Origin of the sequence: Streptomyces sp. NPDC015125, from assembly GCF_043080045.1 — a bacterium.
Taxonomy (GTDB): domain Bacteria; phylum Actinomycetota; class Actinomycetes; order Streptomycetales; family Streptomycetaceae; genus Streptomyces.
The window spans coordinates 57,226-114,896 of record NZ_JBIBVF010000021.1 but is presented as its reverse complement, the minus strand read 5'-3'; the positions used below and the strand labels follow the sequence as shown (position 1 = coordinate 114,896).

General features: G+C 70.9%; 42 protein-coding genes and 1 pseudogene (2 of these 43 only partly in view). 11 read left to right on the top strand and 32 right to left on the bottom strand.

The window, feature by feature from the left end:
• Both ACF088_RS32240 and ACF088_RS32235 read right to left on the bottom strand, forming a co-directional pair.
• A protein-coding gene (locus ACF088_RS32240; protein ID WP_392379415.1) for a CobW family GTP-binding protein crosses the window boundary here: on the bottom strand, positions 1–431 show its beginning. Its footprint begins 676 nt before the window's first position; only the first 431 of its 1,107 coding nucleotides appear in the window; the start codon lies at positions 429–431; its stop codon lies beyond the left edge, outside the window.
• 122 nt (positions 432–553) lie between these two features.
• Positions 554–1,723, bottom strand: coding sequence for a citrate synthase/methylcitrate synthase (locus tag ACF088_RS32235; protein ID WP_392379414.1), 1,170 nt, complete (start codon positions 1,721–1,723; stop codon positions 554–556).
• Positions 1,724–1,836: 113 nt separating this feature from the next.
• Here ACF088_RS32235 and ACF088_RS32230 point away from each other — a divergent pair, with 113 nt between their 5' ends.
• The 4 genes from ACF088_RS32230 to ACF088_RS32215 all read left to right on the top strand — a co-directional run bounded on the left by ACF088_RS32230 (position 1,837) and on the right by ACF088_RS32215 (position 7,768).
• The gene (locus ACF088_RS32230) at positions 1,837–3,084 is read left to right on the top strand and encodes a citrate/2-methylcitrate synthase (protein WP_392379413.1); all 1,248 of its coding nucleotides are present in this window, start codon (positions 1,837–1,839) and stop codon (positions 3,082–3,084) included.
• A 197-nt stretch (positions 3,085–3,281) separates the two neighbouring features.
• Complete coding sequence (locus ACF088_RS32225; protein ID WP_392379412.1) at positions 3,282–4,280, top strand: sucrase ferredoxin; 999 nt, start codon at positions 3,282–3,284, stop codon at positions 4,278–4,280.
• Positions 4,281–5,441: 1,161 nt separating this feature from the next.
• Positions 5,442–7,097 carry an ATP-binding protein gene (locus ACF088_RS32220; RefSeq protein WP_392379458.1) on the top strand — a complete coding sequence of 552 codons (1,656 nt, stop codon included), beginning with the start codon at positions 5,442–5,444 and terminating at the stop codon, positions 7,095–7,097.
• Complete coding sequence (locus tag ACF088_RS32215) at positions 7,094–7,768, top strand: response regulator (RefSeq protein WP_392379411.1); 675 nt, start codon at positions 7,094–7,096, stop codon at positions 7,766–7,768. Before ACF088_RS32220 ends, ACF088_RS32215 begins: the two co-directional genes overlap by 4 nt.
• A 210-nt stretch (positions 7,769–7,978) precedes the next feature.
• Here ACF088_RS32215 and ACF088_RS32210 read toward each other — a convergent pair whose 3' ends face one another.
• The 6 genes from ACF088_RS32210 to ACF088_RS32185 all read right to left on the bottom strand — a co-directional run bounded on the left by ACF088_RS32210 (position 7,979) and on the right by ACF088_RS32185 (position 14,828).
• Positions 7,979–9,583, bottom strand: coding sequence for a cation acetate symporter (locus tag ACF088_RS32210; protein WP_392379410.1), 1,605 nt, complete (start codon positions 9,581–9,583; stop codon positions 7,979–7,981).
• The gene (locus ACF088_RS32205) at positions 9,580–10,086 is read right to left on the bottom strand and encodes a DUF485 domain-containing protein (RefSeq protein WP_392379409.1); all 507 of its coding nucleotides are present in this window, start codon (positions 10,084–10,086) and stop codon (positions 9,580–9,582) included. Before ACF088_RS32205 ends, ACF088_RS32210 begins: the two co-directional genes overlap by 4 nt.
• Before the next feature lie 107 nt (positions 10,087–10,193).
• On the bottom strand, positions 10,194–10,868 hold the full coding sequence (locus ACF088_RS32200) for a response regulator (protein ID WP_392379408.1): 675 nt from the start codon (positions 10,866–10,868) through the stop codon (positions 10,194–10,196).
• Positions 10,865–12,031 (bottom strand): sensor histidine kinase, encoded by a 1,167-nt coding sequence (locus ACF088_RS32195; protein WP_392379407.1) that lies wholly within the window; start codon positions 12,029–12,031, stop codon positions 10,865–10,867. Before ACF088_RS32195 ends, ACF088_RS32200 begins: the two co-directional genes overlap by 4 nt.
• Positions 12,032–12,062: 31 nt before the next feature.
• Positions 12,063–12,551 carry a DUF1453 domain-containing protein gene (locus ACF088_RS32190; RefSeq protein ID WP_392379406.1) on the bottom strand — a complete coding sequence of 163 codons (489 nt, stop codon included), beginning with the start codon at positions 12,549–12,551 and terminating at the stop codon, positions 12,063–12,065.
• A gap of 156 nt (positions 12,552–12,707) precedes the next feature.
• On the bottom strand, positions 12,708–14,828 hold the full coding sequence (locus ACF088_RS32185; RefSeq protein ID WP_392379405.1) for a type IIA DNA topoisomerase subunit B: 2,121 nt from the start codon (positions 14,826–14,828) through the stop codon (positions 12,708–12,710).
• A gap of 446 nt (positions 14,829–15,274) precedes the next feature.
• Between ACF088_RS32185 and ACF088_RS32180 the strand changes: the two genes are divergently transcribed.
• Positions 15,275–15,505, top strand: a complete 231-nt coding sequence (locus tag ACF088_RS32180) for a hypothetical protein (RefSeq protein WP_003981845.1) — start codon at positions 15,275–15,277, stop codon at positions 15,503–15,505.
• Between the two features lie 122 nt (positions 15,506–15,627).
• Here the strand turns inward: ACF088_RS32180 and ACF088_RS32175 are convergent, their stop codons facing one another.
• The 6 genes and pseudogenes from ACF088_RS32175 to ACF088_RS32150 all read right to left on the bottom strand — a co-directional run bounded on the left by ACF088_RS32175 (position 15,628) and on the right by ACF088_RS32150 (position 25,030).
• Positions 15,628–16,437: a serine protease gene (locus ACF088_RS32175; protein ID WP_392379404.1), complete on the bottom strand. Its 810-nt coding sequence runs from the start codon at positions 16,435–16,437 to the stop codon at positions 15,628–15,630.
• A gap of 136 nt (positions 16,438–16,573) precedes the next feature.
• Entirely contained in the window at positions 16,574–18,130 is a 1,557-nt protein-coding gene (locus tag ACF088_RS32170; protein ID WP_392379403.1) for an RNA polymerase sigma factor, read from the bottom strand.
• A 397-nt stretch (positions 18,131–18,527) separates the two neighbouring features.
• Complete coding sequence (locus ACF088_RS32165; protein ID WP_392379402.1) at positions 18,528–19,529, bottom strand: FadR/GntR family transcriptional regulator; 1,002 nt, start codon at positions 19,527–19,529, stop codon at positions 18,528–18,530.
• Positions 19,530–20,368: 839 nt separating this feature from the next.
• On the bottom strand, positions 20,369–21,133 hold the full coding sequence (locus tag ACF088_RS32160) for an NUDIX domain-containing protein (protein ID WP_392379401.1): 765 nt from the start codon (positions 21,131–21,133) through the stop codon (positions 20,369–20,371).
• A gap of 49 nt (positions 21,134–21,182) precedes the next feature.
• Positions 21,183–23,186: pseudogene (locus tag ACF088_RS32155) on the bottom strand (glycogen debranching N-terminal domain-containing protein).
• 215 nt (positions 23,187–23,401) lie between these two features.
• Entirely contained in the window at positions 23,402–25,030 is a 1,629-nt protein-coding gene (locus tag ACF088_RS32150; protein WP_392379400.1) for a DUF4192 family protein, read from the bottom strand.
• 125 nt (positions 25,031–25,155) lie between these two features.
• On the opposite strand from ACF088_RS32150, the gene ACF088_RS32145 reads away from it, so the two are divergent.
• Positions 25,156–27,321, top strand: a complete 2,166-nt coding sequence (locus tag ACF088_RS32145; RefSeq protein WP_392379399.1) for a RecQ family ATP-dependent DNA helicase — start codon at positions 25,156–25,158, stop codon at positions 27,319–27,321.
• A 225-nt stretch (positions 27,322–27,546) separates the two neighbouring features.
• Complete coding sequence (locus tag ACF088_RS32140) at positions 27,547–28,257, top strand: hypothetical protein (RefSeq protein ID WP_392379398.1); 711 nt, start codon at positions 27,547–27,549, stop codon at positions 28,255–28,257.
• Between the two features lie 252 nt (positions 28,258–28,509).
• On the opposite strand, the gene ACF088_RS32135 is transcribed toward ACF088_RS32140, so the two are convergent.
• The 4 genes from ACF088_RS32135 to ACF088_RS32120 form a co-directional block, all read right to left on the bottom strand.
• The gene (locus tag ACF088_RS32135) at positions 28,510–29,160 is read right to left on the bottom strand and encodes a hypothetical protein (RefSeq protein ID WP_392379397.1); all 651 of its coding nucleotides are present in this window, start codon (positions 29,158–29,160) and stop codon (positions 28,510–28,512) included.
• A 66-nt stretch (positions 29,161–29,226) separates the two neighbouring features.
• Positions 29,227–29,928 carry a ribonuclease HII gene (locus ACF088_RS32130; protein ID WP_392379396.1) on the bottom strand — a complete coding sequence of 234 codons (702 nt, stop codon included), beginning with the start codon at positions 29,926–29,928 and terminating at the stop codon, positions 29,227–29,229.
• Between the two features lie 314 nt (positions 29,929–30,242).
• Complete coding sequence (locus tag ACF088_RS32125) at positions 30,243–31,151, bottom strand: ADP-ribosylglycohydrolase family protein (RefSeq protein WP_392379395.1); 909 nt, start codon at positions 31,149–31,151, stop codon at positions 30,243–30,245.
• Positions 31,152–31,162: 11 nt separating this feature from the next.
• Positions 31,163–31,822: a histidine phosphatase family protein gene (locus ACF088_RS32120; protein ID WP_392379394.1), complete on the bottom strand. Its 660-nt coding sequence runs from the start codon at positions 31,820–31,822 to the stop codon at positions 31,163–31,165.
• 257 nt (positions 31,823–32,079) lie between these two features.
• On the opposite strand from ACF088_RS32120, the gene ACF088_RS32115 reads away from it, so the two are divergent.
• A complete protein-coding gene (locus ACF088_RS32115; protein ID WP_392379457.1) occupies positions 32,080–32,838 on the top strand; it encodes a TetR/AcrR family transcriptional regulator in 759 nt (252 codons plus the stop codon).
• Between the two features lie 12 nt (positions 32,839–32,850).
• Here ACF088_RS32115 and ACF088_RS32110 read toward each other — a convergent pair whose 3' ends face one another.
• Positions 32,851–33,456, bottom strand: coding sequence for a YdbC family protein (locus ACF088_RS32110; RefSeq protein ID WP_362828897.1), 606 nt, complete (start codon positions 33,454–33,456; stop codon positions 32,851–32,853).
• A 470-nt stretch (positions 33,457–33,926) separates the two neighbouring features.
• Between ACF088_RS32110 and ACF088_RS32105 the strand changes: the two genes are divergently transcribed.
• On the top strand, positions 33,927–34,448 hold the full coding sequence (locus ACF088_RS32105) for a TerD family protein (RefSeq protein ID WP_392379393.1): 522 nt from the start codon (positions 33,927–33,929) through the stop codon (positions 34,446–34,448).
• Positions 34,449–34,635: 187 nt separating this feature from the next.
• Here ACF088_RS32105 and ACF088_RS32100 read toward each other — a convergent pair whose 3' ends face one another.
• Both ACF088_RS32100 and nrdR read right to left on the bottom strand, forming a co-directional pair.
• The gene (locus tag ACF088_RS32100) at positions 34,636–37,512 is read right to left on the bottom strand and encodes a vitamin B12-dependent ribonucleotide reductase (RefSeq protein WP_392379392.1); all 2,877 of its coding nucleotides are present in this window, start codon (positions 37,510–37,512) and stop codon (positions 34,636–34,638) included.
• 123 nt (positions 37,513–37,635) lie between these two features.
• Positions 37,636–38,166 carry a transcriptional regulator NrdR gene (gene nrdR, locus ACF088_RS32095; RefSeq protein WP_355779723.1) on the bottom strand — a complete coding sequence of 177 codons (531 nt, stop codon included), beginning with the start codon at positions 38,164–38,166 and terminating at the stop codon, positions 37,636–37,638.
• A 546-nt stretch (positions 38,167–38,712) separates the two neighbouring features.
• Between nrdR and lexA the strand changes: the two genes are divergently transcribed.
• A complete protein-coding gene (gene lexA, locus ACF088_RS32090; protein ID WP_392379391.1) occupies positions 38,713–39,510 on the top strand; it encodes a transcriptional repressor LexA in 798 nt (265 codons plus the stop codon).
• A gap of 279 nt (positions 39,511–39,789) precedes the next feature.
• Here lexA and ACF088_RS32085 read toward each other — a convergent pair whose 3' ends face one another.
• The 5 genes from ACF088_RS32085 to ACF088_RS32065 all read right to left on the bottom strand — a co-directional run bounded on the left by ACF088_RS32085 (position 39,790) and on the right by ACF088_RS32065 (position 47,932).
• Positions 39,790–41,793, bottom strand: coding sequence for an ATP-dependent DNA helicase (locus tag ACF088_RS32085; protein WP_392379390.1), 2,004 nt, complete (start codon positions 41,791–41,793; stop codon positions 39,790–39,792).
• A 41-nt stretch (positions 41,794–41,834) separates the two neighbouring features.
• On the bottom strand, positions 41,835–43,601 hold the full coding sequence (locus ACF088_RS32080) for an IucA/IucC family protein (RefSeq protein WP_392379389.1): 1,767 nt from the start codon (positions 43,599–43,601) through the stop codon (positions 41,835–41,837).
• A 105-nt stretch (positions 43,602–43,706) separates the two neighbouring features.
• On the bottom strand, positions 43,707–44,426 hold the full coding sequence (locus ACF088_RS32075) for a GNAT family N-acetyltransferase (RefSeq protein ID WP_392379388.1): 720 nt from the start codon (positions 44,424–44,426) through the stop codon (positions 43,707–43,709).
• A gap of 99 nt (positions 44,427–44,525) precedes the next feature.
• On the bottom strand, positions 44,526–46,541 hold the full coding sequence (locus tag ACF088_RS32070; protein ID WP_392379387.1) for an IucA/IucC family protein: 2,016 nt from the start codon (positions 46,539–46,541) through the stop codon (positions 44,526–44,528).
• Positions 46,538–47,932 carry a diaminobutyrate--2-oxoglutarate transaminase family protein gene (locus tag ACF088_RS32065; RefSeq protein WP_392379386.1) on the bottom strand — a complete coding sequence of 465 codons (1,395 nt, stop codon included), beginning with the start codon at positions 47,930–47,932 and terminating at the stop codon, positions 46,538–46,540. Before ACF088_RS32065 ends, ACF088_RS32070 begins: the two co-directional genes overlap by 4 nt.
• 279 nt (positions 47,933–48,211) lie before the next feature.
• Between ACF088_RS32065 and ACF088_RS32060 the strand changes: the two genes are divergently transcribed.
• Positions 48,212–49,402, top strand: coding sequence for a trypsin-like serine peptidase (locus ACF088_RS32060; RefSeq protein WP_392379385.1), 1,191 nt, complete (start codon positions 48,212–48,214; stop codon positions 49,400–49,402).
• Positions 49,403–49,557: 155 nt separating this feature from the next.
• On the opposite strand, the gene hflX is transcribed toward ACF088_RS32060, so the two are convergent.
• The 6 genes from hflX to miaA all read right to left on the bottom strand — a co-directional run.
• Positions 49,558–51,045, bottom strand: a complete 1,488-nt coding sequence (gene hflX, locus ACF088_RS32055) for a GTPase HflX (RefSeq protein WP_392379384.1) — start codon at positions 51,043–51,045, stop codon at positions 49,558–49,560.
• Positions 51,046–51,228: 183 nt separating this feature from the next.
• Positions 51,229–52,935: a M1 family metallopeptidase gene (locus tag ACF088_RS32050; RefSeq protein ID WP_392379383.1), complete on the bottom strand. Its 1,707-nt coding sequence runs from the start codon at positions 52,933–52,935 to the stop codon at positions 51,229–51,231.
• Positions 52,936–53,080: 145 nt separating this feature from the next.
• Positions 53,081–55,276, bottom strand: a complete 2,196-nt coding sequence (locus ACF088_RS32045) for a RelA/SpoT family protein (protein WP_392379382.1) — start codon at positions 55,274–55,276, stop codon at positions 53,081–53,083.
• Positions 55,277–55,471: 195 nt separating this feature from the next.
• Positions 55,472–56,347 (bottom strand): diaminopimelate epimerase, encoded by an 876-nt coding sequence (dapF, locus tag ACF088_RS32040; RefSeq protein ID WP_392379381.1) that lies wholly within the window; start codon positions 56,345–56,347, stop codon positions 55,472–55,474.
• A gap of 105 nt (positions 56,348–56,452) precedes the next feature.
• Positions 56,453–56,989: a hypothetical protein gene (locus tag ACF088_RS32035; RefSeq protein WP_392379456.1), complete on the bottom strand. Its 537-nt coding sequence runs from the start codon at positions 56,987–56,989 to the stop codon at positions 56,453–56,455.
• Between the two features lie 108 nt (positions 56,990–57,097).
• On the bottom strand, positions 57,098–57,671 hold the 3' portion of the coding sequence (gene miaA / locus ACF088_RS32030; protein WP_392379380.1) for a tRNA (adenosine(37)-N6)-dimethylallyltransferase MiaA. The gene runs 365 nt beyond the window's last position; only the last 574 of its 939 coding nucleotides appear in the window; its start codon lies beyond the right edge, outside the window; its stop codon occupies positions 57,098–57,100.

Here is a 57,671-nt window from a genome sequence, read left to right as displayed (position 1 = left end):
CGGTCCAGTTCCGGATGCCGGGCCCTGGTGTCCTCGAACTCCGCGGCGTCGACGAGCTCGATCAGCCCGCCGTAGACGATCCGGTCGTTGTCGCTGGCGAGGATCATCCGGATGAGTTCCTGCGGCTCGGCCAGCCCGCTGGCCTCGATGACGATCACATCGATCCGGGCGGCGGGTCGCGCGAGCCGCTCCAGGTAGGTGTCCAGCTCGCTGGTGTCGACCGCACAGCACAGGCAGCCGTTGCCGAGCGAGACCATCGAGTCCACCTGCCCGGCGACGGTCATGGCGTCGATCTCGATGCTGCCGAAGTCATTGACGATCGCACCGATACGGGTGCCGTCGCCGTTGCCGAGGAGATGGTTGAGCAACGTGGTCTTGCCCGACCCGAGGAAGCCCGCGAGCAGGACGACCGGGATCTGTTGCGTGGCCAAGGGAGCGCCTCCATGGTGCGGGTGGCGGGCCGCGCGGACCGGCGGCGGACGAGCTGCCGATCGTAACGGAATGCCTGCGCCGCGAGCCCGGCCCGCCCCCGCACCACCTACGGACCGCCCCGCTAGCGGGACGCGACGACGGGCAGCGGCTGTGGCGGGGGCGGGCCGACGTACCGGGCCGCGGGGCGAATGATCTTCGAGTCCTCGGCCTGCTCCAGAATGTTGGCGCTCCAGCCCACCACGCGGGCCGCGCAGAAGGTGGGCGTGAACATCTCGCGCGGCAGCCCGCACAGTTCCATGACGACCCCCGCGTAGAGCTCCACATTGGTGTGCAGCTCACGTCCGGGCTTGAGCTCGGCCAGCAGCTCTTCGACCCTCGCCTCCACCTGGACGGCAAAGTCCACCAGCGGCCCGCCGAACTGTTCGGCGATACCTCGGAGCATCCTGGAGCGCGGATCCTCGGTGCGGTATACGGAGTGGCCGAACCCCATGATCCGGTCCCCGCTCAGGACGCGGTCGCGGATCCAGGGGGCGATGCGGTCGGGTGTGCCGATGGCGTCGAGCATGTCCAGGGCTCGACTGGGCGCACCGCCGTGCAGTGGTCCGGAGAGGGCACCGACGGCACCGACGAGGCAGGCCGCAAGATCGGCGCCGGTGGAGGCGATGACGCGGCCGGTGAAGGTCGACGCGTTGAAGCCATGGTCGATGGTGGAGATCAGATACGCCTCGATCGCCCGGACCCGGTCGGTCTCCGGCTCGTCGCCGGTGAGCATGTGGAGGTAGTTGGCGGCGTAGCTCAGATCCGAGCGGGGCTCGACGGGCTGCAGGCCACGGCCGAGCCGGTGGAGCGCGGTGACCAGGGTCGGTACGGCGGCGCATGCGGCGAGCGCGTCGGCACGTCGGCGGTCGGCGTCGATGTCGTACAGCGGCCGGAAGCCGGCCGTCGCGCCGAGCAGGGACAGCGCGGTGCGCAGCCCGGCGAGGGGGCCGGAGGGCACACCGGCACGGGCGAGGGCGGGCAGCGCCTCGCGTACGGCCGCGGGCAGTGTGCGCAAAGCGGCGGTCTCGGCGCTGAAAGCCGCGAGCTGCGCCGCGTCGGGCAGCTCCCCGTGGAACATCAGGTACCAGACATCCTCGAAAGTACGGGCCGTCGCCAGCTCGACGGCGGAGTACTGGCGGTAGTGGTAAAAGCCCTCGATTCCCCGGACGTCGCCCACCTGGGTCTCGGTGATGACGACGCCCGCAAGCCCACGGGGCGCGTCGATCGGTGTGTTCGCCTCGGCGCTCGGCATTGCTGATCTCCTTGCTCTTCCTCACCTGAATGTTGATCCGACTGTCTATGCTTGATTCAAGTATTGTCAATATTGATTGAATCAATGTGGATGAGTCTGGATACGGTGAGCCCATGGCGGATCGAGGCACGGCACAGGACACAGGCGGGCAGCGGCTGAGCACCCGAGAGGCAGCCGACCGGCTGGGCGTGAAGCCGGAGACGGTGTACGCCTATGTCAGCCGCGGCCAGCTGACCAGCCGTCGCGCGCCGGGCGCCCGCGGCAGCACCTTCGATGCGAAGGAGGTCGACGCGCTCGCCCGGCGTGCGGGCCGCCGTGAACCCTCCGCCTCCGGCAGCGAGTTGGCGGTCAGAACGGGCATCACACTGATCGACCGCGACCACTGCTATTTCCGCGGCGTCGACTCTTCGGAACTCGCCGCCCACTACAGCTACGAAGAAGTAGCCGAGTGGCTGTGGACCGGCGAGCTGCGCCCCGGCATTCGCTTCACGGCCCCACCGGACGCGCTGTCGGCCGCCCACCACGCCGTACAGGCACTGCCGGCCCACAGCGGACCGATGGACCGCCTACGGGTCGCCGCGATCGCTGCGGCGACCGCTGACCCGCTCCGATTCGATCTGTCCGAGGACACCGTCGTCGGCACCGCCCGCAGCCTCATCCCGACGCTTGTCGACGCTCTGCCGGCGCACAGCCCCGAGCAGAGCGCTGCCGGCCCTCTCGCCACGCGTCTCTGGTCACGGCTGACCGCGGAACCCGGCGACGCCGCGGCGCTCCGCGCTCTGGACGCCGCGCTGCTCCTGCTCATCGACCACGACCTCGCCGCCTCGACGTTCGCGGTACGCGTCGCCGCCTCCGCCCGCGCCCACCCGTACGCGATTGTCTCGGCGGGCTTCGGGGCGCTGGACGGCGTGCTGCACGGCGCGGCAAGCGGACTCGCCCACCGGATGCTGGTGGAGGTGCGGGACCGGGGCAGCGCGACTGCCGTGGTCGCCGACCACCTGCGCACCGGCCGCCGGGTCCCGGGGCTCGGTCATCGCCTCTACCCGGGTGAGGACCCGCGAGCCCGCACGCTGTTCCGATTCCTGGAGGAGGTACCGCAAGCCCGCCCCGCCCTCCAGGCGGCCCGACAAGTGGTCACCACCACGGCCCGGCACACAGAGCTGCACGCCAATGTCGACCTTGCGCTGGCCGTACTGACCGTATCGACAGGCATGCCGGCGGAGGCAGGCGAGACCATCTTCGCCATCGCCCGCACCGCCGGCTGGATCGCCCACGCCTTGGAGGAATACGCCGAACCGCCCCTCCGCATGCGCCCTAGCGGCCAGTACCACGGCCCCCGCCCGCCGCAGCCGCTGCCGTGACTCGAGGCTGCCGCAGGGAGGTCGCTCCGGGCGATGCCAGGACTCTGGCAGCACCGGCGCCGATGCCGGAGTCCCGGCCTCGCCGGACCTCACTCGAGGGGGCACTCGTCATCACCGCGGGACGGCTGGTTCTCCATCGCCCCGTTGGACACCCACCCGGCACCCGACGCGGGACAGATGAGGTTAGGCTCACCTATGTGAGTACCTGCGCCACCGCTTCTCGTGAATCGGCCGAATCTCTCGCCGGGACCGCGGCCCCTGCCCGGACCTGGCTGCTCATTGAGCAGCCGGGGCCCTGGGGCACCCATGCGCTGGCGGACAGTCACCTCGACCCTGACGTCGGCCGGGCCTTGGAGGCCGCGGCAGAGGGAACGGGCGTACGCGTCGCCCTGATCCGCCGACCGGGACGCCATGCCGACCGCCACGGCACCTCCCGGCGGCGGCTGTTCCTGGCACACACCGCGCCGGGACGGTCCTGGATCCGTACGACCACCGTCACCGACCCGCGGGCGGCCCTCGGGCTGAACTTCGCGGCCCTGGGAGCGGGAGAGCACCACGGTCTCTGGGAGCCGTACATCGGTGAGCCGCTGGTCCTGGTGTGCACCAACGGCAAGCGGGACCGTTGCTGCGCCCTGCTCGGCCGCCCGCTGGCCGCCGAGCTCGCCGCCGGCGGAACCGAGGCCTGGGAGGTCACCCACATCGGGGGCCACCGCTTCTCCCCCACCCTTTTCGTCCTCCCCTACGGCTACGCCTACGGACGTGCCTCCGCCCCCCTGGTCAAGGAGGCCGTGGAAACGGCGCGCGACGGACGGATCACGATCGACCACGCCCGCGGCCGCTCGGCCTGGGACCGGCCCGGCCAAGCCGCCGACCTTGCGGTCCGTGAGCTGATCGGGGAGGACACGGCGGACGCACTCGACGTCGTACGGACCGACACGGTGTGGCCCGAACCGAGGTCGGCCGACAGCCTGACGTCCGGCGGTGCGGCCCTTGCCGGAGCCTCCGCCGTCTGGGCGGTTACCGTGGCGCACTCCGACGGCCGCATCTGGCAGGTGATCGTCGAACAGCGGGCCGACGGTGCTCCGGCGCCCGCCAGCTGTGGTGCGCCGCTCGGTCCACCGGCGCGCATGGCGGTTGTCTCGATCAGTGCGGCGAGCAGCATGCCGCAAAGGGCGGCCCAGGCCGTCGGCAGATGACTTGGCGGGCTCCCCGAGACGGTCACCGCGTGCTTCACCACTCTGCGCTCGCCCACCCCGCGATGCCGCCTCAGGAGACAGGCACGGGCCCTCGTGCGGGCCCCTCCGCCGCCCACCCGGAAGTCGACGGGCGATCCGGCTACATGCGGCCCCGCCGGTCGCGCGAACGGCACCCGGCAGCGGGCGACTGCTCCACGACCAAGTGAATCGGCAGACCAGACGCACCGACCAACTGCGCCGGGACCGTCCGCCCGCTCCCCACCGACCGAACGGCACTCGTCCCTCCCTCCTCCACGATTTGCACCACGTCCCGTGGCTGCTGCTCTCCCCCGTCGACCGCATGACCGCTCCCTTCCGCACGCCCCATCGCGCACCACGTACCGCCCCAGTCGGTCCGCACCCCGGCGCAAGACCCACCCACCTGCTCACCATGCGAGGTTATGCGCGCGCAATCCGCGACCGAAAGGTCTGTGGATAACTGCTTCCAGCTCTCGCCCTGCCTCGTTGACGTGGGCTTGACCTGCGCCTTCGTCGCTGGAGTCAACCCTCTGCCACCGATCGGCGAGACGCGCTGACTCCACCGGCGCCGACGTATCGACAGCCTCCCTCCCGCTGGGAATTGCTCGGATGAGTCGAGGAGCCGCGGGTCGAGGGCCGAGCGCTCCGAGCGCGATGAACCGACGGGCGGCCGTGCATCACGGCACTGTCGTTGCTGCGGTGGTTGCCGGCGTTGCGATGTAGGCGATCTTGATGCTGCGGGCGTTCTTCCTGCTCGCCGCCGGTCAGGCGGCAGTGCGCCTCACGTGCTGCGGCTCGCGATGGGGCGGGGCACCTTGCACGTCGCCGCCCGGACACCCTCCGAATTCGCTCCGTCAGGTATTACCAGCCGACCCATCTCCCCGCTTACTGTTCGTTCATATGGGCGAGAAGGAAGCGTCGGTCCCGCGCCCGAGCGCCGCAGAGCACTCGGGTTCCGCGCCGTTTCCCACCGAGACGGCCTCTGGGGCCCCCAGCAACGAGCCGCTCAGCAACCTGCACACGACTGACGGTCTGCGGGCTCCCGACACCCGGGCCCTGGTCGAGCACGGCCCCACCGACCACGCAAAGCGCCGGACAAGGCCACGGCTGGGTTGGCCGCGGCGGGTTTTCTCCCAGGTACTGATGGTGCAGCTGGCCATCGCAACCGGTGTCACAGCCCTGGCGACCGGCCTGTTCCTTGCCCCGCTCAGTGCGCAGCTCGACGACCAGGCAATGCGCCGCGCCCTCGCCATCGCACAGACCACCGCGGCCGAGTCTCGCCTTGACGATGCCCTGGAGTCCTCCCGTCCGACGCGCCACGGCCCCGTACAGCACGAGGCGGAGCGGATTCGCGCGGCGACCGGCGCCGAGTACGTGGTGATCATGGATAAGCAGGGGGTGCGCTGGTCGCATACCGACCCCGATGAGATCGGCCGCCACGTCTCGACCGATCCCAGCGTCGCGCTCTCCGGCCAGGAGGTGATGCAGATCGACGAGGGCACCCTCGGCCGGTCCGCGCGCGGCAAGGTCCCGCTCCGTGACGAGGCCGGCAAGGTCGTCGGCGCCGTCTCCGTCGGCATCGCGTACGAGAGCGTGCAGGAACGGCTGCTCTCCACCGTCCCTCAGTTGCTCGCCTACGCGGGCGGAGCGCTCGCCGTGGGCGCGCTCGCCGCCTATCTCGTCGCCCGCCGGCTCCAGCGCCGCACCCACGACCTGGCGTTCTCCGACATCTCCGCGTTGCTCGTCGAGCGGGAGGCGATGCTGCACGGCATCCGGGAAGGGTTCCTCGCTCTCGACAAGAACGGCCGCATCCGCCTGCTGAACGACGAGGCGCAGCGCCTCCTGGATCTCCATGCCGAGGACACCGGCCGCCCGCTGGACGCGGTCCTGCCTCCCAGCCGTACGACGGACGTCCTGGCAGGCCGAGTTTCGGGGGCGGACCTACTGGCTGTCAGCGGGCACCGGGTTCTGGTGGCGAACCGCATGCCGACCGACGACGGCGGTGCCGTGGTCACGCTGCGCGACCGTACCGAGCTGGAGCGGCTGGGGCGCGAACTGGACGGCACCCGTGGCCTCATCGATGCCCTCCGTGCCCAGGACCACGAGCACGCCAACCGGCTGCACACCCTCCTCGGCCTGCTCGAACTCGGGCTGCACGAGGAGGCCGTGGAGTTTGTGACGCAGGCCGTGGGCGTGCATCACGCGACCGCCGAGCAGGTCACCGAGCGCATCCACGATCCGCTTCTCGCTGCCCTGCTGGTGGGCAAGGCCACGGTCGCCACCGAGCGCGGCGCCTCCCTGCGCGTCTCCCCCCGTACACACCTGCCCGACCGCCTGGTCGACCCGCACAGCCTGGTCACCGTCCTCGGCAACCTCGTCGACAACGCACTGGACGCCACGTCGGGTGAGCGTGACGCGCAACTGGAGGCGGAGGTCCGCGCCGACGGCCGCACCGCCGTCGTGCGCGTCAGCGACAACGGACCGGGCGTGCCCGAAGAGCGTCGCGGGGAGATCTTTACCGAGGGCTGGACAACGAAGGAACCGCCGGCCCACGGACAGCGCGGCATCGGCCTCGCGCTCGTACGGCGTCTCGCTGAGCGCTACGGAGGCAGTGTCGAGGTGGGCGAACGCCCCGGTGGCGGAGCGGTGTTCACCGTGACGGTCCCCGACGCACTGTCCGAGGAGCTTCCCGAAGCGCCTGAGGCAACCCTCCAGGAAGCAGTCACGGACACCCACACCACCAGACGGTTCGAAGGGGGCACTCGTCGCCCCGACGCCTCCACGGAGGCCGCCAGATGATCGACGTACTGGTCGTGGACGACGATGTGCACGTCGCGAAGATCAACGCGGCCTATGTCGCGAAGATCGACGGCTTCCGTGTCAGTTGCCTCGCGCACACGGCCGCTGAGGCCCTTGCCGCCCTTGAGGCCCACTCCGTCGATCTGATCCTTCTGGACCACTACCTCCCCGACAGGACAGGACTCCAACTGGTCGGCGATCTGCGACGGCGCGGCCTGGTCACCGACGTGATCATGGTGACGGCGGCGCGCGATATCGCCACCGTGCAGGCCGCGATGCGCCACGGTGCGCTGCAGTACCTCGTCAAGCCGTTCACCTTCGCAGGCCTGCGCTCCAAATTGATGGGATACGCGGCGCTGCACCGTACCTTTGCGGGCGGTGGGCAGGCCGAGCAGTCCGAAGTGGACCGGATCTTCGGGGCGTTGGGATCCGCCAACGCGGGTCCCGCCGAGTTGCCGAAGGGGCACTCCACCGCCACCGCCGACCGGGTGCGCTCGGTTCTGCGCTCCGCGGACGCCCCGCTGTCGGCGCAGGACGTGGCCCTCCAGGCAGGGCTGAGCCGGCAGACCGCACAGCGCTACCTCAAACTCCTGGAACGCACCGGGCGGGTACGCCTCACGCTCAAGTACGGCGAGACGGGCCGCCCCGAGCACCGCTACATATGGGTCTAGTCAGGGACGAACGCCACGCTGAGCCGACGGGCACCGGCAAAACCGGGGCACACGGGTAAGGCGTGGCAGCCACGCATCACGCGACTGCGGCGCCCGTCCGCTCCATAGGTCCGGTCCGGCCCTGGCCTGGCCTGGCCTGGCCAGGCCAGGCCAGGCCAGGGCCGGACCGGACCGGACCGGACCGGACCTGTCGAAATGTATCGAACAGGCCTAGGCTGCCCCTGCCCCTGTCAGCGCCCGTACCTCCGTCTCTGCATGCCGTGCCCCGTCGGCGGCCTCCGGGGAGAGCACCGTTCCCAGCCACCCCATCAGGAAGCCCAGCGGGATCGAAACGACACCGGGGTTGTCGAGCGGGAAGAAGGCGAAGTCCATTCCGGGGAAAATGGAGTCATGGCTGCCGGAGACCACCGGTGAGAGAACGACAAGAGTGATCGCCGGAATCAGGCCGCCGTATACGGACCAGACCGCGCCCCGGGTTGTGAAGCGGCGCCAGAAGAGCGTGTACAGCAGGACCGGAAGATTGGCCGATGCGGCAACGGCGAACGCCAGGCCCACCAGGAAGGCGACGTTGAGGTCCTGGGCGAGCAAGGCGAGGCCGATGGCGACCGCGCCGACGGCCACCGCTGCGATGCGCGCCACGGTCACCTCGGCACGCTGGGCGTCCTGCGCCGAGCCCCGCGGACGCCGTAGCGAGGCGTACAGGTCGTGCGCGACGGAAGCCGACGAGGCGAGCGTGATGCCGGCGACCACGGCCAGGATGGTGGCGAACGCGACTGCCGCCACCACGGCGAAGAGAACGGTGCCGCCGGTCGAACCCGCGCCGCCTCCCAGATCGAGGGCCAGCAGCGGGACGGCGGTGTTGCCGGCCGTATTGGACGTCCGGACGGCGTCACTGCCGAGTACCGCCGCAGCGCCGAAGCCAAGCACGATGGTCATCAAGTAGAAGCCACCGATCAGCCCGATGGACCAGACGACGGATCGACGGGCGGAACGCGCCGTGGGGACGGTGTAGAAGCGGGAGAGGATGTGCGGCAGCCCGGCGGTGCCCAGAACCAGCGCGATGCCGAGGCTGATGAAGTCCAGCCGAGAGATCCAGTCCTCACCGTATTTGAGGCCCGGTGCGAGGAAGTCGCGGCCGTGGCCGCTGCGTTCGGCGGCGGTGTTCAGCAGGACGTTGAAGTCGCCGTGAAACCGGACCAGCACCAGGACGGTCAGAGCGATGGCGCCACCCATGAGGAGCACGGCCTTGACGATCTGGATCCAGGTCGTGGCGCGCATCCCGCCGAAGGCGACGTAGATCACCATCAGGGCACCGACTCCGATCACCATCCAGGTACGGGCCTGCTGGCCCGCGCCCCCCAGGAGCAGGGCGACCAGACTGCCGGCCCCGACCATCTGCGCCACCAGATAGAGCACCGACACGGTGACGGAGGCCGCCCCGGCCGCAATACGGACGGGACGTTCCCGCATCCGGGCTGCGACGACATCGGCGAGGGTGAACCTGCCGCAGTTACGGACCAGTTCGGCGACGAGGAAGAGAACAACGAGCCAGGCAACGAGGAAGCCGACCGAGTACAACAGGCCGTCGTAACCGAAGAGGGCGATCAGCCCGGAAATCCCGAGGAAGGAGGCGGCCGACATGTAGTCGCCCGCGATGGCGAAACCGTTCTCCATCGGAGAGAAAAGCCTCCCTCCTGCATAGAACTCTTCGGCGGAGCCGTGCCTGCGACGGCTCACCCAGGTGGTGATCGCCAGGGTGATGGCGATGAACACGCTGAACAGAACCCAAGCGAGGGCCTGGTGGTCGTCGGTCACCGTACGTTCCCTCCGGTGAGCTCCTGGGTTTCCCAGCGAATGTCGAGCGCCGCACTGTCCCTGCGCAGTCGGGCATGGCGCGCGTACGCCCAGGTGAGCAGGAATGTCGTGGCGAACTGACCGAGTCCGGCCAGCATCGCGATATTCAGGGCGCCGGCGACGCGGTGGGCCATGAGGCCGGGCGCGGCGGTCGCCGCGATCACATAGGCGAGGTACCAGGCCAGAAAAATCGCCGTGCCGGGCAGGACGAACCGCCGGTAGCGGCGGCGCACCTCCTGGAAGGCCACGCTCCTTTGCACCGCAAGATAGATCTCGTCATGCGGCGCGGACCGCTCGTCTTCCGGTACCGGTACCGGCCGGGGTGACTGACTGCTGCCCCACTCGGCCGCTGCCTCCGCTGCGCCGTCCAGCTCGCCCCACCCGGAGGCGAGAGAGTCGTACCAGGGGTCATCGAGCCGCACGCCCCCTGATTCACCGGCCGAGCGGCCGTCCTGCTTGTCCACCGAACTCTCCTTGGTGCACGGGGCTGTTGTCCGTGCGACCCAAGGTTGGACAGAAAGGAAGATCCGGGACTCTTCATTCCGAACCCTTCACCCCATCAGGTGATGGGCTATCCGGGCGGCTGCGCCAGGCCGTGACGGTACGCGTAGTGGATGGCTTGGGCCCTGTCCCGCAACCCTGCTTTGGCGAAGAGATTGTTGATGTGGGTCTTCACCGTCGCGGTGGAGACGTGCAACGTCCGCGCGATCTCCGGATTGGACTGGCCCTCGGCGACCAGCCGCAGCACCTCCACCTCGCGGGCGGTCAGGCCGTCCGGAGGCGCCTGCGGCGGTTGCGGCAGGGGCCGTACGGGCTCCGCGACCCGCTCCAGCAGCCTGCGCTGGATCTTGAGCGACAGACCGGCTTCGCCCGAGAGCACACCGTCGATGGCACGGACGATCTCATCGCCGTCCGCGTCCTTGGTCAGATAGCCACGGGCGCCGGCCTGCAGTGCGGGAAAGAGCGAGTCGTCGTCCGCGTAGGTGGTGAGCACCACGACCTGGGTACCGGGGTGCTCGGCACGGATGCGCCGGGTGGCCTCGACACCGTCACAGCGTGGCATGCGCAGGTCCATCAGTACGACGTCGGGATGGAGTTCGGCGACGAGCCGGATGGCGTCCGCACCATCCGCGGCCGATCCGACGACCTCGATGCCCGGCAGCAGTCCCAGCAGCATCACGATGCCCTCACGCACCACCGTCTGGTCATCGGCGACCACGACCCGTGCCACTGTGCGCGCCGTCATACAGGAACCCGCAGCTGCACCACGAAACCCTTCTCGTCGGGGCCGGAATCCAGCGTTCCACCAAGAAGTTCGGCACGCTCCCGCATCCCGAGCAGACCGTATCCGGAGCCGCTGCCCCCGAGCTCGCCGGGCTTACCGCGGCCGCCGAAGTCACGCACCTCCAGCCCCACGCTGCCCCTCCCGTACTCCAGCCGCACGCTCACCCGTGCCCCCGGTGCGTGCTTGCGTACGTTCGTCAGCGCCTCCTGGGCGACCCTGCGGACCGCGAGGCCGGCCTCCGCCGGCAAGGCACGCCCCTCGCCCGCCACCTCCAGCTGAATGCCCTCAGCGGCCGCCAGGCGGCGCAGAAAGTCCTCGACCGGGATCACCTCCCCTCGTAGCGCGGAAAGCGCCTCACGGGTACCGTCCAGCCCTTCACGGGCCATCCCCCGGCACGCCACCACCCTGTCCAGGAGCTGATCACGGTCCGCCTCGAGATCGGCGCTGCGCTGGATCAGCTGCCGCGCCGCCTCCAGGTGCACCAGCTGGGCGCTGAGACTGTGGGCAAGAACGTCGTGGATCTCGCGTGCGATCCGCCCGCGTTCGGTGAGCGCCGCCGATTCGGCCTCCGCCTTGCGGGCGGCCCGCTCCTGGGCCAGCAGCCGCTGGGCGTTGCCGCGAGCCTCGGCATCCAGCCGTACGACATAGCCCGCCAGCGCCAGACCCACGGTGGTCGTGGTGGTCGCGATCCAGTTGTCGTGGTCCAGCGCTGCGTACGCGCCGAGGGCTGCGGCGGCGCACGGTACCGCGGCGCTCAGCGGAAGCCGCTCCATGGCGATGACGGCACCGGCGCACCACAGGACGATCGCGGGCACCCGCGCCCCGGCGAAATCGAAGCCGAAGGCCGCCGCCTCCAGTACGGCGAACAGCCCGATGGACGGCCACAGACGGCGTGCCAGCGTCGTCCGGAAGAAGCCGCGGAAGACCAGGACGGTGACGGCCATGCCGGCACACGCCGCCACCCGCCCCCAGCCGGTGAAGCCCGGCCCCGTCAGGGTGATCCACACCAGGCCGGCGAGCACTACGACACGCACCGCTCGGCCGATCCACACCCGGGCGCCGCTGACGCCCTCACGGGACAGTGACTCCCGCAGGGGCCATCTCGTCCAGGAGTTCAGCGGCACGTACGGTCCTTTCGAGGGCGCGCGGGGGGCGTCAGCCCGCAACGGGGACACGGTACGTCTGCTGCAGGGCCTGGGCCCGCCAGGTGGTGACACCGGCACGGGTCAGCAGCATCGCCGCAACGGAGAGCATGGTGGCCGCGCTGCCCTGGTGGACCCCCATGGCCGCCGCGATGCCCATGAGACCGAGCCTCAGCACCATGCCGCACAGCCACACACCGGCCGCCGCCCAGCCTCCTTTGCTCCAGACCGCGCCGTCCGCGTCCGTCCAGATGCGTGTCGTCCACGCCCAGCCGACGCCGCAGGCCAGCCCGATAAGGATCTCCACGCCGAGCAGGACGGCGGACGCCGCGTGGTACCCGGGGTCCAGGAGACCGGGCTGCCGCACCGCCAGGACCGTCAGGACGACCGGTATCAGCCACCACTTCTTGCCCTCCGACGAGACACGCTGCGCCGTGAATTGCCGGACGAACACCCATGCAACCGCCGCGGTGATCACAACGATGTTGAGCAAGCCGCTCATGACCTAGGCCCTCCGTGGGACGGGGAATTCGACGTTTCCGACGCTACGGAGCGGTATCGACGGCCGGATCGGAGCCAGGGTGGGGGCCGGGTGGAAATGCCACGGGCGCCCGTCCACCCAGGGGTGGAGAGGCGCCCGTCGGGAGCTGCGGTCCGGTCAGGTGTCGATGCGCGAACGGTCCAGAGTGGACGCGGAGTTGGTGATGAACTCCTTACGGGGGGCGACTTCGTTGCCCATGAGGAGGTCGAAGGCCTTCTCCGCCGCTTCTAGATCGCTGATGTTGATGCGGCGCAGGGTGCGGTGGCGCGGGTCCATGGTCGTCTCGGCGAGCTGGTCGGCATCCATCTCGCCCAGGCCCTTGTAGCGCTGGATGCTGTCCTTGTAGCGGACCTTCTTGCGCTGGAGCTCGAGCAGCGTCTGGCGCAGCTCGTTGTCCGAGTAGGTGTAGATGTACTTTTCCTGACCCTTTTTGGGGTTGATCAGTTCGACCCGGTGCAGCGGCGGGACGGCGGAGAACACCCGGCCCTGTTCGACCATGGGCCGCATGTAGCGCTGGAAGAGAGTCAGCAGCAGGCAGCGGATGTGCGCGCCGTCGACGTCCGCGTCGGCCAGGAAGATGACCTTGCCATAGCGGGCGGTGTCGATGTCGAAGGTGCGACCGGATCCGGCCCCTATGACCTGGATGATGGAGCCGCACTCGGCATTCTTGAGCATGTCCGAAACCGATGACTTCTGGACATTCAGAATCTTGCCGCGGATCGGCAGCAGCGCCTGGAATTCCGAGTTCCGGGCCAGCTTTGCGGTGCCCAGCGCCGAGTCGCCCTCGACGATGAAGAGTTCGCTGCGGTCGACGTCGTCACTGCGGCAGTCCGCGAGCTTGGCGGGCAGCGAGGAGGACTCCAGCGCCGTCTTCCGCCGCTGGGCCTCCTTGTGCTGACGGGCTGCGATGCGCGTCCGGGCCGCGGCGACGATCTTCTCCATGACGGCGCGCGCCTGCTGCTTGTCGTCCCGCTTCGTGGAGGTGAGGAACGACTTGAGTTCCTTGCTCACCACCTGGGCGACGATCCGCGAGGCGGCGGAGGTGCCGAGCACCTCCTTGGTCTGGCCCTCGAACTGCGGCTCCGCGAGTCGTACGGTCACGACGGCGGTGAGGCCCTCCATTGCGTCGTCCTTGACGACATCATCCTCGGCGACGCGCAGCAGCTTGCTCGACCGCAGCACCTCGTTGACCGTCTTGGCGATCGACCGCTCGAAGCCGGAGACGTGGGTGCCGCCCTTGGGCGTCGCGATGATGTTGACGAACGACTTGACCGTCGCGTCGTAGCCGGTGCCCCAGCGCAGCGCGATGTCGACGCCCAGTTCCCGGGTGACCTCGGTGGGTGTCATGTGGCCGCGGTCGTCGAGGACCGGCACGGTCTCCTTGAAGGTGCCCTGGCCGGTCAGCCGGAGCACGTCACAGACGGCCTTGTCCTGCGCGAGGTACTCACAGAATTCGCTGATGCCGCCGTCGTAGCGGAACGTCTCTTCTGTCTTGCCGGCGCCGTCGATGCCCCGCTCGTCGCGGACGACCAGGGTCAGACCGGGTACGAGGAACGCGGTCTGGCGGGCGCGGGCGTGCAGCGTCTCCAGGGAGAGCTTGGCGTCCTTGAGGAAAATCTGCCGGTCGGCCCAGTAGCGCACCCGGGTGCCGGTCTTCGTCTTGGCGATCCGCTTGCCCTTGACCAGGCCGTTGCCCGGGTCGAAGGGGGCGTCGGGGCCCGATTCGGTGAAGATGCCGGGGACGCCGCGACGGAAGCTGATCGAGTGCGTCTTGCTGCTGCGGTCCACCTCGACGTCGAGCCGGGCGGAGAGGGCGTTGACGACCGAGGCGCCGACGCCGTGCAGGCCGCCGGAGGCCGCGTAGGAGCCGCCGCCGAACTTTCCGCCGGCGTGCAGCTTGGTCATCACGACCTCGACGCCACTGAGGCCGGTCTTGGGCTCGACGTCCACGGGGATGCCGCGGCCGTTGTCCCTGACCTCCACCGACCCGTCGTCGTGGAGGATCACCTCGATGTGGTCGCAGTAGCCGCCCAGCGCCTCGTCGACGGAGTTGTCGATGATTTCCCACAGGCAGTGCATCAAGCCGCGACTGTCCGTCGAGCCGATGTACATACCGGGGCGCTTCCGGACGGCCTCGAGCCCCTCAAGGACGAGCAGATGCCGCGCGGTGTAGTTGGAACCGTCCCGGTCTGCCCCGGTCAGCACTGCGGTGGACGGCACGGACATCTCGGCGGTCACGCGGTTCGCTCCTCGCTGAATTTCTGGCAGCCCGCATTCCGCGGACTCGGTTGTGGCGGTGTCGCCCGTCAGAGGGTACCGAGGCCTGGTAGAGCCGATGTGACGCCACCCGTAAGCATGCCCATGGTAGTAGAATTTCGCTCGTACGTTCGATCCCTCGATGGGGTGACGTCCGAGTGACGTGCACATCACGTTCCCTTCGAGGCATGAACCATTTAGGCTCCGGGCACGTCCTCATCAACAACCGGCAAGCCAGCCGGGAGGACAAGAGATCCAACAACCAACGTGAATCAGACCACCACGCAATACGGCTCATTCGCCGCCACCCGGCAGCACCCGGCCTCCTCCGAGAATTTTTTCGAGGAAAAGGCACGAGCGGGAACGTTTTCGGCCTGGTTGGATGTTGACCCTGGTACGACAGCTCGTCGAGCTAGAGAAGAGGCGACGTGACTACTGTTCTGACACCCGCGAGCCCGCTGACGGCCGCTGACCGCTGCGACCGCTGCGGCGCCCAGGCATACCTGCGCGTCGTCCTGATGTCCGGCGGAGAACTGCTCTTCTGCGCCCACCACGGTCGCAAGTTCGAGCCAGAACTCAAGAAGATCGCCGCGGAAATACAGGACGAGACGGAGCGGCTGACCGCTTCTCCGGCGTCCGCGTCCGATGAGGAACGCTGACACTTCGCATCCACGACGAGCGAGCAGCGGCCCAGCGCCGTATCGCGGGCGGTTCCCCGACACCACAGGGGACACCGCCCGCACTCGTACGCCCACGCACGCCTCTCAGCCCCCCGCACCGATCAGCCGGCCCCGTGTGCGGACACCGCCGGGAGAATCGCCGAGGCGCGCGTATAGACCCCGGGGCTGCCCGGCCGACCGCAGCCGGTGCCCCACGACACCAGGCCCACCAGCCGTCCGCGCACGACCAGTGGCCCGCCGCTGTCCCCCTGGCAGGCGTCGCGGCCGCCGAGTGGCTCTCCTGCGCACAGCATCGTTTGCGCCTTGTACGTACCGTCGGCACTGCCCGGATACGCCCGCGCACAGACCGCATCGGGCAGCAGATTGACGTGTGCCGCGCGCAGCCGTGACGCGTAGCTGCCTCCGCCCGTGGTGTCCCCCCAGCCGTAGACCGTGGCCGCATTGCCGGCCCGGTAGGCGCTGTCCTGCCGCCGCGCTATCGGGATGGGCCGGTTCGGGACCGGCTTGTCCAGCGTGAGGACAGCCATGTCACCGTCGTTCGTGTAGCTGTCATAGCGCGGGTTGACCCAGACCTTCGCAGGCTTGAGCTCCTGACCGCCGCCACCGCTGATCTTGTCGCGCCCGACGACGATCCTCAGATCCCGCACTTCCCGCCAGGGGACGCCCAGCACCTCCTTGCTCAGACAGTGCGCCGCCGTTACCACGGTCGAGTGCCCGACGAGCACACCGCCGCAGAACTGCCCGGAGCGCTGGGCCCCGAAGCGCTCATGGGAGGCCAGCGCCACCGCCCAGGGGCTTTGTGACAGCGCTGCGGGCTTACCGCCGATCACCGACTCGTCCGCAGCCGCCGACACCGGCAGGGCGAGGACCAGCGCGAGGGCTCCGAGGGCAGCGTGTGCGGTCGGGCGCATTCGAACTCCTGACTCTGGGACAGTGCGCGCACACTTAGAGTGACCCAAACGGCGGCCCGGCGCACCCCGGACGAGCGCGAGCCCGGTCACTCCAGCTAGGAGTGACCGGGCTCGTGGCGCTCTTGGGGCGGTCGGACTAGTCGAGGTAGTCCCGCAGCACCTGCGAGCGCGACGGGTGACGCAGCTTCGACATCGTCTTCGACTCGATCTGACGGATCCGCTCACGCGTGACGCCGTAGACCTTGCCGATCTCGTCCAGCGTCTTGGGCTGGCCGTCGGTGAGACCGAAGCGCATGGATACGACGCCGGCCTCACGCTCGGACAGGGTGTCCAGGACCGAGTGCAGCTGCTCCTGCAGAAGCGTGAAGCTGACCGCGTCGGCCGGGACGACCGCTTCGGAGTCCTCGATGAGGTCACCGAACTCGCTGTCGCCGTCCTCGCCCAGCGGGGTGTGCAGCGAGATCGGCTCGCGGCCGTACTTCTGGACCTCGATGACCTTTTCGGGGGTCATGTCGAGCTCCTTGGCCAGCTCCTCCGGGGTGGGCTCGCGGCCCAGGTCCTGGAGCATCTGGCGTTGGACACGCGCGAGCTTGTTGATGACCTCGACCATGTGGACGGGGATACGGATCGTACGGGCCTGGTCGGCCATGGCACGGGTGATGGCCTGACGGATCCACCACGTGGCGTAGGTCGAGAACTTGTAGCCCTTGGTGTAGTCGAACTTCTCGACCGCACGGATCAGACCGAGGTTGCCCTCCTGGATCAGGTCCAGGAACAGCATGCCGCGGCCCGTGTACCGCTTGGCCAGGGAGACGACCAGACGGAGGTTGGCTTCCAGGAGGTGGTTCTTCGCCCGGCGGCCGTCCTCGGCGATGATCTCCAGCTCACGCTTGAGCTTCGGCGCGAGCTTGTCGGAGTTCGCCAGCTTGTCCTCGGCGAACAGACCCGCCTCGATGCGCTTGGCGAGCTCCACTTCCTGCTCGGCGTTGAGGAGCGGGACCTTACCGATCTGCTTGAGGTAGTCCTTGACCGGGTCGGCGGTGGCGCCGGCCGCGGCGACCTGCTGTGCCGGGGCGTCGTCCTCGTCGTCGTCGGACAGGACGAAACCGGCGTTCTCCGCGCCCTCGGCGACCTCGGGAGCGTCGCCCTTGCCGGGCGCCGGGGCCTCCTCGGTCACCTCGTCGTCGAGCAGCTCGTCGACGTCCTTCTTGGACGCGGTCTTCTTGGCGGTGGCCTTCTTGGCCGTGGCCTTCTTCGCGACAGCCTTCTTGGCGGTCGCCTTCTTCGCCGCTGCCTTCTTTGCAGGCGCGGACTCGGACTCATCGGCCGACGGGTCCGCCACAGGGGCGGGGGCCGCGGCGGTGGTCTTCTTGACCGTGGCGGCCTTGGCCGCGACGGTCTTGGTGGCGGTGCGCTTCGCCGGACTCTTCGCTGCGACGCTCTTGCGGGTGCGCTTGGGCGCCTCTGCGGCACTGACCATCAGCGTCACACCCTCCTCGTCGAGGATCTGGTTGAGGCTGCGCAGAACGTTCTTCCACTGGGTTGGCGGAATCTGGTCAGCCTCGAAGGCCCGACGCACGTCATCGCCGGCGATCTGCCCATCTGCCTTTCCCCGCTCGATGAGCGCCATCACAGACTCGGACTCGGCGATCTCCGGCGGGAGCGTACGGGATGTGCTGGCCGACACGAACAACCTCTCGGAACGATGGAAACGGCTTCCGACCCCGTCCACTGTGGATCGGAGCCGACGACCGCCGGTAGGGATGGACCGACGGCGCAGGGGCAACCGGGGAGTTGAACAGCGTCACGAACGCCGCTCGTATTCCCTCCTCGGCTATCACCTCTTAAGTCATCGCGCTTCCCGGAAGAGCGTTACGCCCAAACTGCGTGGCCCGAGTCACACCCCATAACGACCCATTCCCAGTCATATGACATGCAATCCTCCCAAGACCTGTCGCCGGATCCGGTCGATGACGCGGATCCGGCGATATCTCTGCGCCTCGCCGCGTACGGCGTGCCCTGCTCCGAGGGGTGCGCAGGGCACGGGGCCGCGCGGCGCCTACGGTCCGTACACGGTCGGGTACGGGCCTTCAGTGCTCGCGGGGCGCGGGGACGACGTGATCCACGGGCGTCCCGGAGCCCTGGCCGCCGACCTCGCCGTGGGCGGCGAGGAGCTGGCGCATCGCGGATTCAGCCGCCGTGGCGTCGCCCGAGCCAATGGCGTCGACGACCCGCATGTGCTGTCCCACGGATGTCTCGACCGGACGCTCGCAGCCGCTACCGGGACCGCCGGAGACATGCAGGGCGGCGGAGACGATGCCCGAGAGGTGCTCGAGCATGCGGTTGCCGGCGAGCTGCAGCAGCAGCGAGTGGAACTCGGCGTCGGCGCGGGAGAAGGTCATGGTGTCGCCCTGGGCCGCGGAGTGACCCATGATCTCGACCATGTCGGCCAGCCGCTGCTGGATGTCCTCACGGCCGTGCCCGGCGGCGAGGCGGGCGGCGAGGGGCTCGATCGTCCACCGCAGCTCACAGAGCTCACGACGCTGGTCGTCACGCTGAGGTCCGTAGGCCCGCCACTCGATGATGTCGGGGTCGAGGAGGTTCCAGTCGCTGACCGGGCGCACTCGGGTGCCCACGTTCGGGCGAGCGCTGACGAGGCCCTTGGCCTCGAGGACTCGCAGCGACTCACGGACGACGGTGCGGGAGACCTCGAAGCGCTGGCCGATCTCCTCGGGGACGAGCGGACGGTCGGCTCCGAGATCCCCGGAGACGATCATCTGGCCGAGCTGTTGGACGAGTTGACCGTGCAGGCCGCGGCCGCGGCTGCCGGCGGCGCGGCGGCCGACCCGGCCGATGTCGGGCTCGGAGCTGTCCCAGACCTGCGAAACGCGCTCGGCACGGTCATGGCCGGCTGCGTTGTTGGCGTTCGCGGCGTTGGCGGCGTTCGCGTAGGGGTAGCGGTCAAGCTCGCCCGGGCCTGCGAGGCCGGTGTCGCCGGGGCGAGCCGCGGTCATCATGGTGTGCGCAAGGGTACTCACGCATCTTTTGTCGGCGACACCCTGAACACCCTTGAGGTCTTTGGTGAAAAGCACACGAAAGGGTGATCGCCCCCCATCCTCGAATTGACGCTTTATCGGAAAGAAATGCGCTCTCCATGGCGAGTTGTGGACAGCAGCCACAACAACAGGGCGCCAAAATATATGCCTTACTCGATCAGCGAACGAAGCCGCTCAGCACCGCGAGCACATTTCCGCAGACCAGACCGGTCGTCGACAACATCGGTGCGCTGCCTACGGGTTGGCGCGCGAGCCACATCACGAACAGGTGCGTCTTGGTCGATTGCGAAGGGGTGCTTGACGCGGCCGCCGGCCGGCAGATCACACCCCCGGTTGAGGGCCATGACGGTCCCCGCCGGCAATCCCGTTGCGACGGAACGGAATGCATCGAAGGTCGATAATCCGGCCTGGACCCGGCCGTTCAACACCCCCGCCCAACTGGCAGCGAGAACAGGGCACTCGATACGGCCCACGCGATAAGGGCAATCGCGGAGCCCTCGGACGCCTCATGGAAGCCCAGGGGGAACGGAGAGGGCACCGGCTCGCCGGACGGACAGTCACGGCCGGACGGGCAGTCGCCACCCGGACCGGCGGGACGCTAGCGGGGCGGCGGTGCGGGCGGGCGGTGCTGCACGACCGGCGGCACCGACCGTGGCCGGACGCGGCCCACGAAGTCCGCCGGACGACCCGGCGGCGCAAGGCACCGCACCACTGACGGGGCGTGAGGCCGGTCGGGAGCTTCCTTGAGTACGAAGGGACTCACCCGGCCACAGTACCGCTATATGTCCTATTTTCCCGTAATTGTGCAATTTGACGGTTCATCGCGTCACTGCGGGTGAACTTCAGCCCCGCAGTGCCGTGACCGCTGTCCGGGCTCAGACCTCGGGCCGCAGCATCGGCGGATTGAGCAGCGTCGCCCCACCGGCTCGGAACAACTGTGCGGGACGGCCGCCCTGACGCGTCGTCGTGCCGCCTGTGGGGACCAGGAACCCAGGGGTGCCGGTGACCTTGCGGTGGAAGTTCCGGGGATCCAGGGCGACGGCCCAGACCGCCTCGTACACCCGGCGCAGCTCACCCACGGTGAACTCCGGCGGGCAGAAGGCGGTGGCGAGCGAGGAGTATTCGATCTTCGAGCGGGCGCGCTCCACACCGTCGGCGAGGATCCGGGCGTGGTCGAAGGCCAGCGGAGCCGCAAGCTCGCCCTCGCGGGTGAGGGCGTCGTCCTGCTCCAGGAGAGTCTCCACGGGCGCCCAGCGCGCGCTGTGGGCATCGCCGCCGGCCGTGGGCGCGGGCAGGTCGGGGGCGAGTACCAGGTGCGCGACACTGACGACCCGCATCCGGGGGTCCCGCTTGGGGTCGCCGTAGGTGGCGAGCTGTTCGAGGTGTGCGCCGGACACGGGGGACGGGCCGGCCGGGGACTGGGCGTGCAGACCGGTCTCCTCGGCGAGCTCCCGGGCGGCCGCGGCCTCGAGGTCCTCATCGCCCCGGACGAATCCGCCGGGCAGGGCCCAGCGGCCCTGGAACGGCGGCTCACCGCGGCGCACGGCCAGCGCGCACAGGGCGTGGCGGCGCACGGTGAGCACGACCAGATCGACGGTGACGGCGAAGGGCGGGAAGGCCGACGGGTCGTAGGGAGGCATGGGCGTGATCATAGTCGTCCCCTTGACGATAAACAGGCCCCGGAGCACCTCACGAACCCAGCTGCAGGCCTTCTGCCGCCGTCTCCACCATCCCCATGCCGAGTCTGCTGATCCGTACGCCGAAGGGCTGCTCGGCGACGCACAGACCGGTGAGCTGCATCGCGCCGAGCGGGGCGGTCCCGAGCGGCCGCACGGACACGGTCCCGGCGGGGACGTCCGGGCGCAGCCCCGCAAGCGCGACGAGTATGTGGACCGCGGCGCCCGCCGCCACGGCAGCGGGGCGACAGGCCGCCGGATGCGGCACGGGGGCGCCACCCGCGGTGCGCTGCTCGCCTGCGTACATCTCGGGGAGCCGGTACCCGAAGCTGTCCGCGGCGTCGAGCACTCCTTTGATCAGGGCGCCGGCTGCCTGCTCGTGGCCGGCTGCGGCCAGGCCGGCGGCGGCGACCGCCGTCTCGTGGACACGGACCGCGCCGCTGCGGTGACCGAAGGGGTTGTAGCCGCTCTCCTTGGCGCTCAGCCCGCGCAGACCCCACCCCGAGTCCATGGCCGGGCCGGCCAGCAGTCCGGCCAGCCGGTCGGTCTGTGCCGCGTCCAGCAGGCCGGGCGCCGGAGTCCCGCCACCGAGCAGACCGGTGTCGAGGAGATGGGCGGTGGTGGAGCCGAAGTGCGGGACGGGCCGGCCGTCTGCGGTGAGCAGGGCGACGGGGCGGCCGCCGGCCGGGCCCTCCAGCCAGAAGTCCCTGCGGAAGCGGGCGCGCAGGTCGGCCGCCCAGTCCCGCAGGGCCGCCGCGTCGGATGACCGGGTGGCATCGAGGAGGTCGGCGCCCAGGAGAGCGGCGCGATGGGCATGAGCCTGGGTCTCGCAGCGGTACGGTCCGCCGGGCCCGGGATCGGGGACGTAGCCGCTGCGGCCCCCACCCGTTGGGTCGGTGACCCTCCTCAGCCACGTCAGGCAACGCTCCGCGGCGGGCAGCAGCCGCTCCGTCTCCTGTGGGGGCAGGCCCCAGCGGCAGGCCTCCGCGAGAACGGCGGGGAACAGAAGGGTTGCCTCGATGCCGGTGCAGCTCGGTGGGGAGTGCGGCCCGGCGTCCCGCAGGGCGCCGGGAATTCGGCCGAAATCCGCTCCTGGCGCGGCTTGTTGGCTACGGGCGAGCACGCGCAGCGTGCCTGCGGCGAGTTTTGTGCCCAAGGGCAGCAGCATCCGGGCGGTCCACAGCGCCTCGACCGGTGCAAGGCCGCAACGCCACGGGAATCCGCCGGCGACATACTTGTCCGTGACGGCGGCCGGGTCCCGCATCACCAGGCCGTGGAGATCGTCGAGGCTGCTCGCCATGAGGGCATCGGCCCGGCGGTCGTCACATTCCAGCCGCGCCGCCGTCCAGGGGCGCGGTGGCCGGTCGCTGCGCGTTCGCAGGGCGACCGCCCCCGTGCGTGGCGCAGGGATGCGGGCGTCGGCTGCACGCCTGTGGTGGTCCAAGGGTCCGCCCGGTCTGCCCGGCTCGTACTCCAGCGAGGTGCGCAGCTCGATACTGCGGTGGCCGCCGGCCGGCAGCTCGAGTTCCCAGCGCAGCAGGCCCGCCGAGGCCAGCGCGTCCTCGGGCGGGGGCGTCGCGCAGGCCACCGCGTGCACCCCGGTCCCGGACTAGCGGAGCCCGGCACCGTGGACAGTGGCCCGCAGTTCGGGGCCCGGGAGGCCGGCGGCGATGGCTCCGAGCTCCGCGAGGTCCGTACCCAGCCGGATCTCGACCGCCAACCGGACGGGCCGCGTGGCACTGCTGCGGAACGTGATCTGCTCGGTGCCGTCGGCGGATCGCAGCCGTTCCAGGCGGATCTCCGGGTCCGGCCCCCGCTCTCCGGCCCTGCGGATCGTCCCGATGAACCGGGCCCGGTCAGCGCCGGTCAACCGCCCTTGGACGACAAGCGGCTCGTCGCCCGCGACCCACAGTTCGCAGCGGGACAGAACCCGTCGGCCGTCGCGGTAGAAGCCGTCCATGCCGCGGCCGGTCAGCTGCCCCGACGCCGGGGACACGGCGAGGGCCGGGAGAGCCATACAGACGAGTGAGGAGTGGACGGGTTGGGGTTGCGGGGCCCGGGACGGAGCCGGGTACCGCTCTCCGGGGAACCGGTGGGCCGGTCGAGTGGTGGGGACGATTCCTGGCACCTGGTGCGCTCCCTGATGAGGTCGGGGCTCCGTACTGGCTGCTCCACTCGGGTGAACGGCCCGGCCGGCGCACAGGTCACGCCGGCCGGGCCACGACGGCACGGTCACCGTCGGCTCCGGTCACCGTCCCGTCCGGCCCGGCGCCTGCCGCGCCCGTCGGTCGTACGGGTGCCGGGGCCCGTACCGCCGCGCGGTCCGCGGGGGCGGGTGCCCGGTCCGGGCCGGCTCGGCCCGGGGCGCTTCGTGGACTGCGGCGCCTTCTTGGCGGCGGGCGCGGCTGCGCTCACCGCCTCTCGGTGCTGCTCACGCAGGCAGCGGCGCAGCGGCTCCGGGTCGAGGCCTTCGTTGATGGCGCGGTGCAGCAGCTGGGCGAAGGTGTAGTCGGGGTCGAGGGCCAAGGCGCGGCTGAGGGCGACGCGCGCCGAGGGCCCGTCCTCGGTCGACCAGCAGACCCAGCCGGCGAGGGTGAGGGGTGCCACCGCGTGTTCGACATAGCCGCCGGCACAGCGGCGGGCGAGGGCACGCCAGAGCCGAAGGGCCGGCGCGGCGGCGGAACCGTCCATCCACTCCGCTGCCCGGTCGCGGGTGACCCGGTCCTGGAGGCCGAGGATGAGATCGGCGGCCTCGGCATCGGTGATCAGCGCGTCGTCACAGGCGTCCCTGGCCCGGTTGCTGCCCGAGGGGGTGTCCTGGCGGAACCGGTGGATCATGGCGCCGGCCAGGTCGAGGGTGTCCCGGCGGACGGCCGCTGCGCCGTCCCGCCGGAGCATGCGCGGAACCAGCGCGCCGGCGGCCGCGTCCAGCGCCTTCTCCTGTTCGACGGCCCGCGGCCCGGTGCGGGCCGTGAGCCGCGCCTCCATCTCCTTGAGGGAGCCGCGCACCTGCATTCCCGCGTAGGCGGCGGCCGCGGCCATCACGGACGTGCCCGGCATGACCAGGGGTGTGCCCTCCGCGGGGCAGCACCGGAAGTCGGGGCAGCAGTAGGACCAGAAATGGCCACTGGAGAGGCACAGAGCCTCCAGAACCGGTACGTCGAGCGTGCCGCAGGCAGTGCGCAGCCGCTGTGCGAGGGGGCGGAGACGGTCCTTGACGTCCTTGCCGCTCTCCCCCGCCGCCGGCTCCTGGCAGAGGTAGACGATGATCGCCGCGGGACGGGCGTCCCGCTCCTGGCCTGCGGAGATCAGGCACTCGGCGAGCTGGTCGGCGACGTCCGGCCACTGCGCGGTATCGGTGGGGATGCCGATCCTGACCCGGCCGCCGAAGCGTCCGCGTTCGCCGTTCAGCGCGACCATCACGATGCTGTCATCGGGATAGAAACCCATCAAATACGGCAGGGCGTCGGCGAGCTCGGCCGGGCCGCGCAGGGTGACCTGGGCATCGGCGGAAGGGGCCTTGGGTGCATCGGAAGTGGCGGAGGAGTGGGAGGGGCGGGACGGGATGGACGGGGCCGTGGAGTCGGTGAGGCTGGACGGGGTCGAGGGGGCGATGGGGTCGGAGGGGGAGGAGGGAGTGGAAGGACCGGTGGCTTCTGCGGGAGCTGGCGGGCCGACCGGGTCGGTGGGCACCGTGGGGCCGGAGGTTGCGGATGCGCTGGGCGGGTCGGCGGGGGCCTGTGGCTCCGGCGTACGGGGAGGGCGCGGAGAGTTCGGGGGGTTCGCGGCGGAGGAGTCGGAGGACGCGGGGGTGGAGTGGATGTCGCCGATGCGCTTGCTCGGTTCGCTGTGCGGATTCATGGCTCGAAGATCCCGCGGCCGGCCGCTGCGCCGCGACCCCTGTGGATAACTCTCGGGCGGCGAGGTTATCCACAGCTTCGGGCGGGCGTTCGCGCGTTGTCAGTGGCATCGGGTTGCATGGGGGCATGAGCAACGAAGATCTGCGTGCCGCAGCCGACGCCGTCCTGACCCGCCTCGTCGGGGACCCCGGCGGCGAGGCCAGGCTGCGCGAGGATCAGTGGCGAGCCATCGAGGCGCTGGTCGCCGACCATCGCCGCGCGCTGGTCGTACAGCGCACGGGCTGGGGCAAGTCCGCGGTCTATTTCGTCGCGACGGCGCTGCTGCGCGAGCGCGGCAGCGGACCGACCGTGATCGTCTCCCCACTGCTCGCACTGATGCGCAATCAGGTCGAGGCAGCCGCGCGGGCGGGAATCCGTGCCCGCACGATCAACTCCGCCAACACCGAGGAGTGGGACACCGTCCAGGCCGAGGTGGCGGCGGGCGACGTGGATGTCCTGCTGGTCAGCCCCGAGCGGCTCAACAACCCCGACTTCCGCGATCAGGTGCTGCCCAAGCTCGCGGCGGCGACCGGTCTGCTGGTGGTCGACGAAGCGCACTGCATCTCCGACTGGGGCCATGATTTCCGGCCGGATTACCGGCGGCTGCGCACCATGCTCGCCGATCTCCCGCCCGGTGTGCCCGTGCTCGCCACCACCGCCACGGCCAACGCGCGGGTGACCGCCGATGTCGCCGAACAGCTCGGCACGGGCGAGGGCTCCACCGAGGCGCTGGTGCTGCGCGGGCCGCTGGACCGGGAGAGCCTGAGCCTGGGCGTCCTCCCGCTGCCGGACGCCGCGCACCGGCTCGCCTGGCTTGCCGATCATCTGCACGAGCTGCCGGGCTCGGGGATCATCTATACGCTCACCGTTGCCGCCGCCGAGGAGGTCACGGCGTTCCTGCGCCATCGGGGGCACACGGTCTCCTCGTACACCGGCAAGACGGAGAATGCCGACCGCCAGCAGGCCGAGGACGATCTGCTCGGCAACCGCGTCAAGGCACTGGTGGCGACCTCGGCGCTGGGCATGGGCTTCGACAAGCCCGACCTGGGGTTCGTGGTGCACATGGGCTCGCCGTCGTCCCCCATTGCCTACTACCAGCAGGTGGGCCGGGCAGGGCGTGGGGTCAAGCACGCCGAGGTGCTGCTGCTGCCGGGGCGGGAGGACGAGGCCATCTGGAAGTACTTTGCCTCGCTGGCTTTTCCGCCCGAGGAGCAGGTGCGGCGGACCCTGGACGTCCTGGCGGCCGCCGGCCGTCCGGTTTCGCTGCCGGCTCTGGAACCACAGGTCGAGCTGCGCCGCTCACGCCTGGAGATCATGCTCAAGGTGCTCGATGTGGACGGCGCCGTGCAGCGCGTCAAGGGCGGGTGGACATCCACCGGCCGACCGTGGTCGTACGACGCCGAGCGCTATGCGTGGGTGTCTCGCCAGCGCGAGGCCGAACAACAGGCCATGCGGGAGTACGCCACCACGACGGGCTGCCGGATGGAGTTCCTACGGCGGCAGTTGGACGACGAGGCGGCCGTGGCGTGCGGCCGCTGCGACAACTGCGCGGGGGCACGGTTCACCGCCGAGGTGTCCGCCGTATCGCTGGATGCGGCGCGCGGTGAGCTGGGGCGGCCCGGGGTGGAAGTGGAGCCGCGGCGGATGTGGCCGACCGGGCTGCCGGCCGTCGGCGTCGATCTCAAGGGGCGTATCCCGGCAGGTGAGCTGGCGGCGACCGGCCGGGCCCTGGGCCGGCTCTCCGACATCGGGTGGGGCAACCGCCTCCGGCCGATGCTCGCAGCACAGGCGCCGGACAGCCCGGTCCCCGACGATGTGGCGGCCGCGGTGGTCACCGTGCTCGCCGACTGGGCCAAGGGACCCGGTGGTTGGGCCTCGGGTGCAGCGGATGCACCGGGCCGCCCGGTGGGCGTCGTCGCGCTCTCCTCGCGCAGCCGCCCGCAGCTGATCCGGTCCCTGGCCGAGCGGATCGCCACGGTAGGCCGTATGCCGTTCCTGGGCACGGTGACCTCGATGGACGACGGCGTCGACGGCAGGATTCCGCGCAGCAACAGTGCCCAGCGGCTGCGGGGGCTGCACGGTTCGCTGGGCGTTCCTCCGGAGCTGGCGCAGGCACTGGCATCGGCGGCCGGCCCCGTGCTGTTGGTGGACGACTACGCCGATACCGGCTGGACACTGGCCGTGGCCGCCCGGCTGTTGCGCCGGGCAGGGGCAGCGGAGGTGTTCCCACTGGTCCTGGCCGTCCAGGGCTAGGAGCGGACGGCATTGCCCCGACACGGCGCCGGGAAGGGACATTTACCCCTCCCCGGGCGATTCCGGTCGTGGGCAGGAATTGCTCGTTGCCGCATGCCTGTGCGGCAGCAAGAATTGGAGTTGCTTCCCCGTACCGGCCGTCCGTGGTCAGGCAGGGCCATGCCGTGGTGCGTACCCGCGCACGGCCACCGCCCGACATGCGAACGCGTAGACGATGGGAGGAACGTGTCTTTCGGCTTCGCCCCGCCCCCGCAGGTGTCCCCGCCTCCGTCCGCCGATTCCGCCGCCCGACTGGGCCGGATGCTGGAGCCCGCCGAATGGGCCTCGGCCGGTATCCCGTTGCTGCGCAATCCCCGTGAGATCGTCACCGGCCTGCACGACCGTCATCGACCGGTGCCGTCGACGGCCATCGTCGCGGTGCTCGACACCCATGAGCGGGTGACGGCCAGCGCCTCCTTCACCGAGCTCACGGCCGCTCCCGACGGCTGGGAGTTCCGCAATGTACTGCTGGCGCATCTGCGCCGGGTCATCCCGCACGACCTGCGGCTGCGTGCCCCGGTCCGGACCGCCGTGCTGCTCTACTGCCGTGCGGGCGAGCCCCTTTGGACGGAGACGGACGGGGCGTGGATGTGGGGGCTGCGCGATGCCTGCACCCTGCACGGGCTCCGCTGCGGGGCGTACATCACACTGACCCCGGACCGCTGGCAGGTGCTGGGAGAGGGCCGGGGCGGGCGCCGCCCCAGGTCGTCGTCCGTGAACAAGCCGGTCACGGAGTCACGCCGTACAGGGGCAGGGCCCCCGGAGAAACGTCGCACGACGGCACCTGCGGAGGCGCCGCACACGGCCGCGAATCTTCCCGTCGCCCGCGGCCGACCGGTCCCGCGGCGCACGGGAGGCGGCGCCCCGGAAGCCCATCGGCACACGGCAGCACGCTGAGCGGACCGAGTGGGCCTACGTCCGGCTTCCGTGAGCCGGCGGAAACAGGGCTCCCCACCGGGCGCTCCGGCCCACACCGCAGACGGCTCATCCGCTCGGCGTGCCGGTCCCCAGCAGGAGACGGACCGCCTCGCCCCGTACAGCCGCGCCCCTCCCCCGCCGAAGCGCGGGGCGTCCGGACCTCGTTCGGACGGGAACGCAAGCGAGCCCGACGGCCTCGGGGGCCGACGGGCTGTTGCGAACCGGCAGCGGTCAGGCGGGGGCGCCGAGAACGGTATTGATCTGCTGCGGGTCGCCGCAGACGATCAGCAGCGCTCCGGCACGGGCCATCGCCGCGGGCAGCGCCTGCGCGGTGACCTCGTCCGTACCGCCGTTGACGGCGACGACCACGACGGGCCGGCCGGTGGCACGCCCGGCTCCGGCGTCCGCGTAGAACACATCGTCCGCGGCGTCGTGTTGGGCCCAGTAGGACGCTTCGCCGAAGGACAGTTCATGTGCGGCCCACGGATGCGTTTCGCCGGTGGTCAGCACCAGGATGTCGCCCGGCGCACGGCCGGAGTCCAGCAGCAGGTCGACAGCCTCGTCGGCGGCGTCGACAGCGCCGGCGGCAGGTGCCGGGATCAGCTGGAGCTGTGCTCCCGCGGCGGTGCCGGTCTTGCCGGCGGGCGGCTGCGGGGAGCTGGTGCGCTGCGCCGGCGGAGCGGCGACAGGCCCACGCGGCGGGGCAGCAGGTCCGGGCTTGCCCGGACGGACACTGGACGCGGGAGCGCCACGCGGTGGCGCGGGGCGGGGACCGGGACCAGGAACGGGACGGGGGGTCGGCGCGGTGCGGCCGGCGGCCGGAGTTGCGCGGGGACCCGGGACACTCTCGTGAATCTGAGGCTCCTCGGGGATGAGAGGCATAAAGGGATGTCTATCAAACGTAAGTGCGGAACACGTCATCGGGTACCGAATTGATGTCCGTACCGCTCAGAAATCGAAGCCGAGTTGGCCACCGGCTTCCAGAGCGGCTGCTTCGGGGGTGATGCGCACCTTCTTCAGATGCCGCCAGCGGGGCAGGGCATCCATGTAGGACCACGACACTCGGTGGTGCGGCGTAGGACCGTACTCCTCCAGGGCAATGCGATGGGTCGGCGAGGGATAGCCTGCGTTGGCCGCGAAGTCGAAGTCGGCGTAGACCAGGCCCAGTTCGGCCATCATCGCGTCGCGTCGCACCTTGGCGATCACGGACGCGGCGGCGACCGCGATACAGGACTGGTCGCCCTTGATGACCGTGCGGACCCGCCATGGCGCGCCCAGGTAGTCGTGCTTGCCGTCGAGAATGATCGCGTCCGGCCGGACCGGCAGCGCCTCCAGGGCGCGTACGGCCGCGAGCCGCAGGGCTGCGGTCATGCCCAGTTCGTCGATCTCCTCCGGCGAGGAGTGCCCCAGGGCGTACGACGTGACCCACGTGCCGAGCACCTCACACAGTTCGGTGCGGCGCTTGGGGGTCAGAAGCTTGGAATCGGTGAGTCCGTCGGGCGGCCGGCGCAGGCCGGTGATGGCTGCGCAGACGCTGACCGGACCGGCCCACGCTCCGCGCCCGACCTCGTCGACACCTGCAACGATCTTGGCGCCCGTAGTGGCGCGCAGTGATCGCTCGACGGAATGGGTGGGGGGCTCGTACGGCATGGCGCCAGCAAGGTTACGCCTATTCGGCCCAGCCGTCCGCACCGGATCCCCACCTGGTGGCAAACGGTGTGGGCAACTGTGTGAGCAGCATGCGAACAGGACCCTTCGGTTCCGCTACCGATGGGTATGCACAAGCAGACCGGGGCGCGGCGCGGCCGCCGCGGAACGCCGCCGTCCCCTCACCCGGGGCGGGACCGTTTGGGGCGAAGTCGCCGTCCGGCACCGCCTGTTGAAGGGCGTCGGGAAGACGCGGCGGACAGGCGGTGCACGTCGCAGCAAGGCGAGGAGGCCGGCGGCGAGACGGAGTGATGTGATCAGTCGGCGAGGACGGGCGTCCATGACGGGAGCGGCTCGGTGCCCTCCAGCCACGCCTCGGGCGGGTTGCCGTCGCGGCCGGCGGCGACGATGCCGCCGACGATGGCGCAGGTGGTGTCCACATCGCCGCCCGCCTGAGCGGTCGTCCAAAAAGCCCGCTCGTAGTTGCCCAGATGCCGGGCAGCGGCCCAGAGCGTGAACGGCACGGTGTCGTGGGCGCTGGTGCGCCGCCCGCAGCCCAGGACGGCGGCGACGGTGCCGGAGTCGGCGTAGTCGAGCATGTCGCGGGCGCGGCGCAGCCCGGCTTGTACGGCGCTGCGCGGGATCAGCTCCAGCACGCCGTCCAGCAGTTGTTCGGGACCGGTGTCACGGCTCGGGTCGGCCACCAGGGCGGCAGCGGCGGCGACGGCCATGGCGCCGACGACGGCCTCACGGTGCTGGTGGGTGGTGTAGGCGGAGATCTCCGCCTGGTGAGTGGCCTGCTCGGGGTCGTCGGCGTACCAGGCGCCGAGGGGGGCGATGCGCATGGCCGCTCCGTTACCCCACGAACCCTGGCCGTTGAAGAGCCCCGCCGCCAGCTCGCGCCAGTCGCCGCCCTCGCGAATCAGCCGCAGCATGCGGTTGACGGCCGGGCCGTAACCACGGTCGAAGTCATGGTGGTCGGCGAAGGAACGCGCGAGTGCGTCCTGGTCGACCCGGCCATGGGCGGTGAGCACGGTCAGGACGGAGCAGGCCATCTCGGTGTCGTCGGTCCACTGCCAGGGAGAAGGGGGCAGCGTGCGGCGCTTGAGCGAGGGGTAATGGGCAGGGACGAAGAACTGGGATCCGAGCGCATCACCCACGGAAAGGCCGCGCAAGCTCGCCAGAGCTCGCGCACAGCGGTCTGCGTCACGGCGGTCGGGGTTCATCGCTGTGCACTCTAACCGGTGACGCCATAAGGCTCGGGTACACACCAGCGCGCGAACTGCCGGTCGAGGGTGTAGCGGCCGTCCGGGCCGAGCAACAGGGTGCGCCATTCCGCGTTGCCCGGATTGGACAGCGACTCGAAATCGGCCACCGTCCAGTGGAACCACCGCATACAGAACAGCCGCATGGTGAGACCGTGCGTGACGATGAGGACGTTCGGCGGGTGATTCGGGTCCTCGAAGCTGCGCCAAAGGCTCTCCAGGAACGCCCCGACCCGGTCGTAGACATCCGCGCCGGACTCGCCCTGGGCGAAGCGGTAGAAGAAGTGGCCGTAGGCGTCACGGTAGGCCTTCTGCCGTCGCACGTCGTCGCGGTCCTGCCAGTTCCCCCAGTCCTGCTCGCGCAGCCGGGGCTCCTCGCGCACCCGGATCTTGGCCGGGTCGAGACCGAGCGCGCGGAAGGTCTGGTGGGTGCGGCGGTAGGGCGAGACATAGCCGGAGATCCGCTCCTCGCCGAACATCTCGCGCAGCGGGCCACCGGCCTCCTTCGCCTGCCGCAGCCCGGTCTCGGTGAGGGCGAGCGCGTGATCGGGCTCCCGTTCGTACACGGTGTCGTCGACATTCCCCGCCGACTCTCCATGGCGGATGAGGACGATGCGTCGGGGCCGAGCCATGCCGCCAGCCTAAATCTCCTGCTTTGCACCTGCCGCACACGGCCGAACCGCAACAGCAGGGCGGCCGACCCCACCACCCCGGCAAGACCGCGGCGATATAAAGCGAGCAGGAGCCACCCCCAGGACCGGGCGGTGTCGCGTAATGAGATCCGAGCGGACAATCTCCCTCCCCACGCAAATGCAACCCTCGTAGCATTACAATGAGGGTGACACACTGGATCCGACTAACGCAAGAGGAGTTGCAATTGCCTGGCGAGATGGCGCCCGAGAACCGGCGCGGGTCCGAAGATTCCCCGCCCACCCCCGGCACCCGGCGCCCCGGTGGGCGCACCGCCCGCACCCGCGCCGCCGTCCGCGACGCCGTGCTGGCCGGGCTCACCGAGCACGGCTATCCGGGCTTGACCGTCGAATACGTCGCGGAGCACTCCGGCGTGCACAAAACGACGCTCTACCGGCGCTGGAAGGACATCGAGGGCCTGGTGGCGGACGCCCTCGACCTTGCGGGCGAGGACAGCTGGGTCCCACCCGACACCGGGTCCCTCGAAGGCGACCTACGCGCTCTGGCCCGCGAGGTCGTCGCTTCCTTCACCGACCCGGCAGTGGCCGCATCAGGCTCCGCGATGATCGCCGCCGCCTTCCAGTCGGAGCGGGCGGCCGTGGCGCTGCGTGACTATTACGCCGAGCGATTCAGGCGCTGCGAGGTCCTCGTCGAACGCGCCGTCCGACGCGGCGAATTGCCGGCGGCCCCGGGCACCGTGCCGGCCACCCCGGTCACCGCTCCGTCGGACACCGCCCCGCCGGATCCCGTCTCCCCCACCGCCCCGGACAGCGCCATCGACGCCGGCGCACTCGTCCGCTCCGTCTCCGCTCCGCTCTTCTTCCGCCTGTTCATCACGCGGGAGCCGGTGGACGACTCCCTCGCCGACCAGGCCGTGGCGGTCACACTTGCCGCCGCCCTCGCCGGGGCGTTCACCACCGGCACCACGGTCGGCGCATCCCCCGGCGCGGCCCCCTGACCGCACCGCCCCTCACACCGTCCACGACGGTTCGAGCTGCACCACATCGCCCGCGATCGCCCGGACATCCGCGGCTATCTGGGCCCGCAGCGCCAGCCGCTCCACCCGTTCAGGCCGGTATTTCCCCCGCTCGGCCGCCGACTGCCACATCGACAGCACCAAGAACTCCTCCCCCGGGGCCCGCCCCAGCATCCCCCGCAGCATTCCCGGCGAACCCGCCATCGCGGGGTTCCAGACCTTCTCCTGCATCAGCATGAAGTGCTCCACGCGGTCCTGACGCACCTGGCAGTGCGCCAGCCGCAGCACATCCACGTCGCCGAACGACGGACGGAAGCCCACCTTCACATCAAACTCGTGCTCGAACAGCCGCACTTGGGCGTCCTTGTACGTGCCGGCCTGGGCGGCCGCCAGCCGGTCGTGCGAGCGCGCCATGAAGGAGTCGTAAAAGGCCCGGCTCTCCCAGAAGGCCACCAGATGCGCGACGCCCGGCCGCCCCCGGCTCCACCCACCGCCCTGCCCTCGAAATCCCGGCTCACCCAGCAGCCCCGCCCATTTCCGCTGCCCCCGCTCGAACCCTCGACGGTCCACAACGGTGAGGCGAATCCACTTGACCAGCACCGCGCCATCGTACGGCCCAAGAGCGGGGCGGGATCACTGCGCGTCACATTCCGACCGGACCGAACTTCCTTACGGGCGCGGGCCGACCGGCGTCCGGACAGCACAGCCGCGGCTCCACCACCCCGGATGCCTCCGGACGCAGCCTTCCCGGAGGAGCACCCGATCAGCTGCACGCCGTACGGGAGCCCCTCCACCACTCCGCTGCGCTCCCCCACCACCGGCAGTGGTCCGCCGGATCTACCGCCTCAGGGACGAGCGGGCGCACTGAACCGACCCCGCACTCCCCTCTCCCACAGGGCGCATTCCAGCCACCCGAACCCGGGGTAAAGCACAGGTGGGGAGGGGCAGTTCACTCCGCGCGGGGGCCACCGGGCGTGGCACGATGGTCAGTCAACGGGAAGTCCCGGGAGGGGTCCGCGCGCCCGCATGGGCCGGGCCGCGTCCCCGGGAGATGACGGGAGGGAAGTCCGGTGAGCACGTTCAACAAAGGGATCGAGAAGGTCGAGGTAACGCTCAAGTGGGACCCCAGTCCCTTCGGGACGCCGGACAATGACCTCGACATCGTCGCGGCGACCTATACGGCCGATGCGCCGCACGGCGATCCGGCCTATCTGGTGCACTTCGACAGCCGGTCGCCCGACGGGACCATCACCCTCAACCGGGACAGCAGGACCGGCCAGGGGTTCGGCTCCGACGAGATCATGACCCTGGAGCTGGACCGGCTGTCCGACAGCTACACCCGGGTGGTCGTGGGGGTGGCCATCCAGCAGGGCGAGGGCCGCAAGGTATTCGGCGATATAGAGAACACGATCGTACGGATCCGCGAGGGCTACACCGATCTGGCCGAGAACGACTTCACCGAGGTCGCGGGTGCCACCGCGGCGACGGTGGCCGAATTCACCCGGGACGAGACGGGGCAGTGGCGTCTTCGCACGGCGCTCCGGGGATTTGACACCGACCCGGACGGGTTTGCCTCACTGATGGGCCGCTGACGGGGAGCGGCACAACTCCGGAGCAAGAAGCCGGAGCACGAAGGCGTAGCACGAACCGCAGCAAGAACCCGAGCGAAAAGGGGAGGGGACCGGCGCCGGCCGGTCCCCTCCCCTTCTGTCACGGACTGTCTCAGCCCGAGGCGCGGGCCCGCGCGGGAGGATGCCTCCCGCGCGGGCCCGCTCACGCTCAGCTGCAGCCGCTGGTCGACCCGCAGCCCTCGCACAGGTAGCAGCTGCCCGCCCGCTGCATCTTCGTCCCGCAGGAGAAGCACAGCGGCGCGTCGGCATTGATGCCCAGCTGCATCTCGACGAGTTCGGCGTTGGTGTGCGCCTGCTTGGGCGCAGGAGCGGCGGCGTCCTCGACGACCTTCACCGCCGGGGTGGATTCGGTCACCGGCTCCGTCCGGCGCGGCGCGGACTGCGCCAGGCCCTCGACGTCCACCTCGTCCTCGGAGGGCTCGTACGAGCCGGTCTCCAGATGGCGCTGGCGCTCCTCGACGGAGTGGATGCCGAGCGCCGAACGGGTCTCGAAGGGCAGGAAGTCCAGCGCCAGGCGGCGGAAGATGTAGTCGACGATCGACTGCGCCATCCGCACGTCCGGGTCGTCCGTCATGCCGGCCGGCTCGAAGCGCATGTTGGTGAACTTGGAGACGTAGGTCTCCAGCGGCACGCCGTACTGGAGGCCCACCGACACCGCGATGGAGAAGGCGTCCATCATGCCCGCGAGGGTCGAGCCCTGCTTGGACATCTTCAGGAAGACCTCACCGAGACCGTCGTCCGGGTAGGAGTTGGCGGTCATGTAGCCCTCGGCGCCGCCGACCGTGAAGGAGGTGGTGATGCCGGGACGGCCCTTGGGGAGGCGCTTGCGCACCGGGCGGTACTCGACGACCTTCTTCTCGGCGACCGGCTCGGCCTTCTTCTCCTCCTCCTTCTTCTTGGCGGAGAGGGGCTGGCCGACCTTGCAGTTGTCGCGGTAGATCGCCAGTGCCTTCAGGCCGAGCTTCCAGCCCTGGAAGTAGACCTCTTCGATCTCCTCGACGGTGGCCGTCTCCGGGACGTTGACCGTCTTGGAGATCGCACCGGAGAGGAAGGGCTGCGCGGCCGCCATCATGCGCACATGGCCCATGGCAGAGATCGAACGCACACCCATGGCGCAGTCGAAGACCTCGTAGTGCTCGGCCTTCAGGGCCGGGGCGTCGACGACATTGCCGTGGTCGGCGATGTGGGCGACGATCGCCTCGACCTGCTCGGGCTGGTAGCCGAGCCGCTTGAGCGCCTTGGGGACCGTGTTGTTCACGATCTGCATGGAGCCGCCGCCGACCAGCTTCTTGAACTTGACCAGGGCCAGGTCCGGCTCGACGCCCGTGGTGTCGCAGTCCATCATCAGGCCGATGGTGCCGGTCGGGGCCAGCACGGAGGCCTGCGCGTTGCGGAAGCCGTTCTTCTCGCCGAGGCGCAGCACGTCCTGCCAGGCCTCGGTGGCCGCCGCCCAGACCGGGTTGTCCAGGTCGTCCATCCGCACCGCGGTGCCGTTGGCGTCCGAGTGCTGCTTCATGACGCGCTTGTGGGCGTCCGCGTTACGGGCGTAGCCCTCGTACGGGCCGACAACCGCGGCCAGCTCGGCGGAACGCCGGTAGGAGGTGCCCGTCATCAGAGAGGTGATGGCACCGGCCAGCGCGCGGCCGCCGTCGGAGTCGTAGGCGTGGCCGGTGGCCATCAGCAGGGCGCCGAGGTTGGCGTAGCCGATGCCCAGCTGGCGGTAGGCGCGGGTGGTCTCACCGATCTTCTGGGTGGGGAAGTCGGCGAAGCAGATGGAGATGTCCATCGCGGTGATGACCAGCTCGACGACCTTGGCGAAGCGCTCGGCGTCGAAGGACTGGTTGCCCAGGTCGTCGTCGCGCAGGAACTTCAGCAGGTTGAGCGAGGCGAGGTTGCACGAGGAGTTGTCCAGGTGCATGTACTCGCTGCAGGGGTTGGACGCGGTGATCCGGCCCGACTCCGGCGAGGTGTGCCAGTGGTTGATGGTGTCGTCGTACTGGATGCCGGGGTCGGCACACGCCCATGCGGCATCCGCCATCTTGCGGAAGAGCCCCTTGGCGTCGACCTCTTCGATGACCTCACCGGTCATCCGGCCGCGCAGGCCGAACTTCGAGCCGGCCTCGACGGCCTTCATGAACTCGTCGTTCACCCGGACCGAGTTGTTGGCGTTCTGGTACTGGACGGACGTGATGTCGTCGCCGCCCAGGTCCATGTCGAAGCCCGCGTCGCGCAGCGCGCGGACCTTCTCCTCCTCCTTCACCTTGGTCTCGATGAAGGCCTCGACGTCCGGGTGGTCCACGTCCAGGACGACCATCTTGGCCGCACGGCGGGTGGCGCCGCCCGACTTGATCGTTCCGGCGGACGCATCGGCGCCGCGCATGAAGGAGACCGGACCGGAGGCGTTGCCGCCGGAGGAGAGCAGCTCCTTGGAGGAGCGGATGCGGGAGAGGTTCAGGCCGGCACCGGAACCGCCCTTGAAGATCATCCCCTCTTCCTTGTACCAGTCGAGGATCGACTCCATGGAGTCGTCGACGGAAAGGATGAAGCAGGCGCTGACCTGCTGCGGCTGCTGGGTGCCGACGTTGAACCACACCGGCGAGTTGAAGCTGAAGACCTGGTGGAGCAGGGCGTACGCCAGCTCGTGCTCAAAGATCTCGGCGTCCGCCGGCGAGGCGAAGTAACCGTTCTCCTCGCCGCTCTTGCGGTACGTCTTGACCACTCGGTCGATGAGCTGCTTGAGGCTCGCCTCACGGGTCGGGGAGCCCACCGCACCACGGAAGTACTTGCTCGTGACGATATTGACCGCGTTCACCGACCAGAAGTCGGGGAACTCGACGCCACGCTGCTCGAAATTGACCGAGCCGTCGCGCCAGTTGGTCATGACGACGTCACGAGACGCCCACTCCACCTCGTCGTACGGATGCACGCCGGGTGTGGTGTGAATGCGCTCGATACGCAGACCCTTGCTCGCCTTGCTGCCCTTGGCGCGGGAGCCTCGTGCCGGGCCGCTCGTCGTCTCTGTCATGCCGCCTCCCTGTATACGGGCAAACGCCCATATGTGCGCACTCATTCCGTGGCACGGTGTATGTCTTTCCGTACCGGGACGCCCTGCTCTCGCCCCGGTAGAGATCCTGGATGCGCGCCGAACTCAGTCGGCGGCGGTGGCGGGCACGGGAAGGGCCGGGCCGCCGGCCTCCCCGTCGGTCCCGCATTCCTGCCCGGGCGGCCCCTGCTCGCGCTGCTCACGCAGCTCGGCGATGGCCGCCTCGAAGTCCTCAAGTGAATCGAAGGCCCGGTAAACGGACGCGAAGCGCAGGTACGCGACGAGGTCGAGTTCCTGCAACGGGCCCAGTATGGCGAGCCCGACGTCATGGGTGGAGAGCTCGGCGCTGCCGGTGGCGCGCACCGCCTCCTCGACCCGCTGGCCGAGCTTGGCGAGGGCGTCCTCGGTGACCGGGCGCCCCTGGCACGCCTTGCGCACTCCCGCGATGACCTTGTTGCGGCTGAAGGGCTCGGTGACCCCGCTCCGCTTGATCACCATCAGCGACGCCGTCTCGATGGTCGTGAAACGGCGGGAGCAATCCGGGCACTGGCGGCGCCGGCGGATCGCTGTCCCGTCATCGGTGGTGCGACTGTCGACGACCCGGCTGTCCGGGTGCCTGCAGAAGGGGCAGTGCATGGCTCCACCCTCCTCACCCTCGATATACGGACGTACGTACGCCAACGAACCCGGCGTACGGCAACAGACCTCCGGCCGGTCCGTACGGGCCCTTCGGAGCAGCCTCCAGCATAGGCGATTCCCGACCCCCGGAGGGACCAGGCACCACAACTTCTGGGTAACCGATCGCATCTAACCACTAGATGTGGTGTCGGGGCGCTTACATCTGCCTACCGCGTGTCGCAGCGGCGACGGGCCGGACGGTCGCCCATGAGAGTACGGGAAGCCACCCGGCCGGCCGCGCGGCGGGGCGAAGATGACAGAATCGGCCGGGTCGCGACGGCCTCCACCGACCCCCTTGACGCGTCGGCGGCCCGACGCACCGGACGGCCGGGACATCCGGGCGACAGCGCCCGGCCGGGGCCGGAATCACCGCTCGGCCATACACCCAGCCACTCGATCCGGGCAGCCATTCGCCGAATATTTCACTCGAACGTGTGTTTGGCGCAACCTTTCGAAAGCAACTACCGTTGGCTAACTAGGGAGAACATTTCGAGAGGGGCCGACGTGACCACCACCGCAGACAGCGCGACCATCACCGCACAAAGCCACTCGCAGAGCCGGTTCGATCCGCAACAGGCACAGCGGCCGCCGATGGACGACGCCACGTCGGACTCCGAAGAGCAGAAGCCGGCTCGCTCACTGCCCGGCCGGCCCCCAGGGATCCGGGCCGACAGTTCCGGACTCACCGACCGCCAGCGCCGGGTGATCGAGGTGATCCGGGATTCGGTGCAGCGGCGCGGCTACCCGCCGTCCATGCGCGAGATCGGCCAGGCCGTCGGGCTGTCCAGCACCTCGTCGGTCGCCCACCAGCTCATGGCTCTGGAGCGCAAGGGCTTCCTGCGGCGCGACCCGCACCGCCCCCGGGCGTACGAGGTCCGCGGGTCGGACCAGACCACCGCTGCCGCGACGGAGACCGCCGGCAAGCCCGCCGCCTCCTACGTCCCGCTGGTCGGCCGGATCGCCGCCGGTGGCCCGATCCTCGCGGAGGAGTCGGTCGAGGATGTTTTCCCGCTCCCCCGCCAGCTCGTCGGCGACGGCGAACTGTTCGTCCTGAAGGTCGTCGGCGACTCCATGATCGAAGCCGCGATCTGCGACGGCGACTGGGTCACGGTCCGCCGCCAGCCGGTCGCCGAGAACGGTGACATCGTGGCCGCCATGCTGGACGGCGAAGCCACCGTCAAGCGCTTCAAGCGCGAGGACGGCCATGTGTGGCTGCTGCCGCACAACGCCGCGTACCAGCCGATCCCCGGCGACGAAGCAACCATTCTCGGCAAGGTGGTGGCGGTGCTGCGCCGCGTCTGACCTACCCCTCACGACCGAGCCCCGGAACCACTGCGCCGGTTCCGGGGCTTGGTTTTGCCGTCCCCGTTTTGCCGCCCTTGTTTCGTCGCCCCTGTTTCGCCGTCTCCCTTTGTCGCCGGGCCTCGGCCGCTCGCGGGGAGGTGGCTGAGGTCCGGTCGGGGTTGCTCACATGGCAGTCGCAGACCGGCCGGGCCGCTGGAGAGCCAAGGGTGGCGTCTGAAGCAGCCCGACGCACCGGGCCCTGGGTGATCCGAAAAACACCCGCGGGGAACGATCCACCTAGGGGGTGTCCGCTGCCGGCTTTGCCGCTTCAGGTGATGGCTCCGCCTTTGCCGCAGCGTCGATGGCCGCGAGGGAGCGGCGGACCTGGTTGCGGTCGGTGGTGTACCAGAACTCGGGCATCGACGTGCGGAGGAAGGAGCCGTACCGGGCCCGCTCCACCCGGGGGTCGAGGACGGCGACCACGCCGCGGTCACCGGTGGCACGGACCAGGCGGCCGGCGCCCTGGGCCATCAGCAGCGCGGCATGGGTGGCGGCGACCGCCATGAAGCCATTGCCGCCGGCCTCCTCCACGGCCTTCTGCCGGGCACTCATCAGCGGGTCGTCCGGGCGGGGGAACGGCACCCGGTCCATCACTACCAGCTGGCAGTTCGCACCCGGAACATCGACGCCCTGCCACAGGGACAGCGTGCCGAACAGGCACGTAGGGGCGTCGGAGGCAAAGGTCCGGATCAGCTCGCCGAGTGTCTCCTCGCCCTGGAGCAGGATCGGCACGTCCAGCCGGCCGCGCAGCTCCTCGGCGGCGGCCTGGGCCGCGCGCATGGAGGAGAAGAGACCGAGGGTGCGGCCGCCGGCGGCCTCGATCAGCTCGGTGAGTTCATCGAGCATGTCGGTGCGGCTGCCCTCGCGGCCCGGCTGAGCGAGGTGCTTGGCGACGTAGAGGATGCCCTGCTTGGAATAGTCGAAGGGGGAGCCGACGTCCAGGCCCTTCCAGGGCGGGACGTCCTCGCCCTCGGTGCCCTCGGGAGCCAGCCCCAGGGAGGCCGCGACCCCGTTGAAGTCGCCGCCCAGCTTGAGGGTGGCGGAGGTGAGGGTCACCGAGCGATCGTCGAAGAGCTTCTCGCGCAGCAGCCCCGAGACGGACAGCGGGGCCACCCGGAGGGACGCGCCGAAGCGGTCGTGGCGTTCGTACCAGACCACGTCGTACTCGGAGCCGTTGGCGATGCGCTCGGCGACGGCGTGGACGTTCTCCACCGAGGCGAGGGCCTGTTTGCGGACGGCGTCCTCGTCCTGGACCGACTTGTCACGGGTCGAGCCGAGCGCCGAGATGACCGTACGGGCCGCGTCCCGCAGTGCCATCAGGCAGTAGCCGAGATCCTCGGGGATCTCTTCGAGGCGGCCGGGCAGGGCCAGCTCCATGAGGCGCTCAAAGGTCTCCGAGGCGGTCTGGAGCTGGTCGGCGGCCTTTTCGTTGACGAGCTTGGCGGCCCGGCGGACGGCACGGTTGACCTGGCCGGGGGTGAGCTCGCCGGTGGCGACGCCGGTGACCCGGGAAACCAGCTCATGGGCCTCGTCGATGATCAGGACCTCGTGCTGCGGAAGGACCGGCGCGCCCTCGATCGCGTCGATGGCGAGCAGCGCGTGGTTGGTGACGACGACATCGGCGAGCTTGGCGCGCTCCCGGGCGGCCTCGGCGAAGCACTCCGCCCCGTAGGCGCACTTCGAGGCGCCCAGGCACTCCCGGGAGGAGACCGAGACCTGGCCCCAGGCCCGGTCGGAGACTCCGGGGGTCAGCGCGTCACGGTCGCCGGTCTCGGTCTCGTCCGCCCAGTCGCGCAGCCGCAGCAGGTCCTTGCCGAGCTTGCTGGTCGGCGTCGCCTGCTCGAAGACGTCGAAGAGCCCGTCCTCCTCTTCCTGGGGTACGCCCTCATGGAGGCGGTGCAGGCACAGGTAATTGGAGCGGCCCTTGAGCATGGCGAACTCGGGGCGACGGCGCAGCAGCGGATGCAGCGCCTCGACCGTACGCGGCAGATCGCGCTCGACGAGCTGGCGCTGCAGCGCCAGGGTGGCCGTGGCGACCACCACTCTCTCGCCGTGCGCGAGCGCCGGCACCAGATAGCCGAGGGACTTTCCGGTGCCGGTGCCGGCCTGCACCAGCAGATGGGCCTGTTCGTCCACGGCCTCGGCAACGGCCTCGGCCATCGCCACCTGGCCGGGGCGCTCGGTGCCGCCGACGGCAGTGACGGCGGCGTGGAGCAGATCGGGGAGAGAGGGCTTCGTCATAGCGTGGCAAGCCTACGCGGGACCACTGACAGCCGGCCCGGTCACGGGTGGTGGAGCGGATTGGGGACGGTGCCGTGCACGGCCGCGTGCGGGCGGTCACGGCGGTCCCGGTAGCCGTCCACATGCAGACGGTTGCGGTTCAGGCACAGCCGCTCGATGCGCGGGGTGAGCAGGTCGAAGGTCTCGTACCGCTCCTTGAGGGCCGGGAAGCGCTCGTGGTGGCGCAGGATCTCTGCCCGTACGAGTGACCAGAACGCGGCCTCGGGGACGTCCAGTTGGTCCGCACACAGCGGCGCGAGGTAGCGGAACACGCCGACGAACAGACCGGAGTGGATGAACTGGGTGAGGAAGGAGGGCGGTTCGGTCAGCAGCACCGCCCGTACGTCGTCCGGCATGGAGTCGTGCTCCGGGAGCGGCCGGGAGCTGGTGTTGACGTCGTCGACGAAGTCCTTGACCGCGAGGCGGGTGGGGACGTCGTGCTCGTCGAAGACGACGATGGCGTTCTCGCCGTGCGGGGAGAAGACCGTGCCGTAGCGGTAGAGGAAGTGCAGCAGCGGCGGCAGCAGGGCCGCGAACAGCCGTGCCAGCCAGTCGCGCGGGGCCAGCCCCGAGCGGCGCACCAGCTCCGCGGTCAGGGCACGCCCCCGGGGATCGGTCTGCAGCAGAGCGGCCAGGGTGCGGGCGCGTTCGCCGGGGTCCAGATGACCGCTGACCGGCTCGCGCCAGATGCAGCCGAGCAGCTCCTTGAACTGGTACGGGACGCCGGGGAGCCGGTCGTAGAGGGGGTGCTCGACGGTGACCGAGGCGGTCTCGCCGAGCAGGATCACCCGGGTCTCGTCGCGGAGATAGGGGTCGGCGTCGCGCAGGCCGTGGACCCAGCGGGTGACGGCGGGCGCGGCGAGGGTGCGCTCGGTGGGCAGCCCGCGCCAGACGAGGGTGTTGAGGATGGACAGCGGCAGTTTGACCGTACGGGCCCGTGGGCGGCTGAGGTTGAGGAAGGTACGGATCGACTGCTGCGGCAGGCGGAGGTCGTTGTCAGTGGGCAGCGCGATGATGGATCTGTCGGCGAGTTGCGGGGCGAAGAGCGGGGCGATGGTCTCGTCCCACTGCCAGGGGTGGACGGGGAGGTAGAGGTAGTCGGCGGGGTCGTGGCCCTCGTCGGCGATGGTGCGGGCGAAGGCGTGACGGGTGGCGGGGTCGAGCTCCTCGCCGTAGAGACGGTCGGGGGTGGCCAGGGTGGGGATACCGCGGTAGTGGGCGATGCTGTGGTGCGCGGCGAGCCAGGGCAGGCGCTGGGGTGTGCGGGCTTCGGGGGCCCAGGTCGCCGCGTCGTGCGCGGAGAAGCCGAGCCGGCCCTTGTTCGCGACGAGCCAGGGGTGGCCGGTCTGGTGGCCTTCGAGGGTGGCGTAGTCCAGGTCGGCGAGGTCGGCGGCGCTGACGGCGGTGGCGTCGAGCCGGGTGTCGGCGGCGAGGGTGGCGGTCAGCTCGCGGATGAGATGGCCGGTGGTGTCGCCGGACAGGCCCAGCACGGTGTCGTGGGCGTGGGTGAGGAAGCGGAAGGGATCGGCGTCGGGGGTGATCGAATCGGGGTCGACGCGCCAGTGTCCGTAGGCGCCGCGGCGGGCGCGGAAGCGGTAGACCAGGCCGTCGGTGACCGGCAGGCGGTATTGCGGGGTGCCGTCGGGTGCGGTGCCGTCGGCTTCGGGGGTGAGGACTTCCTCGTACGCGAACTCCGCCAGGGTCTTGGCGAACAGTCGGCGCGCGGCGTGCTGCCAGGCGCTGTGCGAAGGCTGGGGCTCGGGCGACAAGGCGGGCTCCTCGAAGCGGGGCCGCCCCGGCACGTACGGGGGACAACCGGGGCAGCGGGGGTGGACGACGGACCGGAGCGGGGCCGTCGGCGGACGGCCCCGGAGTCAGAACAGGTGGCGGTGGGCGCGGTCGCGGACCATCAACGCCGCGCGTTTGCCGGGCAGTTCGATCTCGTCGCCGTAGCGGAATCCCGCGCTCAGGAAGGCCGCGACGGAGGCGGTGTTGCGCAGATCGGGCTCGGCGAGGACCCGTGCGCACTGCGGCCGGTGGTCGAGTACGAGATCGGCGGCGGCACGCAGCAGCATGCCGCCCAGCCCGCGTCCCCGGTCGCCGGCGCCGCCGATCAGCAGATGGACACCGGTGTCCTGGGGGCGGGCCGGATAGCAGCGGGCGAGGGGGTCCAGATCCGCGCGGTAGATCTCCCAGTAGCTCATCGGGACACCGGCCAGCACCCCCAGGCAGGGCACACTGCGGCCGTCACCGTCGAGCTGGCCGCGCAGATGGGCCGCGGTGGTCTCCGGCGGGCCCGCCAGTTCCCAGAAGGCCGCCACGGCCGGATCGTTCATCCAGCCGGCGATCCGGTCGAGATCGCGGGCCGGCCGGACGGGGACGAGCTCGAACGGCCCGGCGGGGGTGCCGGCCGCTCCCCAGCCCGCCAGGTTGTCGAGAAGCGGGCCGGCGCCCGGGACGTCCGGGGACAGCTGCTGCCCGTGCCCCTCGGCCTGCCCGTGCCCCTCGGCGGACAGCGCGCCGAATTCGGGCGGGAGCTGCAGGTCGAGGGTGTCATCGGAGCTGGAACCGAGGCCGGAATCGGTGGGTGGCACGGCGACTCTCCTCTCGTGGCCACGTGCCGCGTGGCCTGGTGGGTCGCGGGGCGCCGGGGAAGGGGGCGGAAGGCTGCTGTCGGAGGTTGCGGTGGGCGGCTACGGGGCGAGGGGGTTGGGCAGGGTGACGTAGACGGACTGGGTTTCGACCGGCCCGACGAGTTCGTCCAGGCCGTGCAGCCGGGTCGCCAGGTTGGCCTTGCAGCGCAGCGTGCGGGCGGCGAGCAACTGCTCCGGGAGCGGGGAGCGGTGCGCCTGCGGGGCCGCGGCGGCATCGGCCAGGAATCGCCGGAAGGCGGCGAGCAGGATCTCCTCGCGGACCAGGCGCTGGGAGCCGAAGGCTCCGATGAGGCCGAGGACGTTGTTGATGCCGAGGTAGTAGGCGAAGCGTTCGTCGGTGACGTCGTCGGCGACGAAGCTGTCGCTGGCCGCGCCGATACCGGGCAGCCGCCGCTCCAGCTCGGCGCGGCGGGAGGCGCGGAAGTAGTAGCCCTGGTTGTCGCGGTAGCGGCCGCCCACCGGCCAGCCGTCGGGGTCCAGCAGCACCACGGTGTTCTGCTGGTGGGCTTCGAGCACGATGCCGGCCGTGCCGTCGAGCCACAGCACGGGCCGTACGACTGCTTCGAGGTAGCGCAGGAACCACTCGGTGGCCACCGCCCCCAGGGGGCGGCCGGTGCGCGCGCCGAGCGTACCGACGAGGCCTTCGAGCCGGGAGCGCACGCCCGAGCGGCCGGGCCAGGGCCGCAGGGAGGTGAGGCCGGCGATGCACACGGCGTCGTCGGTGGTGCTGAAGGGGTTGTGGCGGATGACCGCATCGAGCCCCTGGACGGGTGCGCCGTCGGGGCCGTCGACGGCGAGATAGGCCGGGTCGCGGACGATGTCGAAGCCGGGGTGGACGGTCTGCCACTGCTCGGCGAGGCCGGTGCGCAGCAGTCGGTGCACCTCGACACCGCGGGCCAGTTCCTTGCGGAGGTTCTCCCGGCGGGAGTTGGTGATGCGCAGCCCGAGGGAGAGCTTCAGCATGGCGTTCGCGCCGGGACGGTAGACCGTCCGGACGGAGGAGGTGGGGTGCCAGAGCGGGCCGTGGGCGCCGAGGTCGTACAGCAGGCCGGCCTCGCGGAGGGCGGCGATGTCGGGGCGGTCGGCGAGCTCCCTGGCCTGCCAGGGGTGCAGCGGCAACGGCACGGTGTCGCCGGGGAGCCGGAGGCCGTCCCCGGCGAGGCCCCTGGCGAGCTGCTCGGCCGGTACGGGCTTGCCGCGTTCGGTCCAGGCGGAGTCGGCGGCCAGGACGGAGCGGTGCACGGCGGTCCAGTGGAGCGGGAAGGCGCCGCGGAGTTCGGGCGAATAGGCCCGGGTCTCGGCCGCGGAGAGTCCTTCACGGCTCTTGGGTGTGGGGTGCAGCGGGTGGCCGAGCAGAAGGGACTGTTCGGCTTCGAGGAAGAGGGCGCCGTGGTCGTCGGCGGGCCGGGCACGGCGATCGGTGAGGAAAAGGGCGACATTGCGTACGGAGTTGGCGACCCGGCCGACGAGTTCGGCGCCGCCGCCGTCCGGTGCCTGCCGGCGCTCGCCGTCCGGGTCCGGCCGCTCGTCGGTGTCCGCCACCCGGTGCTCGCCGCCGTCGGAGGCCCGGCGGTCGCCGTATGCGGCCTCCCGGCGCAGCAGCGCGGCGAGGGTGACGGCGTCCAGCGGGGCGGCCCCGGCCGGGGCGCCCTCCAGGGTGGGGGCGCCCAGGCGGTGCCAGCCCGTGGGCGACCAGTAGCGGACGGGGATGTGCAGGGCGCCCGCGGCGGCACGCAAGGGGATCACCACCCCGCCGTCGGCAGGGTGGTGGGTGCCGCTCTCCCGGAGCCAGCAGCGCAGCAGGTGCTCGATGCCCGCGGCGTCGGCGGCGACCGCCGGGTCCGGGTGATCGAGGGGGTCGTGGTCACCGGACACCCGGGCGCGGTCGTAAGGGCCGGGGGCGGCCCGGTCCGCGGCCTCGTGAGTCTGCTGGTGGCAGGCGGCGTCGGGGGCGCGCCGATGCTGGCGGGGTACCGACTCGATCGTGCCCGCGCCCTGGTGGGCGGGGACGCGCTCGGCGGGCTGGCCACCGTCGGGGCCGGGGCGTTCGTTCATGGGGAGGTGCCTCGCATTGTCGTGGGGGACGAGCCCGTCGGCCCGGGGGTGGTGCGGACCGCCGCCGTGAGGGCGTCGGCGAGGCGGTCGAGGATGGCGTCCGCCTGTTCGTCGGTGATGGTCAGGGGTGGCAGCAGCCGGACGACGGCGGACTGCCTGCCGACCGGTTCGACGATCAGGCCGCGATCCAGGCAGGCCTGCTGGACGGCCGCCGCGAGCTGCGGGTCGGCGGGTCGGGCGCCCGTGGCGTCGGCGTCGGCGGTGCGGTCGACGAGCTCGATGCCGAGCATCAGTCCGCGGCCGCGGACGTCGCCGATGCAGTCGTGGGAGGCGGCGAGGGAGGTGAGGCGGTCGAGCATCCGGGCGCCGAGTTCCGCGGCGCGCCGGTCGAGGCCGTTCGTGCGGACGTAGGCGAGGGTGGCGGCGCCGGCGGCCATGGCGAGCTGGTTGCCGCGGAAGGTGCCGGCGTGTGCACCGGGCTGCCAGGCGTCGAGTTCCTCGCGGTAGACGATCACGGCGAGCGGCAGGCTGCCGCCGATCGCCTTCGACAGCACGATCACATCGGGCACGATGCCGCTGTGGTCGACCGCCCAGAAGGCGCCGGTGCGGCCGACACCGGTCTGTACCTCGTCCACGATCAGCGGGATCCGCCGGGCGGCGGTGATCTCCCGCATCCGCCGCAGCCAGCCGTCCGGCGCGGGGATCACCCCGCCCTCGCCCTGGACGGGTTCCAGGATCATCCCGGCCGGAGAGGACACCCCGCTCTTGTCGTCGTCGAGCAGGCTCTGTGTCCAGCGCGCGGAGAGCTCGGCGCCGCGCTCTCCGCCGGTCTGGAAGGGGCAGCGGTAGTCGTACGGATAGGGCAGCCGGACCACGCTGGTGTGCCGGGCTCCCCCGGACGCGGCGAGCGCCTCCGAGGTCATGCCGTGGTAGGCGCCGGAGAACGCCATCAGGCCGTCCCGGCCGGTCGCGGTGCGGACGAGTTTGAAGGCGGCCTCGACGGCGTCCGTGCCGGCCGGGCCGCAGAACTGGATGCGCCCCTTTTCGGCCAACTCCCCGGGCAGCGTGGCGAAGAGCTCGGTGGTGAAGGCGTCCTTGACGGGGGTGGCCAGGTCGAGGACGTGCAGCGGCGCGCCGGAGTCGAGGACCGACCGGATCGCTTCGAGCACCACCGGGTGGTTGTGGCCGAGCGCCAGCGCGCCGGCGCCGGAGAGGCAGTCGAGATAGCGCCTGCCGTCGGCGCCCTCGATGGTCAGCCCGCGGGCGCGCACCGGGACGATGGGCAGCGAGCGCGCGTAGGTACGGGCGGCGGACTCGCGCAGGGACTGCCGCCGCAGGATCCCCTCATGGGCCGGCGGCACGGCCGCCGGCACGGTTTCGGTCAACGCCACGGCAGTTGTGTCCTCCTGCTGGTGAGCTGCTGGTGCCGCGCGGGCTGGGGCAGCCCGGGACGTCCCCCGTACGTACCAACGACGGCGGCGACCCGGGATCACGGTTGTCGGCAAGATCCTTGATGGCGTGGAACCGGGGACCCGAGTACCGCCGTCCCCATCGTCACCGGCATAGTGGGGTGTTGCGCCGGGATCTTGAGGTTCATGACAAAGACAGACCGGTCCAACACCGAACAAGCCACACCGGCTCAGTCCGGATTCACCAGGGGGAGCTCACCCATGCGATCCATACGTCGGCCAGTCCTGGCCGCCGCCGCCCTCAGCGCTGTCGTGGCACTCACCGCCACCGGCTGCGGACCCGAGAGCGACAACGCGGACGCCAAGCCCGGCCAGTCCGCGGCGCAGGACTCCACGGGCGGGGGTGACTTCAAGATTCCTCAGGACATCCAGGACAAGCTGAAGGAGCACGGCTTCGACCTGGACAAGTGGAAGAACGGCGAGTGGAAGAACTGGAACCGGGACAAGTGGCTCCGGGAGGCCGGGGAGTTCATCAACCCGATCATCAAGGACTTCTGGGACAAGGACAAGATCGACAAGGTCAAGCCGCCCCAGGACCCCAGCAAGCCCGAGGACATCTCGGAGGACCAGGGCAAGACCGACCCTGAGCCCGCCGCCGTCCCGGCTCAGGCCGTCAAGACCCCGTACACCTCGACCGCTCCCGGTGTGGGCCTGCTGCTGTTCAGCACCCCCGAGGGCGGGTCGCGTTGCTCGGCCACCGTCGTCAAGGACCCCGCACACCCCGGTAAGTCCAACCTCGTGTGGACCGCGGCGCACTGTGTGCACGCCGGCAAGAGCGGCGGCTGGTACCGCAACATGATGTTCGTGCCGAACTTCAACAAGACCGGTGGCAGCGCCGGCCAGTTGAAGGGCAAGCCCTACGAGGACCGGGTCCCGTCGGGCAAGTGGTGGGCGGACGACATGGCGACGTCCCAGCAGTGGATCAAGGCCGGTGGCGCCGTTCCGGGTGTGCCGATGGCTCCGTACGACTTCGCGCTGATGCATGTGAAGCCGGAGGAGAGCACGGGTGGCAAGTCGCTGGAGGAGGTGGCCGGCGGTGCGTACGCGGTCGACTTCAACGCGCCCGCGATGGCCAAGATCCCGAGCCTGACCGCGCAGGGCTACCCCGCGGAGCCGCCCTTCGACGGTGCGGCCGAGCAGCAGTGCACCGACAAGCCGACCCGTCTGTCGATGGACGCCCAGAAGCCGACCATGTACCGGATCGGCTGCACCATGACCGGTGGTTCCTCCGGCGGCCCCTGGTTCGCCAAGGGCAAGGACGGCAAGCCGGAACTGATCTCCAACATGTCGATGGGGCCGCGTCCGGCCCGCTGGTCCGCCGGCCCCCACCTGGGTCCCGAGGCCAAGAGCATGTTCGACACCATGAGTAAGAAGTGGGCCGCCAAGCAGTAAGCGGGTGAGGCGGGTGGTGCCGGGGACGGTGCCGCCCGCGCATCGCCTGCGGGCATCGCGCAAGGCCCGCGCCCTCGGTTTCCCGTGGGCGTGGCGCAAAGGCCCGCCCCCGGTCTCCCGGGGGCGGGCCTTGTGCTGTCCGGGCTGCCCGGCCGCTACGCCGCGGGGACGAAGCGCTGGAGCTCGGCGGCCAGCTCTTCGTGTACCCGTGCCTTGAGGACCGTGCCGTCCGCGGTGTGCTCCTCGGAGATGACCTCGCCCTCGGCGTGGGCCCGTGAGACCAGTGCGCCATGGGTGTAGGGCACCAGCACCTCGATCTCCACCTGCGGCCGGGGGAGTTCCTCGTCGAGCAGGGCCAGCAGCTCGTCCAGGCCCTGGCCCGTACGGGCCGAGACCGCGAGGGCGTGCTTCTCCTGGCGCAGCAGTCGCTGGAGCACCAGTGGATCGGCCGCATCGGCCTTGTTGACGACCACGATCTCGGGCACGTCCGTCGCGCCCACGTCGCGGATCACCTCGCGCACCGCGGCCAGCTGCTCCTCGGGCACCGGATGCGAGCCGTCGACCACGTGCAGGATGAGATCGGACTCGCCGACCTCCTCCATCGTGGAGCGGAACGCCTCGACGAGGTGGTGCGGCAGATGCCGGACGAAGCCGACGGTGTCGGCGAGGGTGTAGAGCCGTCCGCTGGGCGTCTCGGCCCGCCGGACGGTGGGGTCCAGGGTGGCGAACAGGGCGTTCTCCACCAGGACACCGGCGCCGGTGAGGCGGTTGAGCAGCGAGGACTTGCCGGCGTTGGTGTAGCCGGCGATGGCGACCGAGGGGACCTTGTGGCGCCGGCGTTCCTGGCGCTTGATGTCCCGGCCGGTCTTCATCTCCGCGATCTCCCGGCGCATCTTTGCCATCTTCTCGCGGATCCGCCGCCGGTCCGTCTCGATCTTGGTCTCACCGGGACCACGGGTGGCCATCCCGCCGCCCGCCGAACCGGAGCCACCGCCACCCATCTGCCGGGACAGCGACTGGCCCCAGCCGCGCAGCCGAGGAAGCATGTACTGCATCTGCGCCAGCGAGACCTGCGCCTTGCCCTCCCGGGACTTGGCGTGCTGGGCGAAGATGTCGAGGATCAGGGCGGTCCGGTCGACGACCTTGACCTTGACGACGTCCTCGAGGTGGATCAGCTGGCCCGGGGAGAGCTCACCGTCACAGACCACGGTGTCCGCCCCGGATTCCAGCACGATGTCGCGCAGCTCCAGCGCCTTGCCCGAGCCGATGTACGTGGCGGGGTCGGGCTTGTCGCGGCGCTGGATGACGCCGTCGAGCACCATGGCGCCCGCGGTCTCGGCGAGGGCGGAGAGCTCGGCGAGAGAGTTCTCGGCCTCCTGGACCGTGCCGGAGGTCCAGACGCCGACGAGCACCACCCGCTCCAGGCGGAGCTGCCGGTACTCGACCTCGGTGACGTCCTCGAGCTCGGTGGAAAGACCCGCTACACGGCGTAGCGCGGCACGGGCCGAACGGTCGTACTGGTCGCCGTCACGCTCCCCGTCGATCTCGTGGCTCCAGGCGACGTCCTCTTCCATCAGGGCGTTGGCCCGAAGGCTCTCGGGGAGGCGCTGCCGGTCCTGCGGAAGGGAAGAAGAGGAGGTCATTTGATCCTTTGCGTCGTCGGTAAGCCCTCGCGGGGACCTGGTGTTCCCGCCGGGACTGTCGGTGGTGCGGCGACCGCCGCGGCGCTGCCGCAGCCATCGTCCTTCTCAACGTCCGATCGGTCCCGGAGATTCCCGGGCCGGACGGTGCCGTCCCGACGATGGTCCCACGCCCCGGGAAGGCCGTCACACGGGTTTTCCGGGGTGTGCGGCGGCTCCCCTGGGCGCGGGGGTCCCGCCGGCCGCCCCGGTGGGGCCGGGTCCGACAGCGGCTCCCTTGGGCCCTAGGCCGGCGCCCGCCCCCTTGGGGTGCCCGAGCTTTGCGACAGCCCCCTTGGGATGCCCGGGCTTTGCCGCAGGCCTCGTGTGCAGCCACTCCGGATGCCCCGGCATCGGCGGAGTCCGGTCGCCGTAGAGCCAGTCCTGGAAGAAGACGGTGAGGTCCTGCCCGGCGACCTGGGAGGACAGCTGCACGAAGTCGGCGGTGTCCGCCACGCCGTCGCGGTGCCGCTCGACCCAGGTGCGTTCCAGGCGGTCGAAGGCGGCGGTGCCGATCCTCTGCCGCAGGGCGTACAGGACCAGCGCGCTGCCGTCGTAGACGATGGGACGGAAGATGCCGATCTTCTGTCCCGCGCTCGGGGCCTTGGGCGCGGCGGGCGGCCCGCCCTCGGCGCGCCAGCCGTCGGACTCCTGGTAGGCGTGGCGCATACGGGCTTCCAGGGTGGCCCGGCCGTTGCTCCGCTCCTGGGCGTAAAGGGCCTCGTACCAGGTGGCATGGGCCTCGTTGAGCCAGACGTCGGACCAGCGGCGCGGGCTGACGCTGTCGCCGAACCACTGGTGGGCCAGCTCGTGCAGCATCACCGACTCCACGTACCAGGCGGGCAGCCGGTCGGTGGTGAACATGGCCTTCTCGAAGAGCGAGAGGGTCTGGGTCTCCAGTTCGAAGCCGGTCCGGGCGCTGGCGATCAGCACCCCGTACGCCTCGAAGGGGAAGGGGCCGACCTTGCGCTCCATCCAGGCGATCTGGGCCGGGGTCTTCGCCAGCCAGGGCTCCAGTGCCCGACGGTGCGCGGTCGGGACCACATCGCGGACGGGCAGACCGTGCGGTCCGTGCCGCAGCACCACGCTGGACTTCCCGATGGAGACCTGCGCGAGTTCGGTGGCCATGGGGTGGGTGGTGCGATAGGTCCAGGTGCGGCGCCCGGCGCGGGCACCGGGGCTCAGGGGCAGTCCGTTGGCGACGGCGGTCAGTTCCTGCGGTGCGGTGATGTGGAAGGTGAAGAGCGCCTTGTCGGAGGGGTGGTCGTTACAGGGGAAGACGCGGTGCGCGGCGTCCGCCTGGTTGGCCATCGCCAGACCGTCGGAGGTACGGAGCCAGCCGCCGTCGCCCTTGCCGCGGGGTTCGCTGGTGTGCTCGATGGCGATCTTCACCTCCTGGCCGCTGGAAACGTGGAAGGCCGGGGTGAGCACCAGGTCCTCGCCGTGCTGCTGGTGCACGGCGGGCAGGCCGCCGATCTTCACGGAGCGTACGGTGCCGCGGGCGAAGTCGAGGTTGACGTGGTCGAGCTCGGCGGTGGCACGGGCGGTGATCACGGTGGTGGCGTTCAGCGGCCGGTCGTTGTGGCCGGAGTAGTCCAGGGAGACGTCGTAGGAGGTGACGTCGTAGCCGGTGTTGCCGAGCAGGGGGAAGAGCCGGTCGCCGAGGCCTTGCGGCCCCAGGGACATCGGTTCGGCCATGCCGAGGGTGGCGAGCGCGGCCAGCCCGAGGGCGGCGGCCCGGCGGCCGGTCCGACGGCCGGTCCGACGGAGCCGCCCGCTCGGGTCGCGGGGCAGGGCACGGGCGAGGACGGGGCGATCGGGGTCGCCTGAAGGGCGGCGCGGGGGAAGGGACATGCACTACGGCTACCAACGCCGCCCCCTCCCCCGCGGGTGACAGGGCAAACGGCACCCGAACGGGCGGCGGATCGTGCGTCCGTCTTACGCCGCCGGACGGAGCGGCTTCCGACGGACCGTCACCCTGTAGGCCAACCGGCCCCGTTCAGGGGCGCAGCGCCGCCGCCGGGCGGGAGCGGCCGGCTCGCAACACGTCGAAGACGCCGGGCACTTGACGCATGGCCCGCATCAGGGACGGCAGTCCGGCGGCGTTCGGCAGATGCAGGGTGTAGGTGTGGCGGACCCGCTGTTCGCGCGGGGGTTCGACGGCTGCGGACACCACGGCGGCGCCCTGGGAGGCGATGGCTTCGGTGAGGTCGGCCAGGAGGTGCGGCCGGCTGAAGGCCTCGGCCAGGAGGGTGACCCGGCAGCCGTGGCCCCCCTGGCCGGCGCCCCGCCAGCGCACCCCGACCGGCTGCCGGCCGGTGGCCGCCATCCGTGCCACGGCGGGGCACAGGGCGCGGTGGACGGTGACCGTGCCGCCCCGTACGGCGAATCCGGTGACGGTGTCCGGCGGCACCGGGGTGCAGCAGCCCGCCAGCCGGACCGCCGCACCGGGCAGATCCGCCACCACCAGGACCGAGGCGGGGGCCACCGGGTCCGCTCCGGGCCGGTCGGGCCCCGCGGCCCGGCGGTCGGCCGGGGGCGCCGCGACGGGCCCCTCACCGGCGCCCGCCGGGCGGGCGCCGGGCTCCCCCGGCCCGGCCAGCCACCGGGCGATGGCGAGCCGGGCGGCGGGCGTACGGGCGTGGTCGAGCCATTCGGGCGAGGGACCGGCCGCGGAGTCCGGGGCCATCAGCAGCAGCAGGCTGTCGCCGTCGTGCAGGACGGTGGAGAGGGTGGCGAGCCGGCCGTTGACGCGGGCGCCGATGCAGCAGTGCGCCACCTCGCCGTGCCGTTCGTAGGCGGCGTCCACGCAACTCGCCCCGGCGGGCAGACCGATGGCGCCGCCCGTGACGGCGGACGAGCCGTCCGACGGGGCGTCGGCGCAGAAGACGGTGATCTCCCGGTCCTGGGCGAGGTCGTCGCGCAGCGAGGTCCAGAACGTGTCCGGGTCGGGGGTGGTGCGCTGCCACTCCAGCAGCCGGGAGAGCCATCCAGGGCGGGTCGGGTCGGCCCGCTCGCCCTCGGGGGCGTCCGCGCCGTCCGTGGGGGCGTACGGGTTGCCCAGCGCGATCACCCCCGCCTCGGCGACCCGGTGCATCTGGTGCGTACGGATCAGCGTCTCGGCGATTTCCCCGGACGGGCCGGTGATCGCCGTGTGCAGTGACTGGTAGAGGTTGAACTTGGGGGCCGCGATGAAGTCCTTGAACTCGGAGACGACCGGGGTGAAGCAGGTGTGCAGCTCGCCGAGGACGGCATAGCAGTCGGCGTCCTCCGCCACCAGCACCAGCAGCCGCCCGAGGTCCGCGCCGGTCGGCTCACTGCGGGCGAGGCGTACGCGGTGCACCGAGACGAAGTGCCGGGGCCGGACGAGGACTTCGGCGCCGATACCGGCCTCGTCCAGGACGGTGCGTACCCGCTGTGCGAGGGCGGTGAGCGGGTCGGGCCTGGCGGCGTACTCCATGACCAGGGCCCGGGTAGTGGCGTACTCCTCGGGGTGCAGGATCGCGAAGACGAGGTCCTCCAGCTCGGCCTTGAGCGCCTGGACGCCGAGGCGTTCGGCGAGCGGGATCAGCACATCGCGGGTCACCTTGGCGATCCGGGCCTGCTTCTCGGGGCGCATCACACCGAGGGTGCGCATGTTGTGCAGCCGGTCGGCGAGCTTGATGGACATCACCCGGACGTCGTTGCCGGTCGCCACCAGCATCTTGCGGAAGGTCTCGGGCTCGGCGGCCGCGCCGTAGTCGACCTTCTCCAATTTGGTGACGCCGTCGACCAGATAGCAGACCTCCGCACCGAACCGCTCCCGCACCTGATCCAGCGTCACTTCCGTGTCCTCGACGGTGTCGTGGAGCAGCGAGGCGGTCAAGGTCGTGGTTTCCGCGCCCAGTTCGGCGAGGATGAGGGTCACCGCGAGCGGATGGGTGATGTACGGCTCGCCGCTCTTGCGCAGTTGGCCGCGGTGCGAGGACTCGGCGAGCAGATAGGCCCGGGTGAGGGTGTCCAGATCGGCGTCCGGGTGGTGTCCGCGGTGCACCTTGGCGACGTGCTCCAGGGCGTGCGGGAGGCCGTCGCGCGGGGCGGGTCCGAGCAGCGCGGCCCGGCCGATACGGCGCAGCCCTCTGAGCTCCAGCCGGCGGCGTCCGCGCTTGCGGCCCGCTGCTCCAGGGTTACCAGGGTTTGTGGCCTCTGCGCTCATGGGCACCTCCGGCAGCGTCGACCGGCGGTGGGACGCGTCAGTTCGGACGTCCGGGCCGGTGCTTGATGCTATCGACCCCATCACGCAGCGCTGTCCGGCTCTCGCTCAGAGTGATACGGATCACCCGTTCGAGCGAACCTTTCGGCCGTAGCCGTTCCCCGTGCACGGCCCGGTCCCGGGACGTCGCAGGCCGCGTCAGGCGAGCGCGGCGGCCAGCCAGGCGGGGTCGAAGGTGCCCTCGGCGACGATCTCGGCCGGTCCGGTCATCTCGACCGTGCCGTCGGGCAGCTCGGTGATGGAGAGGCTGCCGCCGAGCACATCGACCGTGTAGGTGGCGGGTGTGCCGGTCTCCGTGGGGGCCGGACCGTCCCTGCGGGCGGTGGCGACGGCGACCGCACAGGCGCCGGTGCCGCAGGAGCGGGTCTCGCCCGAGCCGCGCTCGTGGACCCGCATCGCCACATGGTGCGGTCCGCGGTCGGCGACGAACTCGATGTTCACGCCGTCGGGATAAACCGACGCCGGGCTGAACGGCGGCACGGCCAGCAGGTCGCCGGCGTGGGCCAGGTCGTCGACGAAGACGACGGCGTGCGGATTGCCCATGTTCACGTTCCGGGCCGGCCAGCTGCGGCCGTCGACGGTGACGACGACGCTCTCCTCGAAGAGTTCGGCGCGGCCCATCGAGACCGTGACATCACCGGTCTTGGCGACGTGGACGCGGCGCACGCCGGCGCGGGTGGCGATGGCGAGGTCACCGGCCTCGACCAGGCCGGCGTGCAGCAGATAGCGCGCGAAGACGCGGACGCCGTTGCCGCACATCTCGGCGATCGAGCCGTCGCCGTTGCGGTAGTCCATGAACCATTCGGCCTCGTCGGCCTGGTCTCGCGCCTCCGGGTGCGCGGCGGACCGGACGACGCGCAGCACGCCGTCGCCGCCGAGTCCGGCCCGTCGGTCGCAGATCCTGGCGACGGCGGTCGCGGGCAGGTCGAGGAGGCCGTCCGGGTCGGGGACGATCACAAAGTCGTTCTCGGTGCCGTGGCCCTTGAGGTAGGCGAGGCGCTGCGTGCTGGTCACCCCTGCATCGTACGGGGCCACCGGGGGGATCGGCCTTACGGGGCCGGGTGCGCGCCCGTGCACGGCCCCGTCAAGAGCCGTCCGCGGAGGGGAAGCCCCGCGGGTTCAGCGCAGCCGGGCCACGCGCCAGATGGCCAGCGAGGCCGGGATCGCCACCACGACGGCGTAGAGCAGCACCACACGCCAGTCGGCGCGGCGGCCGGAGCCGCGTACCGGGAGGCCGGGCCAGGTGTGGCCGACGCGGCGGGCGGCCATCATGCCCCAGCCGGCCGCGCAGCAGCACAGCAGCAGGCCGAGCATCGCGATCATCGCACTGCCGTCGCCGCCGAGCTCGAAGGCGAGGGGGAAGGCGAACATCAGCGAGCCGAGGGCGGCGAGGGCGACGATCGGCGCCAGCTGCCACAGCCGCAGCCGGGGTGGCGGGCGCAGCTCCCGGAAGGACTCGCCGCCCTCCCCGGGGCCGTCGGCTCCGGAGTCCGGGGCGTCGGAGTCGTCCAGGGTGTCCGGGCCGGTGAGCGGTCCGGCGCCGGCGCCCTCGGTGCCGGGCAGACCGTCTTCGGGGTCCGGACCGTCGTCGGTCAGGGGTGCCGGGTCAGCGCCGCTGTCCGGTTGCTGCGCTCGGTTGCGCGGGCCGGCCTCCATTGCCACGCGCCCTCCCCACTGCAGACTGCACGCCTCGATCGAAGGTCGATGATGACACGCCCTCAGGGGCCCGGATGACGGCCGGAGCGTCCCGATGCCATGACGTGATCAGGCTGTGACCGGTCGTTCGAGCAACGCCAGCGCCTGCCCGGGAAGTTCCGCCCGGTGCTCGGCGGCGCCGCTGAGCCAGTGGACCCGCGGGTCCCGGCGGAACCACGAGTCCTGGCGGCGCGCGAAACGCTTGGTGGCGCGTACCGTCTCGTCGCGCGCCTCCTGCTCGGTGCACTCCCCCGCAAGCTGGGCCAGCACCTGCTGATAGCCGAGCGCCCGCGAGGCCGTACGGCCCTCACGCAGCCCCTGGCCCTCCAGTCGGCGCACCTCGTCGACCAGGCCCGCCTCCCACATGCGGTCGACCCGTCGGGCGATCCGCTCGTCGAGCTCGGGGCGCTCGACATCGACACCGATCTGCAGGGTGTCGTAGACCGCTTCGTGGCCGGGGAGGTTGGCGGTGAAGGGGCGGCCGGTGATCTCGATGACCTCCAGGGCGCGCACGATGCGACGGCCGTTGCTCGCCAGGATCGCGCGGCCCGCCTCGGGGTCGGCGGCGGCCAGCCGGGCATGGAGGGGGCCGCTGCCCTGTGCGGCCAGTTCGGCCTCCAGGCGGGCGCGCACCTCCGGGTCG

What these genes read in the sequence shown, in the direction of transcription:
- ACF088_RS32235 (WP_392379414.1), bottom strand. Translation starts at nt 1,723, where the DNA reads ATGCCGAGCGCCGAGGCGAACACACCGATCGACGCGCCCCGTGGGCTT.
- ACF088_RS32230 (WP_392379413.1), top strand. Translation starts at nt 1,837, where the DNA reads ATGGCGGATCGAGGCACGGCACAGGACACAGGCGGGCAGCGGCTGAGC.
- ACF088_RS32220 (WP_392379458.1), top strand. Translation starts at nt 5,442, where the DNA reads ATGGTGCAGCTGGCCATCGCAACCGGTGTCACAGCCCTGGCGACCGGC.
- ACF088_RS32215 (WP_392379411.1), top strand. Translation starts at nt 7,094, where the DNA reads ATGATCGACGTACTGGTCGTGGACGACGATGTGCACGTCGCGAAGATC.
- ACF088_RS32200 (WP_392379408.1), bottom strand. Translation starts at nt 10,868, where the DNA reads ATGACGGCGCGCACAGTGGCACGGGTCGTGGTCGCCGATGACCAGACG.
- ACF088_RS32190 (WP_392379406.1), bottom strand. Translation starts at nt 12,551, where the DNA reads ATGAGCGGCTTGCTCAACATCGTTGTGATCACCGCGGCGGTTGCATGG.
- ACF088_RS32175 (WP_392379404.1), bottom strand. Translation starts at nt 16,437, where the DNA reads ATGCGCCCGACCGCACACGCTGCCCTCGGAGCCCTCGCGCTGGTCCTC.
- ACF088_RS32160 (WP_392379401.1), bottom strand. Translation starts at nt 21,133, where the DNA reads ATGCCTCCCTACGACCCGTCGGCCTTCCCGCCCTTCGCCGTCACCGTC.
- ACF088_RS32150 (WP_392379400.1), bottom strand. Translation starts at nt 25,030, where the DNA reads ATGAATCCGCACAGCGAACCGAGCAAGCGCATCGGCGACATCCACTCC.
- ACF088_RS32145 (WP_392379399.1), top strand. Translation starts at nt 25,156, where the DNA reads ATGAGCAACGAAGATCTGCGTGCCGCAGCCGACGCCGTCCTGACCCGC.
- ACF088_RS32135 (WP_392379397.1), bottom strand. Translation starts at nt 29,160, where the DNA reads ATGCCTCTCATCCCCGAGGAGCCTCAGATTCACGAGAGTGTCCCGGGT.
- ACF088_RS32130 (WP_392379396.1), bottom strand. Translation starts at nt 29,928, where the DNA reads ATGCCGTACGAGCCCCCCACCCATTCCGTCGAGCGATCACTGCGCGCC.
- ACF088_RS32125 (WP_392379395.1), bottom strand. Translation starts at nt 31,151, where the DNA reads ATGAACCCCGACCGCCGTGACGCAGACCGCTGTGCGCGAGCTCTGGCG.
- ACF088_RS32120 (WP_392379394.1), bottom strand. Translation starts at nt 31,822, where the DNA reads ATGGCTCGGCCCCGACGCATCGTCCTCATCCGCCATGGAGAGTCGGCG.
- ACF088_RS32115 (WP_392379457.1), top strand. Translation starts at nt 32,080, where the DNA reads ATGGCGCCCGAGAACCGGCGCGGGTCCGAAGATTCCCCGCCCACCCCC.
- ACF088_RS32100 (WP_392379392.1), bottom strand. Translation starts at nt 37,512, where the DNA reads ATGACAGAGACGACGAGCGGCCCGGCACGAGGCTCCCGCGCCAAGGGC.
- nrdR (WP_355779723.1), bottom strand. Translation starts at nt 38,166, where the DNA reads ATGCACTGCCCCTTCTGCAGGCACCCGGACAGCCGGGTCGTCGACAGT.
- ACF088_RS32085 (WP_392379390.1), bottom strand. Translation starts at nt 41,793, where the DNA reads ATGACGAAGCCCTCTCTCCCCGATCTGCTCCACGCCGCCGTCACTGCC.
- ACF088_RS32070 (WP_392379387.1), bottom strand. Translation starts at nt 46,541, where the DNA reads ATGAACGAACGCCCCGGCCCCGACGGTGGCCAGCCCGCCGAGCGCGTC.
- ACF088_RS32060 (WP_392379385.1), top strand. Translation starts at nt 48,212, where the DNA reads ATGCGATCCATACGTCGGCCAGTCCTGGCCGCCGCCGCCCTCAGCGCT.
- hflX (WP_392379384.1), bottom strand. Translation starts at nt 51,045, where the DNA reads ATGACCTCCTCTTCTTCCCTTCCGCAGGACCGGCAGCGCCTCCCCGAG.
- ACF088_RS32050 (WP_392379383.1), bottom strand. Translation starts at nt 52,935, where the DNA reads ATGTCCCTTCCCCCGCGCCGCCCTTCAGGCGACCCCGATCGCCCCGTC.
- ACF088_RS32045 (WP_392379382.1), bottom strand. Translation starts at nt 55,276, where the DNA reads ATGAGCGCAGAGGCCACAAACCCTGGTAACCCTGGAGCAGCGGGCCGC.
- ACF088_RS32035 (WP_392379456.1), bottom strand. Translation starts at nt 56,989, where the DNA reads ATGGAGGCCGGCCCGCGCAACCGAGCGCAGCAACCGGACAGCGGCGCT.